At 61.8% G+C, this 57671-nt stretch carries 47 protein-coding genes and 1 tRNA gene (1 of these 48 running past the window's edge); 26 read left to right on the plus strand and 22 right to left on the minus strand.

All coding sequences use genetic code 11. The features are described from left to right. Nucleotides 1-112 precede the first annotated feature (112 nt). The gene (locus tag VHO05_RS00650; RefSeq protein ID WP_329644676.1) at nt 113-550 is read left to right on the plus strand and encodes a GNAT family N-acetyltransferase; all 438 of its coding nucleotides are present in this window, start codon (nt 113-115) and stop codon (nt 548-550) included. A gap of 109 nt (nt 551-659) precedes the next feature. Then, on the plus strand, nt 660-1718 hold the full coding sequence (locus VHO05_RS00655; protein ID WP_329644677.1) for an acyltransferase family protein: 1059 nt from the start codon (nt 660-662) through the stop codon (nt 1716-1718). Between the two features lie 29 nt (nt 1719-1747). On the opposite strand, the gene VHO05_RS00660 is transcribed toward VHO05_RS00655, so the two are convergent. Beyond that, entirely contained in the window at nt 1748-2230 is a 483-nt protein-coding gene (locus VHO05_RS00660) for a hypothetical protein (protein ID WP_329644678.1), read from the minus strand. 353 nt (nt 2231-2583) lie between these two features. Between VHO05_RS00660 and VHO05_RS00665 the strand changes: the two genes are divergently transcribed. The 3 genes from VHO05_RS00665 to VHO05_RS00675 all read left to right on the plus strand — a co-directional run bounded on the left by VHO05_RS00665 (nt 2584) and on the right by VHO05_RS00675 (nt 7387). Then, a complete protein-coding gene (locus VHO05_RS00665; protein ID WP_329644679.1) occupies nt 2584-5271 on the plus strand; it encodes a hypothetical protein in 2688 nt (895 codons plus the stop codon). A gap of 239 nt (nt 5272-5510) precedes the next feature. Next, nucleotides 5511-6437, plus strand: coding sequence for a sulfite exporter TauE/SafE family protein (locus VHO05_RS00670; protein WP_329644680.1), 927 nt, complete (start codon nt 5511-5513; stop codon nt 6435-6437). Then, entirely contained in the window at nt 6434-7387 is a 954-nt protein-coding gene (locus VHO05_RS00675; RefSeq protein ID WP_329644681.1) for a TIGR02186 family protein, read from the plus strand. The genes VHO05_RS00670 and VHO05_RS00675 overlap by 4 nt, the downstream gene beginning before the upstream one ends. 136 nt (nt 7388-7523) lie before the next feature. Here VHO05_RS00675 and VHO05_RS00680 read toward each other — a convergent pair whose 3' ends face one another. The 3 genes from VHO05_RS00680 to VHO05_RS00690 all read right to left on the minus strand — a co-directional run bounded on the left by VHO05_RS00680 (nt 7524) and on the right by VHO05_RS00690 (nt 12263). Beyond that, nucleotides 7524-8717, minus strand: coding sequence for a calcium:proton antiporter (locus tag VHO05_RS00680; RefSeq protein WP_329644682.1), 1194 nt, complete (start codon nt 8715-8717; stop codon nt 7524-7526). A gap of 218 nt (nt 8718-8935) precedes the next feature. Then, a complete protein-coding gene (gene pdeM / locus VHO05_RS00685) occupies nt 8936-9676 on the minus strand; it encodes a ligase-associated DNA damage response endonuclease PdeM (RefSeq protein WP_329644683.1) in 741 nt (246 codons plus the stop codon). Then, nucleotides 9621-12263, minus strand: coding sequence for a ligase-associated DNA damage response DEXH box helicase (locus tag VHO05_RS00690; protein ID WP_329644684.1), 2643 nt, complete (start codon nt 12261-12263; stop codon nt 9621-9623). Before VHO05_RS00690 ends, pdeM begins: the two co-directional genes overlap by 56 nt. Before the next feature lie 70 nt (nt 12264-12333). Between VHO05_RS00690 and VHO05_RS00695 the strand changes: the two genes are divergently transcribed. Further along, nucleotides 12334-12606 carry a DUF6460 domain-containing protein gene (locus tag VHO05_RS00695; RefSeq protein ID WP_329644685.1) on the plus strand — a complete coding sequence of 91 codons (273 nt, stop codon included), beginning with the start codon at nt 12334-12336 and terminating at the stop codon, nt 12604-12606. A 6-nt stretch (nt 12607-12612) separates the two neighbouring features. On the opposite strand, the gene VHO05_RS00700 is transcribed toward VHO05_RS00695, so the two are convergent. After that, entirely contained in the window at nt 12613-13701 is a 1089-nt protein-coding gene (locus tag VHO05_RS00700) for a quinone-dependent dihydroorotate dehydrogenase (RefSeq protein ID WP_329644686.1), read from the minus strand. Beyond that, nucleotides 13698-14039, minus strand: coding sequence for a DUF952 domain-containing protein (locus VHO05_RS00705; protein WP_329644687.1), 342 nt, complete (start codon nt 14037-14039; stop codon nt 13698-13700). The genes VHO05_RS00700 and VHO05_RS00705 overlap by 4 nt, the downstream gene beginning before the upstream one ends. A gap of 342 nt (nt 14040-14381) precedes the next feature. Between VHO05_RS00705 and VHO05_RS00710 the strand changes: the two genes are divergently transcribed. Next, nucleotides 14382-16022 (plus strand): DUF262 domain-containing HNH endonuclease family protein, encoded by a 1641-nt coding sequence (locus tag VHO05_RS00710; RefSeq protein WP_329644688.1) that lies wholly within the window; start codon nt 14382-14384, stop codon nt 16020-16022. On the opposite strand, the gene VHO05_RS00715 is transcribed toward VHO05_RS00710, so the two are convergent. Both VHO05_RS00715 and VHO05_RS00720 read right to left on the minus strand, forming a co-directional pair. Further along, complete coding sequence (locus tag VHO05_RS00715) at nt 16019-17695, minus strand: lysine--tRNA ligase (protein ID WP_329644689.1); 1677 nt, start codon at nt 17693-17695, stop codon at nt 16019-16021. The genes VHO05_RS00710 and VHO05_RS00715 overlap by 4 nt on opposite strands. Nucleotides 17696-17783: 88 nt before the next feature. Beyond that, the gene (locus VHO05_RS00720) at nt 17784-19577 is read right to left on the minus strand and encodes a hypothetical protein (protein WP_329644690.1); all 1794 of its coding nucleotides are present in this window, start codon (nt 19575-19577) and stop codon (nt 17784-17786) included. A gap of 832 nt (nt 19578-20409) precedes the next feature. Between VHO05_RS00720 and VHO05_RS00725 the strand changes: the two genes are divergently transcribed. Then, entirely contained in the window at nt 20410-21288 is an 879-nt protein-coding gene (locus VHO05_RS00725; RefSeq protein ID WP_329644691.1) for an alpha/beta hydrolase, read from the plus strand. Nucleotides 21289-21374: 86 nt separating this feature from the next. Here VHO05_RS00725 and VHO05_RS00730 read toward each other — a convergent pair whose 3' ends face one another. Then, the gene (locus tag VHO05_RS00730) at nt 21375-21890 is read right to left on the minus strand and encodes a DUF2147 domain-containing protein (protein WP_329644692.1); all 516 of its coding nucleotides are present in this window, start codon (nt 21888-21890) and stop codon (nt 21375-21377) included. Between the two features lie 375 nt (nt 21891-22265). On the opposite strand from VHO05_RS00730, the gene VHO05_RS00735 reads away from it, so the two are divergent. Genes VHO05_RS00735 through VHO05_RS00745 form a run of 3 tightly spaced genes read left to right on the plus strand, consistent with a single transcriptional unit; the run spans nt 22266 to nt 25229 of the window. Beyond that, the gene (locus VHO05_RS00735; RefSeq protein WP_329644693.1) at nt 22266-23396 is read left to right on the plus strand and encodes an ABC transporter permease; all 1131 of its coding nucleotides are present in this window, start codon (nt 22266-22268) and stop codon (nt 23394-23396) included. Further along, nucleotides 23393-24142, plus strand: coding sequence for an ABC transporter ATP-binding protein (locus VHO05_RS00740; protein ID WP_329644694.1), 750 nt, complete (start codon nt 23393-23395; stop codon nt 24140-24142). Before VHO05_RS00735 ends, VHO05_RS00740 begins: the two co-directional genes overlap by 4 nt. Beyond that, nucleotides 24135-25229, plus strand: coding sequence for an HlyD family secretion protein (locus VHO05_RS00745; RefSeq protein ID WP_329644695.1), 1095 nt, complete (start codon nt 24135-24137; stop codon nt 25227-25229). Before VHO05_RS00740 ends, VHO05_RS00745 begins: the two co-directional genes overlap by 8 nt. Nucleotides 25230-25296: 67 nt before the next feature. Here the strand turns inward: VHO05_RS00745 and VHO05_RS00750 are convergent, their stop codons facing one another. The 4 genes from VHO05_RS00750 to bcsS all read right to left on the minus strand — a co-directional run bounded on the left by VHO05_RS00750 (nt 25297) and on the right by bcsS (nt 31326). Then, nucleotides 25297-28401 carry an efflux RND transporter permease subunit gene (locus VHO05_RS00750; protein ID WP_329644696.1) on the minus strand — a complete coding sequence of 1035 codons (3105 nt, stop codon included), beginning with the start codon at nt 28399-28401 and terminating at the stop codon, nt 25297-25299. Continuing rightward, complete coding sequence (locus tag VHO05_RS00755; protein ID WP_329644697.1) at nt 28398-29651, minus strand: efflux RND transporter periplasmic adaptor subunit; 1254 nt, start codon at nt 29649-29651, stop codon at nt 28398-28400. Before VHO05_RS00755 ends, VHO05_RS00750 begins: the two co-directional genes overlap by 4 nt. Then, on the minus strand, nt 29648-30301 hold the full coding sequence (locus VHO05_RS00760) for a TetR/AcrR family transcriptional regulator (RefSeq protein WP_329644698.1): 654 nt from the start codon (nt 30299-30301) through the stop codon (nt 29648-29650). The genes VHO05_RS00755 and VHO05_RS00760 overlap by 4 nt, the downstream gene beginning before the upstream one ends. A 242-nt stretch (nt 30302-30543) precedes the next feature. Beyond that, on the minus strand, nt 30544-31326 hold the full coding sequence (bcsS, locus tag VHO05_RS00765; RefSeq protein WP_329644699.1) for a cellulose biosynthesis protein BcsS: 783 nt from the start codon (nt 31324-31326) through the stop codon (nt 30544-30546). A 590-nt stretch (nt 31327-31916) separates the two neighbouring features. Here bcsS and murA point away from each other — a divergent pair. After that, nucleotides 31917-33209 (plus strand): UDP-N-acetylglucosamine 1-carboxyvinyltransferase, encoded by a 1293-nt coding sequence (gene murA / locus VHO05_RS00770; RefSeq protein ID WP_329644700.1) that lies wholly within the window; start codon nt 31917-31919, stop codon nt 33207-33209. Nucleotides 33210-33221: 12 nt separating this feature from the next. On the opposite strand, the gene VHO05_RS00775 is transcribed toward murA, so the two are convergent. Continuing rightward, complete coding sequence (locus VHO05_RS00775; RefSeq protein WP_329644701.1) at nt 33222-33593, minus strand: cyclic nucleotide-binding domain-containing protein; 372 nt, start codon at nt 33591-33593, stop codon at nt 33222-33224. 256 nt (nt 33594-33849) lie between these two features. Between VHO05_RS00775 and VHO05_RS00780 the strand changes: the two genes are divergently transcribed. The 5 genes from VHO05_RS00780 (at nt 33850) to VHO05_RS00800 (ending at nt 37263) form a co-directional block, all read left to right on the plus strand. Beyond that, nucleotides 33850-34320, plus strand: a complete 471-nt coding sequence (locus VHO05_RS00780) for a DUF992 domain-containing protein (protein WP_329644702.1) — start codon at nt 33850-33852, stop codon at nt 34318-34320. 91 nt (nt 34321-34411) lie between these two features. Beyond that, a complete protein-coding gene (locus tag VHO05_RS00785) occupies nt 34412-34855 on the plus strand; it encodes a DUF2948 family protein (RefSeq protein WP_329644703.1) in 444 nt (147 codons plus the stop codon). A gap of 131 nt (nt 34856-34986) precedes the next feature. Beyond that, nucleotides 34987-36294 carry a histidinol dehydrogenase gene (gene hisD, locus VHO05_RS00790; RefSeq protein WP_329644704.1) on the plus strand — a complete coding sequence of 436 codons (1308 nt, stop codon included), beginning with the start codon at nt 34987-34989 and terminating at the stop codon, nt 36292-36294. Beyond that, nucleotides 36291-36797, plus strand: coding sequence for a UPF0262 family protein (locus VHO05_RS00795; RefSeq protein WP_329644705.1), 507 nt, complete (start codon nt 36291-36293; stop codon nt 36795-36797). Before hisD ends, VHO05_RS00795 begins: the two co-directional genes overlap by 4 nt. Nucleotides 36798-36801: 4 nt before the next feature. After that, nucleotides 36802-37263, plus strand: a complete 462-nt coding sequence (locus VHO05_RS00800; protein ID WP_329644706.1) for a low molecular weight phosphatase family protein — start codon at nt 36802-36804, stop codon at nt 37261-37263. 4 nt (nt 37264-37267) lie between these two features. On the opposite strand, the gene VHO05_RS00805 is transcribed toward VHO05_RS00800, so the two are convergent. Both VHO05_RS00805 and VHO05_RS00810 read right to left on the minus strand, forming a co-directional pair. Then, on the minus strand, nt 37268-38578 hold the full coding sequence (locus tag VHO05_RS00805; RefSeq protein ID WP_329644707.1) for an adenylate/guanylate cyclase domain-containing protein: 1311 nt from the start codon (nt 38576-38578) through the stop codon (nt 37268-37270). Between the two features lie 158 nt (nt 38579-38736). Further along, nucleotides 38737-39432, minus strand: coding sequence for a Crp/Fnr family transcriptional regulator (locus tag VHO05_RS00810; protein ID WP_329644708.1), 696 nt, complete (start codon nt 39430-39432; stop codon nt 38737-38739). Nucleotides 39433-39683: 251 nt separating this feature from the next. Here VHO05_RS00810 and VHO05_RS00815 point away from each other — a divergent pair, with 251 nt between their 5' ends. The 3 genes from VHO05_RS00815 to VHO05_RS00825 all read left to right on the plus strand — a co-directional run bounded on the left by VHO05_RS00815 (nt 39684) and on the right by VHO05_RS00825 (nt 40868). Continuing rightward, nucleotides 39684-40430 (plus strand): Maf-like protein, encoded by a 747-nt coding sequence (locus VHO05_RS00815; protein ID WP_329644709.1) that lies wholly within the window; start codon nt 39684-39686, stop codon nt 40428-40430. A 10-nt stretch (nt 40431-40440) separates the two neighbouring features. Continuing rightward, nucleotides 40441-40698, plus strand: coding sequence for a DNA gyrase inhibitor YacG (gene yacG / locus VHO05_RS00820; protein WP_329644710.1), 258 nt, complete (start codon nt 40441-40443; stop codon nt 40696-40698). Nucleotides 40699-40792: 94 nt separating this feature from the next. Next, a tRNA-Phe gene (locus VHO05_RS00825) sits at nt 40793-40868 on the plus strand. Between the two features lie 152 nt (nt 40869-41020). Here the strand turns inward: VHO05_RS00825 and VHO05_RS00830 are convergent. The 5 genes from VHO05_RS00830 to VHO05_RS00850 form a co-directional block, all read right to left on the minus strand. Further along, complete coding sequence (locus tag VHO05_RS00830) at nt 41021-41908, minus strand: hypothetical protein (RefSeq protein ID WP_329644711.1); 888 nt, start codon at nt 41906-41908, stop codon at nt 41021-41023. 129 nt (nt 41909-42037) lie between these two features. Beyond that, nucleotides 42038-43156, minus strand: coding sequence for a molybdenum ABC transporter ATP-binding protein (gene modC, locus VHO05_RS00835; protein ID WP_329644712.1), 1119 nt, complete (start codon nt 43154-43156; stop codon nt 42038-42040). After that, nucleotides 43153-43851 (minus strand): molybdate ABC transporter permease subunit, encoded by a 699-nt coding sequence (modB, locus tag VHO05_RS00840; RefSeq protein ID WP_329644713.1) that lies wholly within the window; start codon nt 43849-43851, stop codon nt 43153-43155. The genes modC and modB overlap by 4 nt, the downstream gene beginning before the upstream one ends. 65 nt (nt 43852-43916) lie before the next feature. Then, entirely contained in the window at nt 43917-45542 is a 1626-nt protein-coding gene (locus VHO05_RS00845) for a hypothetical protein (protein WP_329644714.1), read from the minus strand. A gap of 144 nt (nt 45543-45686) precedes the next feature. Further along, nucleotides 45687-47744: a DCC1-like thiol-disulfide oxidoreductase family protein gene (locus tag VHO05_RS00850; protein ID WP_329644715.1), complete on the minus strand. Its 2058-nt coding sequence runs from the start codon at nt 47742-47744 to the stop codon at nt 45687-45689. Nucleotides 47745-48369: 625 nt separating this feature from the next. Between VHO05_RS00850 and VHO05_RS00855 the strand changes: the two genes are divergently transcribed. The 5 genes from VHO05_RS00855 to VHO05_RS00875 all read left to right on the plus strand — a co-directional run bounded on the left by VHO05_RS00855 (nt 48370) and on the right by VHO05_RS00875 (nt 54785). After that, nucleotides 48370-49050 (plus strand): hypothetical protein, encoded by a 681-nt coding sequence (locus tag VHO05_RS00855; RefSeq protein ID WP_329644716.1) that lies wholly within the window; start codon nt 48370-48372, stop codon nt 49048-49050. A 146-nt stretch (nt 49051-49196) separates the two neighbouring features. Continuing rightward, a complete protein-coding gene (locus VHO05_RS00860) occupies nt 49197-50504 on the plus strand; it encodes a lipopolysaccharide biosynthesis protein (protein ID WP_329644717.1) in 1308 nt (435 codons plus the stop codon). A gap of 121 nt (nt 50505-50625) precedes the next feature. Next, nucleotides 50626-51738 carry a glycosyltransferase family 4 protein gene (locus VHO05_RS00865; protein ID WP_329644718.1) on the plus strand — a complete coding sequence of 371 codons (1113 nt, stop codon included), beginning with the start codon at nt 50626-50628 and terminating at the stop codon, nt 51736-51738. Nucleotides 51739-51801: 63 nt separating this feature from the next. Beyond that, nucleotides 51802-52872 (plus strand): non-hydrolyzing UDP-N-acetylglucosamine 2-epimerase, encoded by a 1071-nt coding sequence (gene wecB, locus VHO05_RS00870; RefSeq protein ID WP_329644719.1) that lies wholly within the window; start codon nt 51802-51804, stop codon nt 52870-52872. Nucleotides 52873-52916: 44 nt separating this feature from the next. Then, on the plus strand, nt 52917-54785 hold the full coding sequence (locus tag VHO05_RS00875; RefSeq protein WP_329644720.1) for a hypothetical protein: 1869 nt from the start codon (nt 52917-52919) through the stop codon (nt 54783-54785). 25 nt (nt 54786-54810) lie between these two features. On the opposite strand, the gene VHO05_RS00880 is transcribed toward VHO05_RS00875, so the two are convergent. Further along, on the minus strand, nt 54811-56802 hold the full coding sequence (locus VHO05_RS00880; protein ID WP_329644721.1) for a nucleoside-diphosphate sugar epimerase/dehydratase: 1992 nt from the start codon (nt 56800-56802) through the stop codon (nt 54811-54813). A gap of 395 nt (nt 56803-57197) precedes the next feature. Here VHO05_RS00880 and VHO05_RS00885 point away from each other — a divergent pair, with 395 nt between their 5' ends. Next, nucleotides 57198-57671, plus strand: the 5' end (the start) of a protein-coding gene (locus VHO05_RS00885; RefSeq protein WP_329644722.1) for a glycosyltransferase family 4 protein. 774 nt of this gene lie beyond the right edge of the window; only the first 474 of its 1248 coding nucleotides appear in the window; its start codon is at nt 57198-57200; the stop codon falls past the right edge of the window.

The following is a 57671-nucleotide window of genomic DNA, read 5'->3' on the forward strand; positions in this document are numbered from 1 at the left end:
CCGCGGCCGCCGCGCTTCTATTTTGAGCCGTTCCATCAGAGGCTTGGAGGATGTAGAGTGGGATCCCTCCATATTGATGTCGTCCCTCATAACTCCTGGATCCAGAATCTCCGTGCTCATCCGCGACGCCGTTCCGAGCGATGAACCGTCCTGGCGCAAGCTGTGGGCGGACTATGTTGCGTTCTATGAAGCCGAGGTGCCTGAAGAGGTCACGGCCAAGACCTGGGAGCGGCTGATCCGCAAGCAGGACGGGTTTTTCTGCCGGGTTGCCGAGACGTCGGGCGAGGTTTGCGGGTTCAGCCTATCGGTCCTGCATGCCGGCACCTGGACGACAGACCCGATCTGCTACCTGGAAGATCTGTTCGTCGATCCGGAGCACCGGGGTCGGGGGATCGGGGAGGCACTCATCCGGGATCTCGTGGCTCAGTGCAAAGCCAAGGGGTGGTCGCGTCTCTACTGGCACACGCGCGCCTCCAACACGACCGCACGTAGCGTTTACGATCGCTTTACCAGCGCCGACGATTTCGTTCGCTACCGGCTCGTTTTCTAAACGGGTTTGACCTTCTAGTGGGCTGACCGGAACGTCTCTTGCTACCTCCTCCCACATGCGTTGCCGGTGTGCCGCTCTGGCACGGCCGAAGGTGGGGACGAGATCCAAGATGACACGGACAGCTATGACGTCAGAGCCCAGGCTTGAGTGGGTCGATGTGGCCAAGGGGCTTTGCATCGTCCTCGTGGTGCTCATGCATTCCACGCTCGGCGTAGAGAAGGCGATCGGCGAGACCACCGCGCTGAACGCTTTCATCGAGTGGGCCCGCCCGTTTCGGATGCCGGACTTCTTTCTGATCTCGGGCTTGTTCCTGGCGGCTCGCATCGACCGGCCGTGGCGACAGTACCTCGATACCAAGGTCGTCCACTTCGCCTATTTCTACGTGCTCTGGCTGACGATCCAGTTCGCGCTCAAGGCGCCGGGCATGGTGGCCGAGAGCGGCGTCACGGCGACGTTCGCCGACTATCTGATGAGTTACCTCGTGCCGTTCGGGACGCTGTGGTTCATCTATCTCCTGATGATCTATTTCGTGGTCGCGAAGCTCCTGAAGCCCGCGCCCAAATGGCTTGTGCTCACGGGCGCGGCGGCACTGCATGTGTTCGCGCCGCATACCGACATCTTCATTCTCGACGAGTTCACGAACCGCTTCGTGTTCTTCTATTCGGGCTACGCCCTCGCGCCGCTTATCCTCGCGTTCGCCGAGCGGCTGCGCGCGGTTCCCGCCCTCCTGCTCTCGCTCGGACTGATCGTCTGGGCCGTCGTCAATGCGGCGGGCGTCAACACGGGACTGGCGCTGACGCACGGACCGGACCTCGTTTACTCGTATGTCGGTATCGGCGCCGTGATCGCGTTCAGCGTGCTCATGCGTCCGACGATCGTGGGCGATGTGCTGGCCTACTGCGGGCGCAATTCGATCGCCGTCTACCTCGCGTTCACAGTCTTCATGGGACCGGCACGCATCGTGCTCCTGAAACTCACGGGCGGCGAAGCCGCGGCAGCCGTTGCACTTGCCTCGGCATTCGCGGGCATTGCCGGCGCGTTGGCGTTGCAGTGGCTCGTCAAGGGTACGTGGGCCGGCTTCCTGTTCACGCGCCCCGCGACGTTCCGCTTGTCCACGCGGACTGCCAAGGCCGGACAGGTCGCTCAAGTTCAGCCGACGGCGGCCTAGGACCGCAACCCGGAGCCGGGCCGGAGCACTCAGAGAGGTGTTTCCGGCTCCTTCTTGGCCTCTTTCTCCAAGCGGTCGATGCGTTCCTTGAACTTCTTCATCATCCCTTCGACGTAGTCGAACATCTTGTCGACGTCCTGCTCGTTGGGAATGGGGAGGTCACCAGGAGGCGACGGAACGGCGTTGGCTGACGGCGGCTCGCCCGGCGCAGGCGCCTTTGCTGACGGAGCGCCGTCCCGAAGCTGCTTCTCTGCCTCTAGGGCGCGCTTCTCGCCCTCCAGCTCTTCGACACGCTTCTTCAACGCGCTTTCGGTCTCGGGCATGTCCTTGCAGGACCAGCTGCCTTCCTTCCCGCTGCAGAACGCCATTGCGCCCGTCTCGCGGTCAAGGCGGATCACACCTCCGTCAGTCGGGCTCATGGTGTAGCGGCCGGGGTCCTCAGCGGCCCACGCGGCACTACCCAAGACAGCGGCAAGCGAAGCCAGAACCCAAGGGCGGGGCGAGTTCAACACGGCACGTTCTCCATTGGTTGCAGAGCCTTGGGCTCCATTCTCAGAGTAGCAGGCAAATGTGACCGCGCGCGACTGGCCGGAGCGCCAAAAACGAATCACCCCGGCACAGAGGGCCATTCGGATGGCCCCGACACTGCCAAGCCCCACGGATTTCAGGCCGATTTCCCTGCCCGATGCAGGATTTAACTGAACATTTACTCGAGACTGCGAGCCTCGGTCTGTTCGGGTTTCTGCTTTGTGCCTCGTCTGACCCTCAATTGCGTTTCAGTCCGGCATGAACAGGCGGCATGACCGCCTCCATCCCAAGCGGGAGCGGCCGGTTGTGAGCGCCGCATAACACTGTGGGAACCGCGATGTTGCATACAGACCAGGATAGATGGTCGGCGCCTCAAAGCGCCGGTGGCTATGCCGGTACAGCCGGACTGCTCGGCGGCCGCCTGCACGAAATCGCGCGCGAAATTGAAGAAACGCAGCGCCGCCAAGGCGAAACGATGCAGCACATCGTCGAGCGCCTGCGGATCATTGACCAGGAGCGCCGAGACACACCGGCTGCCGCACAATACGCGACTTTGGACCAAGCCGGTGACGAGCCCTGGGACAGGGCCAGCGCGGAAGCGCTGATACGGAGCTACGAGACGAGCCAATCCGAAAACACTGGCGCGCCTGCCTTTGCCCCTGGAGCGCAGAGCGAGTGGCTCAGCGACGTTACGCATCGCATCAAGCGCACGCTGTCGGATCTCAAACGCGGCAACACCGTTGTGCTGCTCGAGGAACGACTCGATCAGTTCCAGCGTCACATCACATCCGCCCTCGAGGACGTCGTACGCCGCTCGGACGTGGAGGGGCTTCGCCTCATCGAAGCGCACGTCAACGATCTCGGCGACAAACTCGACGTTCTGGAGCGGCACGTTCAACGGCTCGACGCGGTCGAAGCCGACGTGCGCAACATCATGGATCAGGTGTCCGACGAGCGCATCGGGAAGCTGCTCGACTACGACAGCCGTTTTTCGGCCGATCTCGAAACGCTGGCCAAGCGCGTCGCCGAAGAAATGCACGCGCGTTTCGGCCATTCCGATGAGCGGAACAGCGAGGCGGAGCGCCGCCACGAGGAACTGCGCGCGCTGATCGAAGCGTCGATCCAGGACCGCCGCCAGGCCGAGGCCGAAGCGACGTCATTGGTCTCGGGCCTATCGGGCCGGATCAACGCGCAGTCGGATCGAAACGACGAAATGAAATCGTTGCTCGACCGGGCAATCGAGGAGCAGCGCCACCACGAGAAGACGGCGGTCGGCATGCTCGACACGCTGCAGCAGGCGCTCGTCGAAGTGCTCGACCGCCTCGACGCACTCGAGTCCCAGCAACGCATGATGGCTTGGCCTGTCGCCGACACGACCGCCGGGCTACACCATTTCATTCCCGCCAGCGAAGAAGCTACTCCGCCTCCGTTCACGGCGTCGACGGATGCGACGCCCAACGACTTCTCGAACATGCGTTTCGAGGACACCGTTCCCGCTCACGCCATCGATCTGCCGACTCCCGTCGAAATTCCGGCTGCGCTCGAAGAGCCTGTGCTTGTGGAAGACGGGAACGAGTCGCCCGTCGAGCGTCTGCGCCGCGATTTCATAGCCGACGCGCGGCGCGCGAAGATGAAGGCTGCCGCCAACCGCGCCGAAGCCGTTGCCGAAACCAAAGACACGCCGAAACGGTCCGGGATCGAAGCCGCGCGCGCCGCTTTAACCGAGGCTGCGCGCCTGCCGCTCACTCAGGGTTCGGGACGCCTTTTCGGTGCGTCACCCAAACTGCTTGCCGGCGCTCTGGCCCTCGTGGTCGCGATCAACGGCGGACTGTTGCTTCTCAATCGCAAGGGCGCGTCTCCTGCGCCGGAGATCACCATTCAGCATGAGCGCGCGCCCGGTGCGGCCGCCCAAGATCCCACGGCCGAAGCCGGCAAAGGCGAGAACCCGGATGCCCCGGCCATTGCTCCGAGCCAGTCCCGCTCGGATCTCCAGGACAACGGCACGGGCTTGGCAGAATTCGCCGCGCCCTCGGGTGAAGCGCAGCTGCCTCCCTACGGATACTCAGACGACGTCCTCAATCCTCCCGCGGCGGACTCCATCGATGGCGCAGCTCCGGCTTCCGCTCCGCGCGGAATGACGATTTCCAAGCCAGCCGGCTCTGTGACCGATGACGTCGTTGCAGATGTCTACCAGCAGCAGGTCCTGGCCAGCCTTTCTGGTAAGCTCGGAACGATCGCTGCCACGCAGTCGCCGGATGCCTTGATCCCGGAGCGTAGCGGCCGGATCGACACGGCTTATACGACGGCCAATGGCGAGGCAGAGGCGCTGAAGGGTGGCCAAGCGGGCGACAGTGCGCTCGATCTGCCGCCGGCTACGGTTGGACCGCTCTCGCTTCGGCTGGCCGCCGCCAGCGGCGACGCTTCCGCCGAGTTCGAGGTGGCGGCGCGTCTCGCTGAGGGCAAAGGCACCGATCAGAGCTTCGCTGAAGCGCTTCGCTGGTATCAGCGCTCGGCTGCCAAGGGCTTTGCGCAGGCCCAGTATCGGCTCGGTACGCTTTATGAGCGCGGGCTCGGCGTTTCCAAGGACGTCGGCCGGGCACGGGTCTGGTACAGCCGCGCGGCAGAGCAGGGCAACGTAAAATCGATGCACAATCTCGCCGTGCTCGCGGCAGGCGGCGACGCGGAGCCCGATTACCCGACAGCCATCCAATGGTTCGGAAAGGCTGCCGAGCACGGCCTTGCGGACAGCCAGTACAATCTCGGCGTTCTGCTCGAGAACGGGCTCGGAACCAAAGCCGACCGGGTGACCGCTTACAAATGGTACTCGCTCGCTGCCAAGACCGGCGATGCGGACGCCAAAGCTCGTCAGGACGCACTCAAGGCCGCGCTCAGCGCGAACGATCTCAAGAGCGCGGAAGGTCTGATCGGCGAATTCAAGCCGCTTGCGGCGATCCCGCTGGCGAACGATGCGCGCGCGGCCGGCGAAGATTGGAAAAAGCGCGTCAACAACGAAACGAACGGCTGACAGAGTCTCGCTCCGGCGGCGCGTGAGCGCCGTCACCCCCAATCGAGGTATTTCTGAAACACAGGTTGCGTTTGCCGCAACGCAATACTGGCACTCCGCGCGAAGGTCCAATACGATGGGCGCGCGGACCTCTCTCTTTCCCGCGCCGTTCGACGATACCGGCCAACGGGAGCGCCCCGGCAGCCGTCGACCGACGGCACCGAAGCCCCACCTGCATTACCCCGGCGTAATCCGACGCAATGCATATCTATCTGCCGATCGCCGAGATGAGCGCCAACGTGCTGCTGTTGCTCGGCATGGGCGGGGCCGTGGGCTTCCTCTCCGGGCTATTCGGCGTCGGCGGCGGGTTCCTGCTGACGCCGCTCCTGATCTTCTCGGGCATACCATCGGCCGTCGCGGTTGGGACGGGCGCGGCACAGATCGTGGCGTCATCAGTTTCCGGAGCCGTCGCGCAATACCGACGCAACAATGTCGACATCAAGATGGGCGTCGTGCTGCTCGCGGGCGGCGTCGTGGGCTCGGTGATCGGCGTGAAGATGGTCCGCATCCTGCGGCTCGCGGGGCAATTCGATCTCTTCGTCGCCCTCGCCTACGTCACCTTCCTCGGCGTCATCGGCGTCTTGATGCTGATCGAGAGCATCAATGCGATCCAGAGGGCGCGGAGCGGAAATCCTCGCGCTTTCCGGCAGTCCGGGCAGCACAGTTGGATTCACAAGCTGCCGTTCAAGATGCGGTTTCACCGCTCGAAACTCTACATCAGCGCCATCCCACCCATGATGATCGGCGCATTCGTCGGCTTTCTCGGTGCCATCATGGGGGCGGGCGGCGGATTCATCATGGTTCCTGCCATGATCTATCTCCTCCGCGTGCCGACCAACGTCGTGGTTGGCACATCCTTGTTTCAAATCGTGTTCGTCTCGGCGGTCACGACCGTCATGCAGTCGAGCGAAAACTTCAGCGTCGACATCGTTCTTGCGTTGCTGCTGATCGTCAGTGGCGTGATTGGCGCTCAGTTCGGCGCCGCCGCCGGCGCCCGCCTCAAGGGTGAGCAACTCCGCCTCCTGCTTGCTGCACTCGTGCTGCTCGTCTGCGGCCGCATCGCCTGGGATCTGGTGATCAAGCCTCCAGATCTGTTCAGCATTTCCAAGGCGTTGGGGGGGCCATGACGAGACTGTGCGCGCTCTTGCTGCGATCTCTGGCCCTCACGATCCTTGCCGGCGCGCTCCTGTGCTTCGCGACCTCGCTTCCTGCCAGCGCCCAGGATGCGGGCATCCCGGATTGGGGAAAGCCCTTGCGCAAAAACGTGCAGAACCCTCGCAACGCCACTCCCGCCGCACCTCCCGCGAAAAAAGGCGCCGAGCGGCCGCCAGCGAAGGGGGAACCGGCTGGCAAAGAAAACGTCGAAGCGGACGTGTCGTCGCGCACGATCGCCGTGACCTCCGGTTTCACAGGAACCGAGATCGTCGTCTTCGGCTCGGTGGTGAACAGCCGGCAACCCAGTGCCGAGGCTGGCTACTATGATGTGATTGTCGTGCTTGAAGGCATGCCGCTGCCCCTTACCGCCAGACGGAAGAGCAATGTTGCCGGGCTCTGGGTCAACACCGATATGGTGAGCTTCGAGAGCGCTCCCAGCTACTACGCGATCGTTTCGACGCGACCCATCGAGGAGATCGCGGATGAGGCCTTGCTGCAGAAGCACGCAATCGGCCTCGACTTCGTCCGCCTCGCACCCGCCGCGATATCGGTCATCGAAACGCAACCCACAGAACTCAAGGCCTACAAGGACGCCGTGATCCGGCTGAAGCAGAAGGAAGGGCTCTACCTCAAAGAGGATTATGCCGTGATCTTTATCGGCAAGAGCTTGTTCCGAAGCTCCATCGCGCTGCCGGCCAACGTCCCGCTCGGGCCGCTCACGGCGCGCGTCTACCTCTTCCGCGAGGGCGAACTGCTCAGCACCTTCCAGTCGCGTGTGCGGCTGGAGAGATCGGGTATCGAGCTCTGGCTGTACCAGTTCGCCATGGACCACCCGATCTCGTACGGTATTGCGGCGGTTCTGGCCGCCGTGCTTGCCGGTCTCCTAGCCTCGATGCCGTTCGGCCGCCGCGGCCCGGCGTAAGGCGCCTAGGGTCGTTCCGGTTTTAGTTGAGTCGAGGACCGACCCTAGTTCTTTGTTTTGTCGTGCTTCTTATCGGACATGGGTACTTGCATGTCTCCGCCATGACCCGGTTCCCACTTTTCCGGAAGCACTCAGCTCACGGGCTGAACAGCAGGATTGCGTAGACGGCGAACAGGGTCAGATGCATGAGGCCCTGAATCGGTGTCGTCCGGTGCCCAATTAGAGTCAGCATGTGAACGGCGAGCGTCAGAGCGAACAAGGCCGTGTCCATGGCCGAAAGGCCCATGACGACGGGTTTGCCTGTCAACGCACCGACAATCAAAACCGCGGGGACAGTCAAGCCGACGGTCGAGAGAAAGGCACCGAGGCACAGATTGATGACGCGTTGCATCTGGTCCGCCAGCGCGGCCCGAATGGCGGTCATCGACTCCGGCGTGAAGACGACGATGGCGATCAAAACACCACCGAGCGCAACAGGTGCGTGAGTAACCGCGATACCATGGTCGATAAGGATGGCAAGGTCGTGCGCCAACAGGACGATCGGGATCATGGCCGCGACGAGCAGAGCGGTGCGGATCGCAAGCGCCCGGCCGTCGCGCGAATGCCCAAGCTTCTCCGTTTTCTGAATGTCTTCCCTCTGCAAGGGAACCGACAGGCTGCCGACCGGGGGCTGCACGAAGAGGCGCCGGTAGGTCCGCGTCTGCATGACCAGGAACGCGCCGTACAGCAGCGCAACCACGACGGACACGGCGATGGCTTGCACCGTCGAGAACTTCCCACCACCCGTCGCGGTGTAGTTGGACAAGACCAGCGCGATACCCGTCAGCAGCGCGATCATCGACAGATAGGTTGCTGATCCCTGAGCGTTATACTCCTGCTCACCATAGCGCGCCCCGCCCAATAGCAGGCAGAGCCCCGTGACGAGGTTCAGGATGATCATCATAACCGAGAAGATCGCGTCGCGGCCGATGGTCGGATAGTCGCCCGGCCCGAGCATGATCGCGGCAATAAGGATCACTTCGATCAGCACGACGGACAACGTCAGGATCAAGGTGCCATAGGGTTCGCCCAATTGGTCAGCGAGATGATCCGCTTCGCGCACGACGCCGAACGCCGCCGTGATGATCGTGGCGAACAGCACGACGAAGCACACGATACCGACGAGCGGAGAGATCGGTTCCGCGAGCCAAGATCCACCGCCCAGCTGAAAAGCAATGACGGCGGCCCAGGCAACGGCAATCCGCAGTCCGGTGACCGGTTGGATGAGGTCGCGAAGTGAGGTGCTGGCGACTTGTTCGTTTGCGACGGATTGAGACGTCAGTGGCGTCATAGGCCCTCGTAGCGGGGCCGTCCCCTACGGATCGCCTGGCGCGGCGGGTCGTCCCACCGGGTCTGCGGCTTGAACTATCCGCAGAACTCATACGCTGAAAATAGCGTCAGCGCTGCCTATTTCAAACGCGTCCTCGGGTCGCCGTCACCGGGATGAGACAAAAAACTAAATAAACTCAATAGGTCGTTACGGACCAGGGAGGCGAACAGCCGCGGCGCTCAATCCTCTTTGAGAAGACGAGGCGCGATCGGGTAGAGGCCTTCTTGACCGAGGACGAGAACGGACAGCCCTTCATGCCCGAAGAGCGGGGCGAAGGCGTCATCGAGCACGTTCAATCCGCCCGCATAGGTGCCGAACGCCGGCATGACCAAGCGCTTGCCGTTACCGACGAAGCAAGGGCGGCGAATGACGTGCCCGTGGAACGAGACGCGCGCGGCGGGATGCAAGTGCCCCGCAACCTCGTGCGTCACCGGGCTCGTGGTCGGCTCGTGGCGGAAGGTGATCCCAGACACGGTGATCTCGTGCAGGATCTTGCCGCCGAAGCAGTCCGCAATGACCGGATCATGGTTGCCGTTGAGCCAGAGCCAGTCGCGGTCTTCCTGCAGAATTGACAGCGTTTCCCGGTCCACGGCGCTCATGCGTTCTGCGGCGCGGCTATCGTGGAAGCTGTCGCCGAGACACATGACGGTAGAGGCCGGATAGGCATCGAGCGTCGCGGCTAACCGTTGGAGGGTGGCCGCCGTGTCATAGGGCGGAAGCATGACGCCACGGACGGCGAAGGCCGAACCCTTTTCGAGATGCAAGTCGGCGACGATCAGAATGTCTTCGGAAGGCCAGTAGAGCGCGCCGGACACGTCGGCGACCAACGAGCGGCCGGACAGAGAAATCGGCTGTTGGCTGAACTCACCGACGTCGAGGCGCTCGGGCTTCAGTTCGAGCAACTGTGTCGTGCTTCTCACGTCCGTCCCCGTTGCCTTCGACAGTTCGCGTTGCCTCGGCGATCAGATCCTCTGCCGCTTCCCGCAGCAAATCCTCTCGCGCCAGCTGGCCAACCGGCTCCACGCCGATCTCAAGCAGGATCGGCACCGCGAGCGGCGAAACCCGATCTAATGCTTGATGCCTGATTCGGCCGCGTGCGCGCGCCAGGAATTGTCCGAGCCGAGCAATATCCAGAAGACCCGTGGCGGCATCTTCCCAGGCTGCTTCCAGCAGAATGTGGCCGGGATCATGGCGGCGCAGTACGTTGTAGACCAGATCGGTCGAAACGGTCACCTGGCGGCCACTCTTTTCGCGGCCAGGGTGACGGCGTTCAATCAGGCCCGCAATGACCGCCGCTGTCCGGAATGTGCGGCGCATCAGGCTGCTTTCGGCCAGCCAGGCCTCCAGGTCGTCGCCCAGCATGTCCTCGGCAAAAAGCTGGGCGAGGTCCAGGCTTCCGTTGGCGATGCGCTCAGAAAGATCTCCGAGGCCCCAGACCGCGAGGCCGTAGTCGTTGGCGACGAAGCCGAGCGGGCGAGTACCCTCGCGTTCGAGCCGGCGCGTCAGCAGCATTCCAAGTGTCTGATGCGCCAAGCGTCCCTCAAAGGGATAGGCGACGAGGAAGTGGCGGGAGCGGCGCGGAAACGTCTCGACCAGCACGTCGTCGGCGCCGGGGAGCTGGGAGTAGTCGAACTGCAGACCGAGCCATTCGGCTACGGGCGTCGGCAGGTCGCGCCAGCGGCTGCGGTCGGCCAGCATGGCACGCACGCGTTTCGCGAGATGTGTCGACAGCGGGAACTTGCCACCAGCATAGCTCGGGATCATGGCGTCCACGCCCGGCGCGCGTGTGACGTAGGCTTCCGTCTCCTCCATGCCCTCGAAACGCACGATCTCGCCCCCGAAGACGAAGGTCTGGCCGGGCGAAAGCTGCTCGATGAAGGACTCCTCGACCTCGCCCAGCACCTTGCCCCCCATCAAGGGACGCGGCGCGCCGGGCTTTCCGAGCTTTTTTCCGCGACGCTGGCCGACGAGGCGTACCTTGATCATCGGCGCCTCGACAATCGTGCCGGCGTTCATCCGGTACTGGCGGATGAACAACGGATGGGCCAAGCGCAACCGGCCATCGTCCGTGGGCCGCAGCTTGGCGAAGCGTTCATAGGATTTGAGGGCGTAGCCGCCGGTCGCCACGAACTCCACGACGCGATCGAAACGCGTGCGCGTCAGGCTGCTGTAGGGCGATGCGGATCGGACTTCCTCGAACAGCGCGTCGGGGCTGAATGGTCCATGGCAAGCCATTCCGAGCACGTGCTGGGCGAGCACATCGAGCGCTCCGGAGCGGAAAGTAACCGCATCCTGCTCGCCGGCCTTGGCCGCTTCGAGCGCGGCACGGCATTCCAGGACCTCGAAGCGGTTGGCCGGCACCAACAGCGCGGTCGAGGGTTCATCGAGACGATGATTGGCGCGGCCGATGCGCTGCATGAGGCGAGACGCACCTTTTGGCGCTCCGACGTTGACAACGAGGTCGACGTCGCCCCAGTCGATGCCGAGATCGAGGGTGGACGTCGCGACCACGGCGCGGAGCTTGCCCTCCGCCATGGCCGCCTCGACTTTCAGGCGCCGTGTCTTGTCGAGCGACCCGTGATGCAGGGCGATGGGCAGGGCCGCTTCGTTGATACGCCACAGCTCCTGGAATACCAGTTCGGCCTGCATGCGCGTGTTGACGAAAACCAGCGTGGTCTTGTGCGTTTCGATCGCGCGGTAGATGTCGTGGATGGCGTAACGGGCGGAATGTCCGCTCCAGGGCAACGGTGCCTCGATCTCAAGGATGTCGATCTCCGGATCCGCTCCGCCAGGCGCCACGACAAGGTCGCCCATGACCCGCATGAGATCGGGCGCGGACTGCGGAACGAGATAGCTCAACAGCTCGGACGGGCGCGCGACCGTGGCCGAGAGACCGAGCGACATGAGATCCGGCGCGAACGTTCGAAGGCGCGCGAGGCCGAGAGAGAGAAGATCGCCACGTTTCGATGGGGCGAGCGCGTGCAGCTCATCGAGGATGATCGTATCCAAGTCGCCGAAGACGTAGCCGGCGTCGGAACCGGACAGCATGAGGGCGACCTGCTCCGGCGTCGTGAGCAAAATTTGCGGCGGCTTCACGCGCTGACGAGACCGGCGTGCGACTGACGTGTCGCCCGTTCGCGTCTCGATGGAGATCTTGAGGCCCATTTCCGAGACGGGTGTGACGAGGTTGCGGGAGATGTCCTCGGCGAGTGCTTTCAGGGGGGAGATGTAGAGCGTCCGCAATCCCGAAGCCGATTTCGGACGCTTGTCCCCGGAAAGCGCAATCAGGGTCGGCAGGAACCCTGCGAGCGTTTTGCCTGCGCCGGTAGGCGCAACGAGCAGGGTCGAGCGGCGGGTGCGCGACTTTTCGACGAGGGCCAATTGGTGCGCCCGCGGCGCCCAGCCTCGCCGGGCAAACCAGTCCGCAAACGGCTTCGGAAGCTCGGCGGGCCCCTTATTCGCGGGCGCAGGGGCGCGCTTTTTTGTTTTTTCGGTTACGCCACGCACGCGTTGAGGCTTCCTTCGCACCCATCAATCACTATGCTAGATGGGGAACCCCGTTGCTCAGGGAAAGTCTATGGATCGTAACACGTTTTTTGGCGGCAACCCGCTCGGTGTCTTCATCCGTCTCGCGCTGATCTCGATAGTGGTCGGCATCGTGATGAAGGCGCTCGGCATTGATCTGGGGAATTTCTTCCAGCGCATCAACGAGCTGCTGCGGAACATCTACGATCTGGGCTTTGGTGCCGTCGAGTGGATCCTCGAATACATGCTGCTCGGCGCGCTGGTGGTTATCCCGGTCTGGCTCATTGCCCGGGTCGCCGGGGCCGCGCGTTCCCGCTCGGAGTGACCGAAGCTAGTCGAGTGGCTTTGCGGCCCATTCGGCGGCGCCTGTCCCGGTCAATTCGCCAATTGAGATGACGCTACGCTCTGCGCAGGTCTTGGCGAGATGGGTGTTGATGCGGCCGATCAGGCCGGGCCCCTCGTAGATCAGCCCGGTATAGAGCTGCAGCAGGGTCGCGCCGGCCTCGATCTTGGCGAGCGCCGCTTCGGGGCTATCGATGCCGCCGATACCGATCAGCGGGACCTTTCCGTCCGTCGCCTGATAGACGCGTGCGAGCATGGCCGTCGCCCGGTTGAACAAGGGGCGGCCGGACAGGCCGCCGGCCTCGCGCGCGTTTGCGTCGGAGAGTCCGGATCGCGCGAGCGTGGTGTTGGAGACCGCAATGCCGTCAACGCTATTGCGCGCGAGGGCCGCCACGATGGGTTCCACATCCTCCGGCGCGATATCCGGTGCAAGCTTCACGACGATGGGACGCTGCAGTGCGCCCATTGCCACCTTGGCGGCGCGCGCGGCCATGACGCGGCCTAAAAGTTCATCAAGCGCGTCGGGTGCCTGAAGATCACGCAGGCCGGGCGTGTTCGGCGAGGAAATATTGACGGTGAAATAGCTTGCGACGTCATAGAACGCGTCGATTCCGGCGACATAGTCCGCCGCGCGGTCCGAGGTGTCCTTGTTCGCACCGATGTTGACGCCGACGATGCCGCGCTTGGACCTCGCTTTGAGCCGCGCCAAGGCGGCCGCGTGTCCTGCATTGTTGAAGCCAAGCCGATTGATGACAGCGCGGTCCGGGACGAGGCGGAAGACGCGCGGCTGAGGATTTCCCGGTTGAGACCGTGGTGTCGTGGTGCCGATTTCCGCAAACCCGCAGCCGAGCCCGAGGATGGCATCGGGGACGCGCGCGTCCTTGTCGAACCCTGCGGCAATACCGATGGGATTAGGGAAACTCAGACCCAACGCCGTGACCTCGAGCGCGCGATCTCGTGCACTTGCGCAACGCGGATAGGCGCCGAGTTCGAGCGCGCGCAGGGTCACCTCATGCGCAACTTCGGGATCGAGCGCGAGCAGAAGCGGCCGCGCGAGGTCTGCCAGCGGCCCCATCATTTGAGAACGTCTCCCGGTACAACGGGCATACCGTCATCTGCGAGTGGGAGCGGCCTCTCCCAAAGCGCACGCGCTGTCGGCAATGGCGCATAAAGGTGCGGGAAGAGATCGCCACCACGCGACGGCTCCCACTTCAGCGCGTCACCCAATGCTGCTTCGTCGAACGCGACGATGACAAGATCTCGCTTGCCCTTGAAATACTTCGCTGCTGTTGCGACGACCTGGTGTGGCGCAGAAAAATGGATGAAGCCATCGCGCACATCGTCGGGCGAGCCGTAGTAATGGCCATCACGGCACGCGGACTGCCACGCTTCGCGTTCAAGAATTTTCAGTATCATGGCGCGGGCCTCGTGTGTCTCGTTTCACTCACCGCACTCGTTTGCGAGTCTCGCGGCATGGAACCTTACTTCTCGCGCGCCTTGACGCGCGCTAGATATATCTGCTCGTCTCCCGAGGTCTGTATCGTGTACACTTCTCACTACAGGGTCTGAGACGCTCACACATGAGCCGGCCAGAGACTTGATTGGGGCTAATAGCACGGGCTGCAGGGAACAAGTAAAACCTGAAATTTCACATTTCAAACGGCGATCCGACGGACGGTTTTCACGTCCTGCCTGTGGTTTGCGCCTCGGGATGGTGCGCCGTGTTTTCCGCGACACGTGAAGGCGAGGACGATCTAGGTGCACGAGGTTATTTCTGTTAGCGTCATACCCCTCAAGACTCTCTTTTCAGACGCCTTTCATTTCAGACTCCCTTACTTTCAACGCGCCTACGCGTGGCAAACCGCCGAGGTCGGACGGTTGCTGTCGGATATCACGGGCGCTATGGGCTCCGAGCAGGGGAAGCGCGGCTATTTCCTCGGCAAACTGATGGTGGCCAAAAAGAACGGAGGCGTGGACACCGCCCTCGTCGACGGCCATCAGCGCGTGATGTCGCTCACGCTGCTATTTGCCGTTCTGCGCGACCTCGAAAGCGATCCCGTTCTTCAAAGTACACTGAACGGCTTCATCCGCGGACGCGAGGTGAGGCTCAGCCCTCAGGACGCAATGGCTGAAACGTGCGAGCGTTTCGTTCAGGCTCCAGGCGCCACGCGCCTCGACCCGGAAGTCGACTACGACGCGCTGTCCGAGACCGAGCGCAACGTCATCGAAAATCGCAACTATCTGCGCACCGAGCTTTCGGGGGTGGAGTATACGCCCGACGTTCGCCGGGCTCTCATAACCTATCTTGCGGAGCACTGCTGCGTCATCGTCTCTGCCGTTGAGGACGAGGACGAGGCCTGGAGCTTCCTCAGGACGGAGGAAGAGACGCGAGTCGACTTCAGCAAATCGGACCGGGCAAAGTTCAGCCTTCTCTCAATCGCTCCGTCAAGCGAGCGGGCCGAATGCCAGAAAATCTGGGAGTATTGCGAGTCCATACTCGGCGCGACCGACATGCATGCGCTGCTTGGACATCTCAGAACGCTCAAAAAGCGGAAGTCGAGCGGCAAGCCGATCGAGATCGATATCGCTGAAGGCTACAGGTTCAATGCAGCGGGCGCAGGACTTGCTTTCCTCAGGGATAAACTGCGCCCTGCTGCGGAGCGCCTCGCGCAACTTCGCCAGACGGGAGATGGAGCGGGGACAGGCCCCCTCGGAGAGCGGACCGATCGATTGCGCTGGATCGATCCGCAACTCTGGATTCCGGCAGCTCTTCTTTGGCTCGAACGACATCACCCGGACTCGGACGAAACGCTGCTCTTTTTCAAGAAGCTGGAGCGGCTCGTCTGGATGATGAAAATCGCCGGCTTCGATCCGACGAAGCAGCACAACCGCATCATTCAGCTGCTCGGCGAGATTGATCGCGCGGGCGCGGTGTCGGCCATGCGAGAACTCGAAATGACGGCCGAATTGCGCACGAAGGCTATCGCGAACCTCCGAAGTCCGTCCTTCGACGCCAAGCATTTCGGAGGCCGCGTGCTGCGGCGGATCAGCGTTGCAATCGGGCAGGATCCGGGACCGATAGAGCGTGACACGCTGACGATCGAGCACATTCTGCCGCGTGCCTTCAGTCCGACCAGCGGCTGGCGCGTGCACTTTCCGTCTCCGCAATCCGTCAAGCAGTACTCACACCGCCTCGGAAACCTCACCCTTCTCTCTCCCGCCGAGAACCAGAAGGCGGACACACTCGACTGGCGCGAGAAGAAACCGATCCTTGGACGCTCGACTTTCGTCCTCTCGCGACGCGCGGCCGAGGCCACAGACTGGCCCCCCGCTCAGATCCTCGGGCGAACCGAGGAACTGATCGGCGTCCTGTTCAAGGACTGGGAGATCAAATTCTAAGCTTGCGGCGCCGCGGCCTTGGGGTCGGCAGCGACAAGATCACCCCTGAGCGCAGCGGCGATCAGAGCGCGCGTTTCGTCGATACCATAAAGCGCGATGAACGAACCGAACCGCGGGCCTTTGCTCTCGCCGAGCAGGATCTCATAGATGCTGTTGAACCAAGCATTCGAGACGCCGGGCCTCTCCGGCGTGGCGCCTTTGGCAGCGAAGTCCTGATAGCGCGGGACGGTACGCCCCACGTCGTAAAGGACGGTCTGCAGCTCCTCTGCCGTGGCACCGCGCGGAGCTTTGGCAAGAGCCTCCGACAGTGCTTCGAGCGCCGCCCGCTCGACATCGTCGGGTGCGCGATGGCGCTTCTTGGTCTTGATGAAATCGGCGTAGTAGCGGACGGCATAGCCCGCAAGCTGATCGAGCAGCGGAAACGCTTCCGGGCTCGCATTCGGAATATGCCGCTTAATGAAGCCCCAAAGCACGGACTTGTCTTCCGCATTGGAGGCGGCGACCAGATTGAGCAGCAGAGCGAATGTGATCGGAACCTCGCCCACGGGCGGCATTCCGGCGTGGATATGCCAGACCGCGTTGTCGAGGCGGACCTTGCCCTCCTGGCGCGGATAGGCGGCAAGGAGCTGAAGGTATTCGTCCACGGCCCGTGGGATGACGTCGAAGTACAGTTTCTTCGCCGCCCGCGGCTTCTGAAACATGAACAGCGCGAGACTTTCGGGCGACGCATAGGTCAGCCACTCATCGATGGTCAGGCCATTGCCCTTTGACTTCGAGATCTTCTCGCCGTTCTCATCGAGGAACAGCTCGTAGACGTAGTGCTCAGGCGCGACGCCGCCCAAGATCTCGCAGATCTTGTCGTAGATCGGTGCGTTCGTCTGGTGATCCTTGCCGAACATCTCGAAGTCGACGCCGAGCGCGGCCCAGCGCATGCCGAAATCGGGCTTCCACTGCAGCTTTACGCGGCCGCCGGTGACGGGAAGGGTGACGTCCGTTCCGTCCTCGTCGGCAAAGGTGATCGTTCCGGCCTTGGCATCGACCTTCTTCATCGGCACGTAGAGAACGCGGCCGCTCGTCGGTGAAATCGGGAGGAACGGGCTGTAGGTCTCCTGCCGTTCGGCCCCGAGGGTCGGCAGCATCACAGCCATGATGTCGTCGTAGCGCTCGACGGCCCGGAGCAGCACCTCATCGAAACGGCCGGATTTGTAGTAGTCGGTGGCGCTCGCGAACTCGTAGTCGAAGCCGAAGGTATCGAGGAAGCGACGCAACATGGCGTTGTTGTGGTCGCCGAAGCTCTTGTAGTTGCCGCCGAAGGGATTGGGTACCGACGTCAGCGGCATCTGCATGTAGGGTTCGAGAGCGGCGCGATCCGGCACGTTTTCCGGAATCTTACGCATGCCATCCATATCATCGGAGAAGCAGAGCAGACGCGTCTTGATCTTGCCACCCGTCAGCACCTCGAAGGCGTGACGCACCATGGTCGTGCGCGCCACCTCGCCGAAGGTGCCGATGTGCGGCAAGCCGGAGGGGCCGTAGCCCGTCTCGAACAACACGGTCTCGTTGCCGCCCTTCCTCTTCTCGATGCGCTTGATGAGACGGCGCGCTTCCTCGAATGGCCAAGCCCTTGCTTCGCCAAGGGCGGCTAGCATGGAGTCGACGGCAGCTTCTGACATGGCTTTTGGCTTTCGCGGCGTGGCAAATCACATGAGTGGGCGCAACCTATGAGGCGCGGGGAAGCCCGTCAATTCTGGAGACGAACCCTCAGGCCGGCGTCTGGGCACGACGCGGACGGAACAAGCGGCGGAGCATAAGGAGGAGCATGACTGCGAAAAGTCCGAGCGCGACCACGACGAGCGGATGCTTCTCCCACATCAGGATGGGCGAAACCTCGCCCTCCCAGGCGGCCTTCGCATCGGCAACGATCAGCTCGGGGCCGCCGCTGCCGTCGCGGAGCATCATGTCCACGGCCCGCGCCTGATCGCCGCTGGCCAGGATCGCTTCGCGAACGCGGGGCGTTGCGATGCTCTGCATCTTGCTGGGCGTCGCCGCGACCGCGGCCAACACTCGGGCGCGCGGTTCCGGCTGCAAGCCTTCCAGGTAACGCGACAAAGTCGCAAGCTCGGCTTCCGAGAAGCTGCGCGCAAGGCGTTTCAGATCTTCGGAACCAAGACCCAAAAGGCGATCCCGCGCCTCCGGGGGCAGACCGGCCAAGCGCGTGATCGCGACGTGGTCGTCCAGGGCCAGCAACTTGGTAAGCGTCGCGCGCGTAAAGCCCTGCGGCGACGAACGGCGATAGATCTCGTGCTCGAGGACTTTCGGAAGCTGATCGCCAGCGAGCGCGAACCAGCCAAGCGCGGCATCGATCGATCGCGTGTCGCGCGCAATCGTCATGGCGGGTTCGGGCAAGAAGCGAACGGCCTCGTTCAGCGTACCGTCATTGAGCCGCTTGAGAACGCCCTGCTCGCCGTCGGATGCCATGGCCAGCGCGACCACCTCGTCGAGGCGCGGGAGTTGTTCGGGCTTCACCGTGTCGAGGAAGCTGCGGAATGCCTCGTTCTTCTCCGCGAGTTCGAGGGCTTTCTGGTGGGCATTCCGGAAGGTGCGCCAAATCTCAATCACGCGATCGGCTGCCTTCGCGGCAATCTCATTCAGATGCGCCGCGATCTGCTCGCTTATTGTCTTCGCGAGCTCGTCCTTCACCATGGTCTTGGTCGTGTCGGATTTCATCTCCTCGGCGATGATCGGGAGCACACCGTTCCTGAGCTCCCAGATATCCTTGGCGACAAGGACCAGGCCGACGCCACCTGCAGCAACCGACACCAGGCGGGCGAGGACGCTGCCAGCGAGGCGCTGGCCAATGCGGGCCGCGATGTTCGCAAGCTGACGGCGCATCAGGAGGATCGCCGCGCCCGCAATCCCTTCGCTCGAATGCTGGATCACCGAGCCGGAAGAGACGGAGGCCTTCCCCGCGACGCCCTCCAAGCCAAAGTCGCGCTCCACGTCGGCGGTGACCACGCCAGCGACCGTCGTGCCGTAGCGGCCACCGAGAAATGCGCGGAGGCATTCAAGCGACGGACCGACTGCATCCTTGCTCGCAATCTCGAGCGTGCGCCCAATTTCGTTGCCGACGCCGGTCGCTAAGCTCTCGATCGCCGTCTTCATGGCGTCGGATTTGTAGACGCGCTCCGCGACCGCCGTTGAGATTTCCTGTGCTTTCTCGGAATTGATCAGCGACTGCGCAAGGCCGGCCCAACTCGTCTCGCTGCGCACTTCCTCTATGGCGAGATCCACCCGCTTGGAGAGCAGATCGTCCATGCCGAGGCGGCGCCATTGGGTATCGACAGCAGCCCGGTAGTCGAAGGTCTTCACGCCGGATTCGAGCGCCTTGAGCGACAGACTTTCGATGGAGCGCCGAAAGGCTTGCTCGTCACCGGACTGACAAGCCTCATAGTCGGCCCGCGTCATTGGGGGAGCGGCGAAGGCAGGTAGCGCCGTCTGCGCGGTAAGCGTGAGGGCGAGAAGCGCCGAGACGGCGGGGCGCAGAAAACCAGACAACGACAAACTCCGAGCCTGCGCCGCGGGCGTTGCCTCCGACTGCTGGTCGGGCGGCGCGCCGATCCTCGTTCACTATACGCGTGCCCCTCACAGCCGCCAGTGACATTTCGGACACTTTGTTGCCCTGTGGCCAGACCGTCCGGGATCTGACTGCAACGCTAGCGCGCGAAAAAATCACATCCGGGAGATTCCAAACCCCAGTGCGGCAATCTGACCATCCGGTTATCTACCCGTCTATTATCCCCCTCTATTCGGACAAGAAAATAATTGCTGCGGGCCGTTAATATAATCGAATAACGATACAACGTCGGCAAATCATCAGCATGCATTTTTCATACGGTCACAATTCTGCCTCACCCAACCCGGACTAGCGCCGGGCGAGGCTGGTACCCATTTGCATACCTCAGAGCTCGCGTGAGATATCACGCGAGTGATCTGATACAAGTTTCGGCTGCAATAGACTTATTTACCTTGCGACCGATAGCCCTATAGGCAACTGCGGCTCGAGAGTTGCAGGTAGGGGCCACGAGCGGCGGTTTGATCGGCACGACGCAAGGGGTATCGCGGATGGAAGCATCGACCTCAGCTCGGAAGGGGCATCCCATTAGCGAAAAATTTCCGGTTTGGCCGGTCATAGAAGTTGAAGGGCGTGACCTGGCAAAAGACGTCTGCGTCTAAAGGGTCATCACAACGCCAATAAATGCGGCACGACGAGGATGCCAACGAACTGCTAGCAAGCTCAGATTAATTGGAATGCCCATTCGTGACTTGGCATTTCCGAATTAATGGGCTTTATTCACTTTGACTGGTAACAGCGAGTTAACCTAACCGCATGAACAAAAAAGAAAAAATCAATGCCTTCCGCGGCAGCCTCGTTATCCCGGGTGGCAGGGTCGGCGTCCTTCTCGCGCATAGCCTCGGGGGAAATCCGGTCGAATTGAGGTTTGTTGCGCAGGGACTTGCTCGCCAGGGTTACACTGTTTACTGCCCGCTCATCCCCGGCCTGGGAGGCAATACCGATACGTTAGGTCTCTCGTCGTGGCAGGATTGGTATGCCGCTTTCGAAACCGCGCACGACGAACTCAAGGCTCATTGCGATGTCGTGGTCGTCGGCGGACTTTCGGCAGGATCCATGCTCGCACTCAGGCTCGCTCGTGAGCGCGCCAACGATGTTCATGGCTTGCTGCTGTTTGCGCCGACCATCTGGCCGAACGGCTGGGCCATTCCGCTGCACTTCAACCTGTTCGCACTCGTCTATCACAAGTGGGTCGCCTCGCTGATGCGGCTGCGCCAACGCGCGCCCTATGGCATCAAGGACGAGCGGATTCGCAACTTCGTGATCGAGTCCTTCAAGAGCGAGGGCCGGCCGCTTGAAGATCTCTTCGGCCGTGGCGGCGGACTTGTTTGGGAGTTCAAGTCTCTTGCACGTGACGTTCGCCGCCGCCTTGGCGAGATCACGCAACATGCGGCGATCTTCCATCCGCGCGAGGACGACCAAAGCGACATCTCCAACGCTTTCAAGCTGCAGCGCAAGCTCGCCGGCGTGGTGGAGATGACGGTGCTCGACGACAGCTATCATATGGTGACGCTCGACCGGCAGCGCTCGGTTGTCGTAGAGCGCACGGTCGAATTCGTGCAGCGCCTCACACAGAAAATCGAAGAGAAGGCCGCAGTTTCGCGCCTCATCAAAAACAAAGGCATCGCCGAATAGCTTGTTCGTTTTTGGCGATCGTTGAAAATGAAAAGGCCGGGCATATCGCCCGGCCTTTTCGCGTTATTCGGTCCGATTTCTTTGGCTCAGGCTGGCGGCGGAGCGCCTTCGCAACGCTGAAGATCGGGCGGAGCTTTCGTCCAGGTGAAAGACTTGCCGAGCATCTTCATGCCGAGATAGCCGGTCACGACGAGCTTGTCTGCCTGCGCCAACTTGATCGCCGAGCTGTAAGTCTTGCCGGTTTTCGGATCGTAGATCTGGCCGCCGTCAAAGGTTCCGTCTGACATCAGGCCGAGCCCCCACAGGACAGGGAGACCGCAGATCGGGCGCGCTTGCTGCTCCGGTTTCGGGTTGTAGCGATCGTGCTTCGGCACGCCTTCGGCGTTCAGGGGCTCCTTCAGCCAGACGATCCGGCCGCACAGGCGGTTTGGATTGTCCGCACAAATATAGATTTCGACGGCGCCTTGGGCGCTGTCGTCGTACCATACTCCGATTTCGGGGCGCGCAGCGGACCCCTCCGAAGCAAGGGCAACGAGACCGACGACAAGTGCCGGTACAAACCGGGCGGCAGAGCCCACAAGGGCGAAGACTCTCTCGATCATAAGGAACCTGATGGCTGTCTGGATGCTTCAAGAAAGGCGTCTGCGGGCAAGCGGTGTCCCTTCGCCGCAGCACGCCCTAATCTGCAATCAAAAACGGCAAAAACACGAATTGGGCGGTTATCTGCCAAGAGTCTAGGTATATCAAGGGGGCAGGAAATGGCTTACCATCTTTCTGCCAGAGCGCCGTGATTTGAAACCATTAGCCCTTCAAGGGTAGTGTGTGACGGCGCCAAAGCCTATATACGAACTCATTAGTTCAGAACGTGCGTGACGGACGGCCAAATCTGAAGCTCAGCGCTTCCAGCACGCCCGGTGATAAATTCGATCCTGTAGCCTTGGCTCGGCTCAATCCGTCAACCTAGCGGTTCTGAGAATATGATCCTTACGCTCGCGTTCCGAAATCTGTTCCATGACCGAATCCGGTTGGCGGTGACCCTCGTCGGCATCCTTTTCTCGATCGTCCTCGTGGCGATTCAGCTCGGCATGTATCTCGGATCGAGCCGCATGATCACTGCGATGATCGAGCGCTCGAACAGCGATCTCTGGATTACATCATTCGGCGCGAAGAGCTTCGAGGAAGGCGGCATCCTGCTTTCGACGCGCGAGCGGCATCAGGCCCTCGCCACACCGGGCGTGAAGGCGGTGATCCCGCTGGTCGTATCCTTCGCAGAATGGCGCAAGCCGGAGGGAGGCTCGACGCGTGTCGTGCTCGTCGGCACCGACGCCGAGGATGGTGCGCTCGAACCCTGGTCGCTTGTCTCGGGCACCTGGCAGGACATCAAATCTCCGGATGCCATTTCGGCCGACGATACCTATTTCCGCGAGCTCGGCATCAACGGCATCGGCGACACGGCGCAGATCGCCATGGGCCGAGTCAAGGTCAAGGCACTGACGCACCGCATCCGCTCGTTCACCCAGTCGCCCTATGTCTTCACGACGCTCTCGCGGGCGCGCAGCCTGCTCGGCGCGGAGAGCGACAAGGCGACGTTCTATCTTGTTCAGCTCGAACCCGGCGCGAACGTCGAGACCGTACGGCACGAGCTCTTGAACCGCCTCGATGGCGCGGAGGTCTTGACCAAGGCCGAGTTCGAGGACCGGAGCCTCAGGCAATGGCTATTCCGGACCGGCGCCGGTCTCGCCCTTATCGGCGGCGCGCTGCTCGGAATCCTCGTCGGCACCGTGATCGTTGCGCAGACGCTTTATTCGAGCACGAAAGATCATCTCAACGAGTTTGCGACGTTACGCGCGCTCGGATCGTCGTCCGGCTACATTTACAAAGTGATCCTCGCACAAGCGGGATTGAGCGCAGTGATCGGCTATGTGCTCGGCATCCTGATCTCGCTCGGTATCCTCTATATTAGCCGCAATACGCCGCTACCCTTGGTTATGACGCCGGGGCTTGCTGGCGCTCTGTTTGGGCTTACGCTCTTCATGTCGGCGGTTTCCGCGATATCGGCGATCATCAAAGTGACGCGGATCGATCCAGCTACGGTGTTTAACAGATGACAACACCTGTCCTTGAAGCAATCGACGTCGTCAAAGAGCTCGGCAAAGGCGCCGGAAAGGTGCGCGCGCTCAAAGGCGTGAACCTCTCTCTCGTCAAGGGCGAGCTCACGCTGCTGATGGGGCCGTCGGGCAGTGGCAAAACCACGTTGCTGTCGATCCTCGGCTGCATCCTGACGCCGACATCCGGCATCGTTCGGGTCGAGGGTGAGGACGCAAACGACAAGAGCCCGGAGGAGCTCGCGGCGCTGCGCCGCAAGCACATCGGTTTCATCTTCCAGTCCTACAATCTGTTCCCGACGCTGTCGGCGCTGGAGAACGTGCGCATTGCGCTCGACGTCATTGGACGCAAGGGTTACCAGGCCGCACAGCGCGCCGAGGAAGTTCTGCGCGACGTCGGCCTTGGCAACCGTCTCAAGAACTATCCGTCGAACCTCTCGGGCGGTGAGCAGCAGCGTGTCGCGGTGGCACGCGCCATCGCAGCCTCTCCGTCAGTCGTGTTGGCCGACGAGCCGACAGCCGCTCTCGACAGCGAGAACGGCCATGCCGTCATGGCTCTGCTCGCACGGATTGCCAAGGAACAGAACCGCAGCGTTCTGGCCGTGACCCATGATCCTCGAACGCTCGGATATGCCGACCGCGTCGTGCGGATCGAGGACGGACTTATCGTCGGCGAGGAGCGCAGGCCACAAGGCCTCGACGCGCCAGAGATTGCCGATTTGACCAAGAGGCGAAAAGCGAATGCGTAAGATCGATCCCACTTTATCGGCCGTGGCGGCCGCAGCCGTCGCGGCGATCGCGACGAGCGTGCTCCTGAACCATTTCACCCCGTCCATCGGAGAGAGCGCTCGGTCCATCAGTGGCGACGCCTACGCTGCAGATCCGGCTGTGCCGCGTCCCGTATGGGCCGCGTCGGCAACGGGGCGCGTGGAACCGAAGGAGGGCGAGATCCGCATCTCGACCGAGGTGCCGGGCCGCGTCAGCGACGTGATCGCGACTACCAACGACCATGTACAGGCCGGCGATCCGCTCGTGCTTCTCGACAGCGACGATCTCAAGCCCAAGCTTGAAGCCGCGCTGTCCGAAGCTGATGTGCGTATTCGTGAGCGCGACGAGGAACCTGCCACGGGCGTCGCGAAGGAGCGCCAGCAGGCTGAGGATGCGCTGTTCGAGTCCGAGCAGGCGCTTTTCAAAGCCCAGAACACTTTCGACGAGGCCGTACGGGCCAGCAAGTCCAGCGGCGGCGATGCTAACGCCGTGACGGCCGCACGCGACAAGCTCACTCAAGCGCAAAAGAAGGTGGCCGACGATCGCGCCAAGCTCGATACCGTGCTTGCGAAGCCAGGTCTGCCATTGCCGACGCGGCTTGAGTCGGCTCTGACGGTCGCGCGGACGGACGTTGCCCAAGTGCAGAATGCCATCGACAAGACGCGCGTGCGTGCGCCGAGCAATGGCACCGTTTTGAACGTCTGGGCAAAGGTCGGCGAGATGGCCGCTCCCTCAGCTGACGCGCCCATCGTTCTGTTCGGCGACACGTCGAGCATGCGGGTGCGTGCGGAAGTCGAAGAGCGCGACGTCACAAAGATCCGGCTTGGGCAGCGGGTCGTCGTTCGCGCCGACGGCTATCCCGAAAAGGACTTCGAAGGTGTCGTGACGCAAATCGCGCCGGCCCTCGGTTCGCCCCGGATCACATCGCGTGGCCCTCGCCGCCCGAATGACGTCGAGGTGCTCGAGGTTCTGATTTCTCTGGACGGTACACCGCCGCTGCTCACCGGCATGCGCGTCGACGCCTTCTTCCGCCACGAAACGTCCGCGTCGGCAGAACAGACTCGCTGAGTTCGCCCATCAAAAAGGAAAAGCCGGGCTTCCCGAACGGGAGACCCGGCTTTTTTGTTGCCGGTTTCTACTCGGCGGGGGAGTGCGCGCCGGGCGGAGGAAGCAACGGGGGCTTCGCGTCCGGCTCGTCCGCCGCGCCGACATAACGACTGAAGAAGCGCCAGATCCAGCTCGCCACGTCGTCCATTACCGCGAACACGGCGGGGACGAACAAAAGGCTCAGCACCGTCGAAGAGATGAGGCCGCCGATAACGGCGATGGCCATGGGCGCGCGGAATTCACCCCCCGAGTCGAGCGCCAATGCCGACGGCAACATGCCGCCAACCATCGCAATCGTCGTCATGACGATGGGCCGGGCGCGCTTGCGGCCGGCATCGACGATCGCCTCGTCGCGCGGCACGCCGCGACGGATCTCCTCGACTGCGAAGTCGACGAGCATGATCGCGTTCTTAGTGACAATGCCCATCAGCATGAGAACACCGATGACGACAGGCAAGCTGATGGCATTTCCGGTGAGCGCAAGCGCGGTGATGGCGCCTCCGATCGAGAGAGGTAGCGAAAACAGAATGGTGATCGGCTGCAGGAAGCTCGCAAAGAGCAGCACGAGCACCGCATAAACCATCATCAGTCCAGCGCCCATGGCCTTTTCGAAGCTCTCGAACACTTCGCCCATGATCTCGGCGGCACCAAACTGCTTGATCTCGACGCCTGCCGGAAGCTTCTGCGCGGCGGGCAAAGCCATGACGGCATTTACGGCATCGCCGAGCGGCGTTCCGGTCGTCAGGTCTGCTCCTAGAACGATCCGTCTCGTGCGATCATAACGATCGATTGCCGTTGGGCCCTGGCCGTAGTCGAACGTGGCGACCGTCGACAGCGGAACGGCGGCCCCGGACGCAGTCGCAATCTTGAGTTCTTCCAGAAGCTGCCGGCTCTCGCGTGCATTTTCCTTGAGCTGGACGCGGATCGGCACCTGACGCTCGCCGACATCGAATTTGGCCAAGTTGGCGCCGATATCGCCGATCGTGGCGATGCGCACGGCCTCCGAGATCGCCTCGGTCGTGATGCCCAACTCGGCTGCAATTTCGGAACGCGGATAGACGCGGAGTTCCGGGCGGTCCAACTCTGCGGTGGAGACGACGTTCTGCAGTATCGGGAGGCGCTTGGCCTGGCTCGTCAGCTCGGCCGCGACCTTGTTGACGGCTTGTCCGTCGCGTCCCGTGACGACGAGCTGGAACTCTCGCTGGCCATCATCCTGCAGGAAGAAGTAGCGGATGTCGGGGATGTCCGACAGGTTGTGGCCGATTTCCTCCTTGATGTGGCTTTGCGCCAATGCGCGCTTGTCTCTCGGCACCAGCGTCACGATCAGGGTCGCTTTGCGGACTTCCTCGCCGCCGCCGAGCAACGTGCCGCCAAGCACGAAGACGCTTTCAATGTCCGGACGGGACTTGATACGGCGTGTCACCTCCTCGGTCGCGGCTTCGGTGTCGGCGAGCTTCGTTCCCGGCGGCAGCTCGACGCCGAGCAGCATGCGGCCCGAGTCCTCCTGCGGGATGAAGCCGGACGGCAACAGATAGAAGCTGCCGATGGAGCCTATGAAGACCAGAAAGCCGAGCCCAACCGTCGCAAAGTGATGGCGCACGGACCAGCCAACAAGGCGGGTGTACTCGCGCATTAGACGCCCTTCCTTGGGCTCGGGCTCATGCGCACGCATGAAATATGCGGCTAGCAAGGGCGTGATCAGCCGCGCCACAAGCAGGGAGAAAAAGACCGCCGCGGCGACGACGAGACCGAATTGCTTGAAGTATTGCCCCGCGATGCCGCCCATGAACGAGACGGGCGTAAAAACCGCGATGATGGTCGTCGTGATGGCGATGACCGCGAGGCCGATTTCGTCCGCCGCTTCGAGCGCCGCGCGATACGGCGATTTGCCCATCTGGATGTGGCGCACGATGTTCTCGATCTCGACGATGGCGTCGTCGACGAGAATACCGGTCACGATCGTGATGGCGAGCAGGCTCACGAGGTTGAGCGAGAACCCCATGGCCGACATGGCCCAGAACGCTGGGATGACCGATAGGGGGAGGGCAATCGCGGCGATGACGGTCGCCCGCATATCGCGCAAGAAGATGAAGACGACGACGATCGCCAGTACGGCACCTTCCAGCAGCGTCTTCATCGTCGACTGGTAGACACCGAACGTGTAGTCGACCGTATTGTCGATGCGTTGCAGCTCAACGTCAGGATAGAGCTTCTGGATCTCCTCGATCTTTTTGGCGGCCGCCGCGGCGACTTCGGTGTCGCTCTCGCCTTTGGCGCGTGAAATCGAGAACGCGACAACCGTCTGGCCATCGAGCTTGGCAAACGTACGCGGCTCCTCGACGACGTCGGTTACCGTACCGAGCTGATCCAGTCTGACCTTCCGGCCTCCCGGCAGCGCAATCATGGTTTGCGCCAGCTCATCCACCGTGAGCTTGCTGGCCAGGGTGCGGATGGCCTGCTCGCGGCCCGCGATCTCGCCACGTCCGCCCGCGAGGTTCACGTTCGAGGCCCGAACCTGGCGGTTTACGTCGCCCGCTGTCGCGCCATAGGCGAGGAGACGGTCGGGATCAAGATTGATCCGGATCTCGCGCAGGACGCCGCCCATACGTTTGACCTCGGAAACGCCTTTCACACCTTGCAGCAGGCGCACCAACGTATCGTCAACGAACCAGGACAGCTCTTCCGGTGTCATGGCCGGCGCGCGGGCCGAATAGGTTACGACCGGGAGGCCCTCGATCTCGACACGCGTGACAATCGGCTCCTCGATCGTGCGCGGCAAATCAGTGCGAATGCGCTGAACGACGTCCTTCACATCGTTGAGGGCGCGATCTGGATCGATCTCCAGCCGGAATTCGACGGTGGTGACCGAGGAGCCTTCCGTGATCGAGGACGTGATGTGCTTTACGCCATTGACGCCCGCAATTGCGTCCTCGACGCGCTTGGTGACCTGGGTCTCAAGCTCGGACGGCGCCGCGCCGGATTGATAAATGCGCGCCTGGATCACGGGAACGTCGATGTTCGGGAAGCGCGTAACAGGCAACGAGCTGAAGCTCGTCATGCCCAGCACCAGCAGGACCATGAACAGGACGAGCGACGGCACCGGATGGCGAATAGCCCATGCCGAGATATTCATTGGCCGGCCTCGCTCAGCTTTTCGCTGATCATGGCATCAGGCTTGACCGCGCGAACGGCATCTCCGTCACGCAAGAACGTGCCGGCCTTGGCGACGACGAGATCGCCTTCTGACAGGCCACTTTCGATAGCCACACGGCCCGCGGTCTCAAGTCCGGTCTTGACCCTCTGTGTCACGACTTTGCCGTCGACGACGATCTGGACGCTTGCGCCTTCGTCCGAGTGGAGCACGGCGGACAGCGGAACAGCGATGGAGCGCCCAGTGCCGGTCTCGATGGTGCCACGGCCGAATGCCCCGACTTTGAGGTCCGGGCGCACTCCAAGGAAAATTCGAACGTGACCGAGGCGTGTCGTCTTGTCGACCTCGGGCGAAACGAGCCGAACCATGCCGGTCGCCTCGATGCCGCCGGATGCCGTGACGCGCGCCTGTTGTCCGGTTTTGACCTTCCAAAGGTTCGTCTCTGCGACCTCCGCATCGAGCTCAATCTCACCGTTGGCGATGATGCGGAACATCGTGTCACCGCCAGCGAGCGCATTTGCGAGGGCCAGTCCGCCGATGCGGACGCTGCGCCGGCTCACGATGCCGTCAGCCGGAGCGCGGACCTCGGCCCGGCCTTTGCGCCACAACAGTTCCTGCCGCTGCGCTTCGATCTGGTTCTTCTCGGCTTCCGCCTGGGCGAGGCCGCCCTTTGCGGATGCAAGTAGCGCTTCAGCAGCTCTCGCAGTGGCTTGGCGCTGGTCGAAAACGCTTTCAGAAAGGTATTTCGACGCCACAAGCGGCCGGGCGCGTTCGAGCTGTGCCTTGGCCTCCACGAGGCGTGCGTCCATTTCCGTAACGAGGCTTTTCGCGCGCTCGATAGACGCGGCGGCGCTACCGAGCGCGGCTTGGTTTGCCGCGAGCTGTGTGTCGATCTGCTCGGTGACGAGGACGGCAAGAAGGTCGCCCTTCTTCACACGGTCACCCTCCTCCACCTTCAGCTCGAGCACGCGCAGGCCGTCGACCTCTGGAGCGACCAGGATTTCTTCGCGTGGCACGAACGAGCCGGTGACGAGCGCCGTCTCGACGAAATCCAATTTCTGCGCCGGGACGACCGAGACGGCCGGGACCGGCGGTTCGGGTTTCGCAGGCTGCGTCGCTTCGGCGTGATTGTGCGAAAACGAGGCAACCAGCGGCTGGACGAGACCTGCCTGATAGGCCGCGAGTCCAAGGCCGCCAATGCCCAGCAGAATGATGAGCTTGCGCAGTGTCATGAGGTGGCCTCGGTTTTCTTGGCGGCAGGCGCTGTCGCTGCGCCGATGTCTTCTGGAGTCACGGGATTGAGGAGCGCGCTCACCATCCGAACGAGCACGGGCAATACCTTGATGGCGTCGAATTCGGGATCGACGGCGCGGCGCCAAAAGAGACCATCGCCGATCAATGAGACCACTTCCGACAGAGTGCGCGGATCGTCCTGCGGTTTGATCTTTCCGTCCTGCTGCGCGCGTTCGAAAACCTGCTCGAAACTCTGACGGCAATACTCGTCGACTGATTTGAAAGTCGCTCCGACTGCCGCGTTGCGCGTCGCTTCGCTTCCAATCTCGATCCCGAGGACACGCTTATGCTGCGGCTCCTCGACGGCGTAATGCTCGCCGAGCTTAGCGAGCGCGGACAGCAGGTCAGGCGCGTGAGACAGTTCTGCGAGTTCCGCGGCCAGCTTCGCGCGATCACGCTCAACGATGCCCGCGATCAGGTCTTCCTTGGAGGCGAAGTAGACGTAGAGGGCGCCCGGGCTGATGCCGGCCTCTTTGCAGATGTCCTGCATTGTGGACCGGTGAAAGCCGGCGCGAGCAAAACAAAGCTCGGCGGCATCGAGGATGCGCTCGCGGCGGGCTTGCTGGGTCTCGGGTTTAAGCTTCGGCATGGCGGACTTCCGTATGGGCGCAAACATGGCCGAGGACGTGGCCGCAGGCTGTTTCCCGAGAAACAAAACGAATGATCGTTTTGTTTGTTTCCGAAAATTATGTCTGCGTCAAGGCGCAGGCAGGCCCCGCCGCAGGATTTCGCAACGCCATTTAGTGCGCACAACGCACTGATTTTGCATTATTTTTCTGGTCGCCGACGCAATCTGCCGATGCTGGGGCAACAAGATTCCCGACTGCGCCCTCAGAATTGGGTGAGCCAGTTGACCGTCACGTAAGGAGCGATCTCTACAGGGCCCTCGCCCGCGAAGGTGTCGCCCAACACACCAGTCGATAGCGAGACTTCGCTTCTCCCCCATTCGTAGCGCGCAAATGCGCCGACGCGCGCGTAGTCGAGGAGCTCAGCCTGGTCCGCGGTTTCGTCGTAGGTGGTCTTGCAACCCGATGCGCTCGACAAGCTCATCCGGCATTCGCCCTGCGAGTCGACATTGATGCCGGCCTCCAGCCCGACTGAGAGCTTCGGCCACATGCGATAACCGAGGCGCGCGCGGGCCGTGCGCGTGCTGTGCGCCGAGGACCAAGCCAGATCGAGGGAACCCCACCCGCGCTCGCCAATGTTGAGCCAAAGCTCGATCACCCCTTTGACGCCGACTTCATCGCCGATGGCGATGGTTTCCGAGTCGAGGGGAGAAATCTCGTGGCTGATGATCGAAGCGCCGACAAATCCTTTCGCGGTGAGGTCACCCCATCGCTTGGCATACCCGATGAGCAAGTCCGCGTAGTATGTCTGCGCGTGGAATTGAATGCCCCGCGAGAACGCGGGATCCGCTCCCGGCACCTTGTCGGTGTATGAGTATTCCCCGTAGCCGCCCGCTGCGCGAAATCTCAGGCCGTCATCGTAGATGCCGCCGAACGGAGCCAGGGTTACACCCGAGTAGACCAGCCATACATGGGTCGATACGTCGGCTCCCGCCCAGACTTCGCGTCCAGGGGATGGTTCATCGGCGACCGCCGACGGGGAAGACAACGCCAGGATGGCAAGGATCGAAGCGAAGCAAAGGCGGGCGCCGCGGGGCCGCCGAAAAATACATCGAAGTAACCGACGCTCCCACACCATGGCTGCACGCAATTCGGGCAAATGCGACGGCCACAACACAAACCGTTAACGTTAATAGTGTCAACAGTGACTATCAGACTACGTTGCAAAACGTGTCTGGAATGGCTAATTTTCCTGTGAATTCAACCTATGATTGTCCCGCTTGGCATGGGAAGGTGGGCGGGGTAGCTACTTAGGCGAAGCACACCCATAGGCCCGCATGAGTCAACAGGATCGACCGTCCCCAAAAGCCACCTCCCGAGACGAACGGCTGGCAAAGGCGTTGCGTGACAACCTCGGCCGCCGGAAAGCTCTCGCGCGGGCAAAACGTCAGCGTGAGGGCGACGATCCCATGCCATCCGAGTCTCAGAAGCCCGAAAGCAAGGACAGTGCTGCTCGCGGCTGAAAACGAACATCAATTGCTCGTAGTGGGGTCGAGCGATTAATCATCACGGGCACGTTCACAACGGGGCGAAAAGACAAGCTTCGCGACCCATCCGACAAGAGGGCACTGATCATCCATGGACCGCATCAAGATCAATGGCGGCGAACGCCTGCACGGATCGATCCCGATTTCGGGCGCGAAGAATGCGGCTCTTCCGCTCATGATCGCGTCGCTGCTGACCGACGACCGGCTGACGCTCAAGAACGTGCCAAACCTCGCGGACGTCAACTTGCTGGCGCGCATCTTACGCAACCATGGCGTCGATCTCGCCGTTGATGGCAAACGTGCCGGCGGCGCGCCGCACCTGGGCGAGACATTCCATCTCACAGCCCGGGAGATCTCGGATACGACGGCACCTTACGAGCTGGTGTCGCGTATGCGTGCCAGCTTCTGGGTGCTGGGGCCGCTGGTCGGACGCATGCATAAGGCGAAGGTTTCGCTGCCGGGCGGATGCGCCATCGGCACGCGCCCCGTGGACCTGCACCTCATGGGCCTTAAGGCGCTCGGCGCCGAGATCGACATTGACGGCGGTTACGTTATCGCGAAAGCGCCCAAGGGGCTCGTCGGCGGGCACGTTCTTTTTCCAATGGTATCGGTCGGCGCGACTCACAACGTTCTGCTCGCCGCCGCGCTCGCCAAAGGCGAGACGCTGATCGAGAACGCCGCACGTGAGCCCGAAGTCGGCGATGTCGCGTCGTGCCTCGTCAAGATGGGGGTGCAGATCGAGGGTATTGGCACATCGACATTGCGCGTTCAGGGCAAGCCACGCCTGGAAGGCGCCGTGCACACCGTGCTGCCGGATCGCATCGAGACCGGCACATTCGCCTTCGCCGTGGCCGCAACCGGCGGCGATGTGGTGCTTGAAGGTACCCGCCGCGATCTCCTCAAGAATGCGCTCGACACCCTCGCTTCGACCGGCGTTTCCGTTAGCGATACCGAGACCGGGCTGCGCATCGTGCGCAACGGCAATGGCCTGCAGCCCGTAGACGTGGAAACCCAGCCGTTTCCAGGGTTCCCGACTGACCTTCAGGCCCAGTTCATGGCCCTCATGTCGCGCGCCCAGGGAACCAGCGTCGTCCGCGAGACCATCTTCGAAAACCGCTTTATGCACGTGCAGGAACTCGCGCGCCTCGGCGCGGACATCAAGCTGCACGGCGACACGGCGACGATCAAGGGCGTGAAGAATCTGCGCGGCGCGCCCGTTATGGCGACCGATCTGCGCGCATCGGTCTCGCTGGTGATCGCGGGCCTCATGGCCGAGGGCGAGACGATCATCAACCGCGTGTACCACCTCGACCGCGGCTTCGAGCGTCTCGAGGAGAAGCTCTCGCGTTGCGGCGCCAAGATCGAACGGCTCACGGCGAGCTGAGCGCCAGTCCCCTCACAGGCTCTTGTTCATGCGCCTGATGCGCCCGGCGAGCTGGCGCATGACATAGAGCGAGAAGGCAGGGTTGTGGCGCACGAGATCGAGGAAAGTGTCGCGGTTAATGAGCGCCACTTCCGTCGGCTCGGCGGCTAGGGCGGCCGCTGACCGCGGAGAATTGTCGATGAGCGCCAGCTCTCCGAAAATGCCGTGTATCCCGACATTCTCGAGCACAGTTCCGAACGTCACGATGCTCACCTTGCCCTCAATGACGAGGAACATGTAGTCGCCGGGGTCTTCTTCGAGAAAGATCTTTTCGCCTGCCGAATAGCGCTTCAGAGGGATCTTGAAGCGCTCGAAAAACTCGAAATCAAAAGGGGCGCCCAACATGGCCAAGCCTCAGTCTCGACACCGATGAGAAACTATAGCCTGGGCGCCGGGATCTGTCGCCCAATTGCCGCGTGTCAGGGCCTAGCGCCTTCGGCGTTTGCCTAATAACCCTAAAGTGCGCCGGCATTTCACAATTCGGACTATCGAAGGATTGTCCGCCAGTGGCGCAGGGGTCATACTTTTGCAACGATATGGGGTGTCAATACTCCGCGGACGCCGGACCGAGCCGGCGCGCGGATTGAATCGGAGTGAAACCGTGAAGTCGACCGGAATTGCTTTTGCTGTCCTCGCGGCGGTTTCCGTTCTGGCGCATTCGCCAGCAGCGGCACAGGCCAAGATCAAGGTCGGGACACTGACATGCACCGGGGGCGCGGGGGTTGGCCTCGTTCTCGGGTCCAAAAAGAGCTACTCCTGCACTTACAGCTCCGTCTCGGGCAAAAGCCTTGAGGACTATGCAGCGTCGATCACCAAGATCGGGCTCGACATCGGCGTCACCGAGAAGAGCGTCATCGTTTGGACCGTTCTCGCATCGGCGGACGCGCTCGATCCCCGTGCGCTGGCGGGCAACTATGCCGGGGCAACGGCGGACGTCGCGATCGGGATCGGCGGCGGCGCAAAGGTTCTCGTCGGTGGCTCGAACAATTCGATCGTGCTGCAGCCTGTCAGCGTGCAGGGGCAGACGGGTCTAAACCTCGCGGTTGGTGTGGCCGAGCTTTCAATACGCTAAGCGCCGGTCGCCAAGCGTGCGGGCTCTCTCCTTGGCCGCCTCGTGATGCAGACGGGGCTTGCGATTTTCTGAAACGGACGACGCATTCGACATGACCGAACTCAAGCTCATGGCTCTCGATGCCGAGGATCTCGCCGTCATTGCGGCGCATCTGCAGGATGCCGTGTTGCGCATCGAAGATATGGCCTACCTCAAAGGCGAGCGCCGCTTTGCGATCGTCCTCAATCGCTTTGACTGGACCCACGCTGCGAAGGACAACAAGCGGGGAAATCGCTTCGTGCGCCGCAGAGCCGGCGTCCGGATCGAGCAGGTGCGCACCGCAAAGGTGCAGGGGCTCGATCTATCGCAGAAGGATCGCGTCCTATCGCTCTTAACCCTGACCTTCGACGAGGGCACGGCGCCCCAAGGCGCGATCACGCTTACTTTTGCGGGCGGCGGGGCCGTGAGGCTCGAGGTCGAGTGCATCGAGGCTGCGGTCACGGATCTCGGGGCAGCCTGGCGCACACCGCGCAAGCCCGAACATGCGGGTGAGTAGGCTTAATCGTCCGTCTCCCCACACTCCCGGAACATTGTGTGACGCCAGCGCGCTTTCGCCTTTGGCGCCCCTCGCCTATAACGGCCGGACTCAATGAGCCTCGAAGAAAGGCTCGCATACTGGAGCACTAAATGCCTCAGCGGCTTACATCGTCCGATCCCGGCTTCGCGTCCAGCTTCGAAGCGTTTCTCGCGACCAAGCGGGAGGCCTCGGCGGATGTCGACCTAGCCGTGCGGGACATCATCTCCGATGTCCGAGCCAGAGGCGACAAGGCCCTGATCGAGCTTTCGAAGAAGTTCGACCATGTGGATCTCGGTGCAATCGGCATTCGCGTGACAGCCGACGAGGTCGACGCGGCGTCGGGGGCGTGCAGCCCTGAGACCCTGGATGCGCTTGCCGTGGCGCGCGACCGGATTATGGACCACCACCAGCGGCACTTGCCATCGAGCGAGACCTACACAGACTCGATCGGCGCCACGCTCGGGCATCGGTGGACGGCCGTCGAATCCGCTGGTCTCTATGTGCCGGGCGGGCTGGCATCGTATCCGAGCTCCGTACTCATGAACGCCGTGCCAGCGAAGGTCGCAGGCGTCGAGCGCCTCGTAATCGCAGTCCCGTCCCCGCGCGGTGAGCTCAATCCGCTGGTGCTGGCCGCGGCCAAGCTTGCAGGCGTCTCCGAGATCTATCGCGTCGGCGGCGCGCAGGGCATCGCCGCGCTTGCCTACGGCACAGAAACCATTCGGCCGGTCGCCAAGATCGTTGGGCCTGGCAATGCCTATGTCGCGGCCGCCAAGCGGCAGGTCTTCGGCACGGTGGGTATCGACAGCATCGCTGGACCGTCGGAGGTGCTCGTCATTGCGGACAAGCACAACGACCCTGACTGGATCGCGGCGGACCTCCTGGCGCAGGCCGAGCACGATACGGCCGCCCAGTCGATTCTCATGACCGACGACGTGGCTTTTGCCGACGCTGTCGAGGCCGCTGTCGAACGGCAGCTCGCTCTTTTGCCGAAGCGCGATATCGCGGGGCCGAGCTGGCGCGATTTCGGAGCAATCATCCTCATCAAATCGCTTGATGAAGCACCGGCGCTCGCCGATCGCATCGCCGCCGAGCATCTCGAGATCGCAACCCGCGACCCCGACTCTTTGGGCGATCGGATCCGCAATGCGGGCGCCCTGTTCCTCGGCGCCTATACGCCCGAGGTCATCGGAGACTACGTTGCCGGTCCGAACCATGTGCTGCCGACAGCGCGCAGCGCTCGGTTCTCATCTGGCCTCGGCGTGCTCGATTTCATGAAGCGGACGTCGATTCTCAAACTCGACGAGGCCGCACTCGGCCAGCTTGCCCCCACGGCCATGACGCTGGCATCGGCAGAAGGGCTCGAAGCGCACCGCCGTTCGGTGGAGATCCGGGTATCCGGGAAAGGGCAAGGCGCATGACCGAGGCATCGACCGAGACCGTCCAGACGAACAATCGGCTTAGCGAGATTGTCCTCGATCCAGCCTCGATCGGCCGCGGCAACGCCAATATCGAGCACGAGCGCGAAGTCGCGATTTACGACCTGCTCGACGGCAACTCGTTCGAGCTCGAAGGGCGTGACGAGGGGCCCTACAAACTCAACATCGGTCTGGTGGACGACCGGCTGGCGCTGACGGTGCTCAACGCCTCGCAAACATCCGACGAGCCGATCGTCGCGCACTATCTCTCGCTGACGCCCTTCAAGCGCATCATAAAGGACTACTTTCTGGTGCTCGATAGCTACTACCAAGCCATCCGTACGGCGCAACCCTCGCGCATCCAGGCCATCGACATGGGCCGGCGCGGGCTTCACGACGAAGGCAGCCGCGTCCTCACCGAACGGCTCGAAGGCAAGATCAAAATGGATTTCGACACCGCACGGCGCCTCTTCACGTTGATCTCGGCCCTGCACTGGAAGGGGTAACTTCGTGTCACACGAGGGCGACGGGCCACAAGCGGTTCTGTTCGCGTGTGCCATGAACGCCGTGCGAAGCCCTATGGCTGCCGCCATTCTTCAGCACCTCATGGGACAGCGCATGCACGTAGCCTCGGCTGGCGTGCGCGCCGGCATGACCGACCCCTACGCGGTGGCGGTCATGGACGAAATGGGCATCGATATCTCGGATCACGAGCCGACCACCCTGCGCGATATCGACAGCGGGACGTTCGATCTCATCATCACGCTTTCGCCGGAAGCGCACCATCACGGCGTGGAACTCACCCGCATCGTTCCGGCAGACGTCGAGTACTGGCCGACGCCGGATGCCTCCGTGCATATCGACACCGCGAGCCGGGAAGAGGTTCTCGCTGCCTATCGGGACGTGCGCGATTCACTCTTCCAGAGAATCAAGCAGCGTTTCCTGCCGGCAGGTGGCGGACCCAGCGTCTGATATCTCACGCGGAGGGTGAGGACACACGGACGGCAGTGAGGAACCACGTCTCGCGTTGTCCGACGCCTTTGATTTCGATGGGACCGCGCGGTTCGACCTCGAAAACGTCCCGAAGCTTCTCGCATGACGTCGGGCAAATATGTACGCGACCCGGAACCGAGGTGCTCTCCAACCTCGCCGCGAGATTCACGGCATCACCCCAGATGTCGTAGCTGAATTTCTGGCGTCCGATGACTCCGGCCATGACGGGCCCCGTGGCGAACCCCATGCGCATGTTCAGCTCGTGTCCCGTCTCGGCGCGGAGTTCGCGGACGGTTTCTTGCATGTCGAGCGCCATCGATGCCAAGCGGGCCGCAAAGTCGGGCGTAGGTTCCGGAATGCCAGAAGCGACCATGTAAGCGTCGCCAATGGTCTTGATCTTCTCAACCCCATGACGCTCCGCGAGATCGTCGAAACGGGACACCAGCGTATTCAAAAGCGCCACTGTCTCGCCCGCGCCAAGCCGCCGGGCGAGCGGCACGAATCCCGAAATATCCGCGAAGAGGATGGACGCCTCGACGAACGTATCTGCGACCGGCTCGGCCGGTTTCGCCTTCAGCCGTTCGACAACCGTGTCGGGCAGAATGTTGCGGAGGAGCGCATCTGTTTCCGCTTTGGCGTTTTCGGCCAGACGGAACGCGTAGAAGACTGCCGCGGCGATGAGGCCGAATGTCGTGATGGCAGCCTGCGTGTAAAGGGAGTCGAGCACATCCTGGGGCGTTGGAATAGCGGCCTGGGATTGCGGAAACCAGAACCAGCACAATAGGTGCAGCACCAGTGCAACGGCGATGGATGGGATGATGAGCCACATCCGTCCGAGGCCATAGACGACGAAGGTGGCGGCAGCGAAGGCGATGTACTGGATGTGCAGGCCGGAATCGCGGCCGAGGAAATAAGTGAATGCGAACAACGCTGCGCATTCCGTCACGAGAATGAGCAACGCGGCCGCCACGGGGCCAAAGCGGTGAACCAACGGAACGGCCGCAACGATCACGACGATCGCGAAATTGATATAGATGATCGGCCAATAGCGGTCGTAGTCGAGAAAGGTCTGCTGCAGGGCATAGATAAGCGTCGAGACCACGATCAGGTAGGCGATCATGTTCAGAATCATCAGCCGCCGCTTGGTTTCGGGCGGATAGCCTTGGGTTCCCGCCTCGACCAGACGGGCAAGCAACGGCCCAGCTCCCGCCAGCCAACGCGCGCGCGTCAGCTTTTCGAACCCTTTGCCCAAGGGAGGCATGGGATCGTTTTCGGGTGCTTTCGACGACGGCACGGCCCGTGACCTCCCAAACTTAGGTCGTCCGACCTTCCAGCGTAGATCATTTGTCCTCGGACGTGGACATCGGGCTAGTGGCGAACCCAGCGCTCGTTAAACCGGCAGCCGGTGCCAAGCTGTCTTCTATGAAACAATCGGAAAGATCGGCCGGTGCCTCAGGCGCCGGCGATGTTCTCGAGCTCGTCGATGTCGCACGTGAAACGAGTCTCGCTGCGCTCGATGGCCCCGCCCCCCTCCAGAAGGGCGAGAGCGGCGTTCACCTTGGGGCGACTGGCGCCGATAAGCAGGGCCAGTTCGCTCTGGGAGATCGGAAGATCGATGACGATCCGGGCTCCGGGCTTCAGCTCGCCCTTCTGACGGGAAGCCGCCAGAAAGAACCGCGCGAGCCTGACCTCGATCGGATAGAGGGCAATACCTTCGAGCTGGTGATCGGCTTCGCGCACGCGGTTGCAAAGAAACCTGATGACGGCTTCGCGCACGACGGTCCGCTGCTCGATCATGCGAGTCAGCGCTCCTTTGGACAACGTGAGAGCCGTAACCTTCGTCACCGCCGTCGCGTCGGCGCTGCGCACCCCGCCGTCGAGCACCGCGATCTCACCAAAGATATGGCCGGGCTCTGCGTGAGCGAACGACAGCTCGCGTCCTTCGGCTGTCAGAACCGAGAGGCGCACACGTCCTGCCGTGACCAGATAGATGTCGCGGCCAGGATCGCCGCGCGCGAAAATGGATTGTCCGCCATCGAAAGACGCTTCGCGCATCTCTTGCGCAACAGCCTTCCGGTCGGCATCCTCGAGTGCGCCGAAGAGCGGTGTCCGCCCCAGCATTTCGAGCAGTGCTTCCTTGGCAACCATTCAACCCTCCGGCCAGACGGACCGGCCCAATTTTCGCGGGAACAGCGGACATTGGCAACGTGGTTCTTGCTTTTCGGGAGGGCTATCTGCATTCTCCGCACGAGTTTTTTCGAGGGTTTCCGTCCGTGCTGGCGGCTGCGGCGACACGGCGAAACGCCGGAACGGACGTTGCACCGGCAGAGTTGACAGGATCGATCGACCGCCTGTGCCATAGTCCCCTGAGATCCGTTTCTTCTTTATCGGCAAGAGACATGAGCTCCGTTAAGGCTGCCTTCCTGAGTTCCTTCAAACGCACCGACAGCCCCCGCCGCGAAACGCTCCGCCGCGAGCTTGCCCGGGAGCGCGCGAGAGAGGACGGGCCGCCGCAAGCGCCCAAGCTTGTACTCGCAAGTGCAAGCCCCCGGCGCCTGACCTTGCTTGCCCAAGCCGGTATCGAGCCGGATGGGCTACGCCCCGCCAGCATCGACGAGACGCCGCGGATGGCCGAGATGCCGCGCTCGCTCGCCTCGCGCCTTGCGCGCGCCAAAGCCGAGACTGCGCGCGACCAGATCGCCAACGACACGGATATCGCCGGCGCTTACGTTCTGGCGGCCGATACAGTGGTGTCGGTGGGACGGCGCATTTTTGGCAAGCCGGAACACATCGAGGAGGCGGTCGCTACGCTGGAGCGCCTTTCAGGCCGCTCGCATCGTGTCTTGACCGGCATTTGCCTCATAACGCCAGACGACCGCGTGCGCACGAAAATCGTCGACACGCGGGTGCGCTTCAAACACCTTTCTAAACCCGAGATCGAGGCTTACATCGCTTCACGTGAGTGGCGCGGAAAGGCCGGTGGCTACGCCATCCAGGGTCTGGCGGGATGTTTCGTGCGGACGATCACCGGCTCGTACACCAACGTCGTGGGACTGCCGCTCACGGAAGTCGTCAGCCTTTTGATCGGCGAAGGCTTCCCGGTCCACTTCAATTGGCTCAGAGCGGCCGAGATCGACGCCGAGTGAGGTTTTCATCATGACGGGTTCGGAGCGCAAGGATACCCCTGCGGCATCACCGGGGGGCCGCTGCCCCATTTGCGGGAAGCCGACGGTGCACGCCATCAGGCCGTTTTGCTCGTCCCGGTGTGCGGATATCGATCTCGGCCGTTGGGTTTCCGGGGCCTATGTGATTTCCGGCGGACAAACCGATGCCGATGAGGATGGCGACGAGGGCTTCGCAAAGGAGGCGGGAAGCCTCGATCGCGGGCGGGGCTCTGGGGATGAGACGCAATAACTCTCGGTGTCGCCTTTGTGACGCTGGACAGCACCGATCCGACCCCCTATAAAGCCCGAGCTTCGACGCAGGCCTTCGGCCTCAGAAGCAAAAAGCCCAGGTAGCTCAGTTGGTAGAGCATGCGACTGAAAATCGCAGTGTCGGGTGTTCAATTCACCCCCTGGGCACCACTCCCCTTCAAGTCACGGCCAGAACCGCCGAAGCCCTAGCCGCCGGTGCAGCGTATGCACCCGACGAGGACCATCAATGGCTGCGCGCGTCTCCCTGGGCCTAGAGCCGACGGAAGAAGCCACGTTGTGCGCTTTGAAAGTCGGTAGCCAGATCAGACCGGCGCGGACGCAAGCCCCAGGTCCCTGGTCGCGGACTGCGCGCTTTTCAACGTCGCGGTGACTCCGACGGCAGCGAGACTGCGCGCGAAGTCAAGATTACGCTTTCTGAATTGCGCCCTGGTCAGATCTGGCGTCGCAAGCCTTAGAGGCTCGCGCTCTGCGCACTCGGTGATGGCTCGGTCAAGTCCGCTTGGATCTCCGCGGCTCACGCCGATGACTGCGCTTTCCGGAAAACCGAACAGAGCAGCAAGGTTCGTGAACTTGGACGAGTAACCGATGATGTGCACGTCTCGGCCGGACAGCAGCCCCCAATAGGCGGCGTGATAGGAATTCGTGATGATCGTTCGTGTGCGCGTCAGGGCGCTAATGAATTCTGCGGCTGGCAACGCATTCGTGGCGACGAAGGCGCGTGAATTTGCGGCAAGCGCATACTCCCGGCGCTCATCAAGTCCGCCCGAAACTTTCTCGGCAGAATTCAGAAAAATACCGGTCTCGTCACCCAGCGGGAGTTCGGTCACGGGGTGGAACACACTCACGCATGGAACGAGCGGCAACCGGTTCGAGGCAAGAGCGGGATCGCGTGTCGAAGCCTTGTCGTAGGTCAGCCAGCGCAGTGTGGCCTTGACCAAGCCGTCCAGGGATGACGGCTTCGCGCCAAGCACCCAGCTTTGGCCGATGCCCCATGCGATACGAACGCTTGCATCCCGTTTCCTGGCACGGCCACAAAAGAAATTGTTCGAAGCCCCTCCCCCGACAATGAGAGCCGTACGGTCACTCTCAAAATCGAAGTAGTGGCGCGGAGAACAGAGAAAATCCCCGAGGTTGCCTGTATCGCCGTAGTGCAGAAATCCAATAGACGCCGCGCGTTTGCTATTTGTCATTTTTCATCCGTGGCCGGATCGTCGCTCGGCAAATTACCTCTCCCCATAGCTTGGGGCCGTCCTTGGCGTCAATGTGGCTGAACGGAGCGGCGATCGAGGCACATTGCTCTGCGCTAGAGTTTGCGAACCCTAGCGGCCGGGCTGAGCTGGACGCGAGCCGAGCAAGGCGACGGCGCGCGGATCAATCGAGACCGATTTGACCAGAGCGTAGACCTCGCGACCTTCGGAAAGGCCGAGGTCGGCTATCGCGAGACGCGTGAGGTAAGCGGAGATACGGTCGCCACCCAGAAGCTCGACGGTCGCGAGAGCGGACGGGCCATCTCCGGCGGCAATCGTGCGAACGTGTCCCTTCAAAACAGTCCGCACGCTAAGGCCGTGTGGTTTCTCGATGGCGAGGGTGACGTCGGACGCCTGGACCGCGATGCGCACGGCTGCATTCCCGCTGCCGTAGCGACCCGGCAGCGTGATCTCGCCCGCTGGATGCGACAGGATCGTCATTCCGAATTCAGCAATGCCACGGAGGTATTTTCCCGTCAGGAACGAAACGGCCTCGAGCTGATCCGATCCGCCTCCCGGCAATGCGGAGGCAAAAACCTCCGCAGGTGGTCCCTCAGCAATAACTCGTCCATCAGACAGCCGCACAACCACGGTGGCCAGGCGCGCGACCTCCTCCACCGCATGGGAAACGTAGACAATCGGGAGTGCCAGCTCGTCTCGCAGCCGTTCGATGAAGGGCAGGATCTCGAGTTTGCGCTCGGCATCGAGGGAGGCTAACGGTTCGTCCATCACAAGGACGCGCGGCGCAGCGAAGAGGGCGCGGCCGATCGCAACGCGCTGTCTTTCTCCGCCCGAGAGTGTGGCGGGACGCGCATCGAGCAAATGACCGACGCCTAGCAAGTCGATCACCGCTTCCGGCGGAACGCTCGGCTCGTCCTTGGGCGCGAAGTAGCGACCATAGGCGAGATTTTGGCGTACGGAGAGATGCGGCAGGAGCTGGCCATCCTGGAACACGAGTCCAACTCGGCGCTTGTGAACCGGCACGTCGATGGCTGCCGCTGTATCGACCAGGACGCGCCCATCAATGGCAATGTGTCCACGATCCGGTCGTTCCAAACCGGCGATCAGCTTCGCAATCGTCGTCTTGCCGGAACCCGAGGCGCCGAACAGCGCGACACACCCTCCGGGGATTGAGAAATTCGCGTCGAGAACAAATCGCTCACGCGCAAGGCGGCAGGAGAAGCTGATCATTCGAACCCTGCTCTGCGCTGTCCCGCTCGCCTGCTCAGAACTTCCGACGCGATCAGCGCCCCAAATGCGAGGGCGACGGCGATGATCGACAGGCGAAGAGCGCCGGCATCTCCACCGGGTGTCTGCGTGTATGTGTAGATGGCCGCCGGAATGGTCTGCGTCTCGCCGGGGATGTTGGATACGAATGTGATCGTCGCACCGAACTCACCGAGCGCCTTGGCAAAACACAGCATGGCGCCGGCGATGATGCCCGGCAGCGACAAAGGCAGCGTCACCGTCAGGAAAACCCAGATCGGCGATGCACCGAGCGTGGCCGCGGCTTCCTCGCTGCGGCGGTCTATGGCGTCCATTGCAAGACGGATGGCGCGCACCATCAGGGGAAATCCCATGACGGCTGCCGCGAGCGCCGCGCCGGTCCAACGGAAGGAAAACACGATACCGAACGTCTGCTCGAAGAATGCGCCGAGTGGTCCTCGCCGGCCGAACAGCAGGAGCAGCGCGTATCCCGTCACGACAGGGGGCAGGACGAGCGGCATGTAGACGAGGCCATCAAGAATGAATTTGCCACGGAACCGGCCGCGCGACAGCAGGTAGGCCACGAACACGCCCACTGGCAGGCTCGCCAGCATCGCGACCGTTGCCACACGGAGCGAGAGCTTGATCGCGACAAGTTCTTCGGGAGTGATCGCCCACATAGCTTGTTTTCTTTCTACTCCTCACTCCGCCAGGCGGTCGGCCGAATGCCCTGACCCGGGCTATCTCATCCTGGTGGGCTCAGCCCACCTTCTAGCCGCCACACCTTAAACGGCGACTTCTCAGCGACAAGCTTGTATGTCGCCCCGGCGTTGTAGCGCGCGCGGCAGAAGTGCTGGAAGAGATCGATATTGTCCTTTCGGGCCAGGATCGAGATCGTTCTATCCGTGCAAAGGGATCTACTGAAATCGGTGACGCCCCACGTTTTCAGGATTTCATCGACGTAGGGGGCGCGCGTCGCCGCGCCGATGCCAACGAATTTGCGGTCGCTGAGAAATGGGGCATTGCCCCACAGCGACATCAGATAGTTGGCATCCACAGCCGAGCCCCAGACAATTGTCCGATCCGTGAGGTCCCGCTGCACATGTGCAAAGGCACGGGTGTATTCGTGAGCGATCGAACGATCGTACGACGCGTGCATGGCGTTCAAGGCCAAGAGATATGCGGATGTTGCCCCTAGGCCAACCTTTGCCCAGCGCCGCACCGGCAAGGGTGGACGCGAATTCAGCATCAACACATAGGCGAGACCGGCGAGGAAGACGATCAGCGACAGGGATATTCTTTCGAGCGGCGGTCTGCCGCCCAGGAAAACCAGCAAAAATGCGCCGCCCGCGCCCAACAGTCCGCCCACGACATAAATGCGCGCGGAAGCTCTGGCGGCAGCAATGGAGGCAAGAAGCGAAAGCGATACCGTCAGGAGGGCGATGGAACTCGTGGACAGGATCATCCAGGAGCGCACGAGATAGAGTCCCAAGCCTGAGCGCGAATTGTGGAACGCGTGCGCGGACGCAATCATCTTGATGTTGTCGAAGCTGAAAAGCGGATCGCGCGCGTACCATGCCTTGAACAGCAGGTAGTCGTTTCTCGACCATCCCGCCTTCGCATAGGCGTCGGATCCCTCAACCCACGGCACACTTTGAAAATCGTTGAAAAGCGCGCGAACCCGCAAGTAAGAGCGCACTTCCTTCCAGGTGGGATCGATTGCGTAGGATATGGCGTCAACGGCAAGGACGACAACCGTGAGTGCAACACCGGCAGACAGGATCTTTATCGTCCGGTTGCGATAGGTGCCTTCCGACGAGAGTAGGCCAATCATCAGCGCCGGTAGAGCTGCAAATGCGAGCATCGCGGCGCTTTCCCATCTCAGGATCACGCTCACCAACAGCAGCGACAACGCGACCGCAAGCCACCTTCGAGAGGCCGTGGCGACATATTCGTTGGCTGCGACGGCGGCCGAGACGCACAGCGCCGCAGCCGTGGTAGTATATTGAGGATTCATGATCGCCGTAAGGCAAATCCCGACGGCAGCGAGCAGACCAACCGGGACGAGATCGGCGGACCTCTGGACCGCGGTAGCCATGATCGTGGCGGCGGCTCCGGCCAGCATGAGGGTCGTCAGCCACGCATGGGCCGTCGACGACAGCACCCAGGAGGCCGCGCCGACCAAATGCCCGTAAAGCAAGTTCGAAAAAATAAGTTGAGGCTCGGGCCGTGACGCTATGCCAAATCCGCTGCCCAACATGGCCAAAGCGGCGTCATCGTTGGTTTGAAAGACGGGATCGAACAGCGCCGCCAACGCACAGAAGACCACGAATATGAGCGTGGGCCAAATCCACCGGGACAGCGGACGCATGTCTCCAACCCCGACCAATGCGCACGAGAGACCTGATCCCTAGCATTGGTTGTTACTGCGCCGCGAGTTCTTTTAGGAACACGTGCTTCGAACCGGATCCCTCGCGGCTTTTGGGGGCGCCGCCCGCGAATGTGTTCTAACTCCCTATTGTTGCCTGCCGAACGAGACCGCGCAGACCTTTGAGATCGGGTTCGTGACGAACTCCCCTTGCAATATTCTCTCTGTGCTGGGCAGAACTTGCTGATACTGCACGTACTCAAAATGGTCGAGCGGGCCGCGGTGCACCTGGGAGAGATACTGGAGCTGGGCGCGATAGTTGTCGAACAGGCACCCGCTCTTGCCGATCGAGCCCCGGCGGAATGCCAGCGTGTTTCCGAAGTAGAGGCGGTCCGACTTGTGAATGGCCAGGCGCTTTCCCTCCTCAGACAGAACCGGAAGGAGTGTTCGCTCTCCGGACGGGCTCACGGCATAGAGGACGTACCATTTCTCGGCCAAGCGAAGATCGTCTTTGTTGAACACATTGATGGGCGCAATGCCGTAGAAATGCGCTGCGTTCGCCGCCGTCGTCGTCAGCTTCTGAATGGGATCCGGAAACGGCTTTCCTGACCAGCCCAGGAAGGGCGCCGGGATTGAGATCAAATAGATAAGGGCCAGGAAGGTGACGTGCATCGCTGTCGGCGCAATCGGATTTCTCGCTCCAATCTCGCGAGTTGCCTGGGCGCCAGGCGCGAGAAGAGCATAGTCTGCTTTTAGAGACGGGCGCTCGCAGACACCGAAGAGCCGCGTCCGACGATCTGCGATGAACCGATAGATGGCCGGCCCGCCGATGTAGCGGCCTACGACGAGCAGTGGGTAGAACGGCAGCAGAAGCAGAACGTGCTTCGTGAGCAGGACGTAGAATTCGTAGCCTTTCTCGATCTGCCTCTTGCCGGCCGCCTCAACACCAAAGAGATCGGCCTGGGCGGCACTGGGATCGATCCCGTGCTCGAGCAACCAGTCCTGGTTCTTGGACAGCGGCTTCAACTTTACGCGGCCAAACACGTCGACAGTCTTCACGAAAGCGACTGTGCGGTCGCAGAGATTGCAGCGATCGTCGTAAGCGACGTTCAAGACGTTCGCACCCGACATGAACTTGCTCTGCCAGAACCAGCCGGCGAGCATCAGGAACTCGAAGTGGGAAAGCCAGCCCAGCTGAAGCACAAACATGCTGAGGGAGTAGAACAGGATTGCCCACGAGATGACGTAGGTCTTGAACCATCCTCCCAGCAGCACGAACGGCAAAAACAGAGCGTACCAGGGAAGCATGGCCCATAGCGCAATGCGGCCAAGCATGACCGCCCAGGATCCAAGCGCAAAGAACGCAGAGAACTGATCGGAATATGCCGACGCGAAGTTGTTGGTGAGCAAGAGAGGCCCGGCCGTGCCACTCATCCAGGCGGGTTCATTCAGGTGCATGCACAGCGAGTAGGTGCACACGCACCAGTACCCCAGCAGTGAGAGAAACTTGGCGATCTGGAGGGTGTTGTCCGAAGGAAGGCCGTTGGAATAGTAGAGTGCGCCGATCCCCCTGCCGAGCAAGCCGCCGCGCTTCATCAAGATGCGATCAAGCGAGACATGCGCACCCGCGTTCGCAAAAATTAGCAAAAGCGCGAAAATGGCCGCGATATCGTTTCCAAGCGTGCTCGTCCCAAGCACGGAATCGCCAACCTGCCATTGGACCATCATCAGGTAGGCAAGTGCGATTTGCGTCGAGAAACCAAGCGCGACACACGTGGCAGCGACCACGTTCAGGACCGCGAGGCACCAGATGATCGGCTGGTTCCAGTCGGATGGCTGCAGATAGTAAAGAATGTAGGTCGCACGCTCCAGCATGAACATGCCGAATGCAAAGCGGAGCAGCGCAAACTTCGGCATTTCGGCTACGGCGTCCGAGCTAAACGCCCCACGCCGCGCGAGGAACGCCGCGAAGCGGTTCAAGCATGAAAGGATCTGCGCTCGCACCGACTGCAGCTCCGCAATCGCGAAGCAAAGCGCGAGGCTCAGAATGAAGAAGGCCGTAACGTCGGCACGAGCAAATATTCGTCCCTGTATCCAAGGAAGCGCCATGGCTGAAACGGCCGCAGCAGACAACGCGAAGATCACGGTTCGCGCGCGCTCCCACGAGAATACCGACGCGTTCGATGCAGAATCGACGGTTACCATGGAATGAGCCCCCTCCTGCGCGAGACCACGCGTCGGCAATGCGCAACTTTCCTCTAGCCACCGATTCGGCCGGAGCTGTCAGTCCGTATTGTTGCGTATTGCGCTACCCGTCACTCGATGAGAGCCGCTCGATCTTGAGCGGCCTCTAAATCAGGGCATCACGTTTGTGAGCCCGAACGAGCCCCCCAGACCGGCACGTTGATCAACTGTCCGGCATTGACGCGGGGAAGTTACGAGCACGCGACTAGTCGTCAAGCTCGCATCGTCACGCTGGCACTTTCCAACTCGGCCCTCAAGTGCACGACGTGACATGTCCACCAGCACTCCCCAACAGACTAGGGGTAGGACCGTTTCAGCGTGCGCTTTCGCTATCCGTAGTTGCCCGGTCGCAACTTTCCTTCGGTGCGAACAGCGGAGGAATGCACTTGGAGCGTAAACTTCAATCGAAGGCCGATGCGTCGGTGTCCTTCTGTCCACAACAACCTTTGGCGGTGGTCTCGGTGTCGTTGCACTGACCTGGGGAGTGCCTTATGAGAAAATTGCTCGCTGGAATTGTCTGTGCGCGTCAGATCTCGAGCTTCCCCAGTATCTCGCAACATAAACTCCAGTCGAGGATGCGCACCCGATGGCAGGATCTTGGGTAGTAACCAACGAGGACCTGAGTGACCGTGACCGGGATCTCTCCCTTGCCGATTTTCTTTCGCACCTTGGTCAGTGGCGCTGGACACTCCTCGGCTTCCTCATTCTTGGTATCGCGCTGTCGGTCCCGGTTGCGTACTTTTATGCGGTCCACTACAGCAAGGTCATTACACTGAAAATATATGCGACCGGCACACCAACGGATACGCAGGATCAGGTCACCGATCAGCTTGGTACGGCTCTATTAGCTGGCGGGTTCGTTCCCGTACTTGGCCGCGACCCGGGGGTATTTACTCTTCGCATGCCCTATCGCGAGAGCGACGAGGATCTCGTTGGAACCAAAGTCGAGAAACTGAAAGAGGTCGTTGCGGCTTTCGAGCACCGCATCGATGCGAAAGTTGATGGCGTGTTCTCTGCCGTTCGCGATGGAGTGAAAGGGACCGAACGCCCGGAGAATATGGACATCCTGGTCCAATTCAATTCCTACCTAATCGGACGGCGGGAAGGGATGATCAATCTGGTCCAGGTTTCCGTCAATGATCAGCGTCCTGCAAAGTGGGCGCCTGTGCTGATCACGGCACTATTGTCGCTGGCCGTAGCCGGTGTCGGGGTTCTTTTCACCCTATTGTTCGGCTCGCCGGCTCGTTTGACTAATCGGTTGGCCTGAAGTTTGTCCGCCGGCGAGGTTCCTATGCTTCGCCTCGCGATGACATCCATAGACAGTTTCCCCTTGCTGATGTCTATTGCGGCGGCGTGCACCGACGCCCCCGGGCTGCGGAGCACTTAGGGGTAAAGCTGAAGAAAATCCGCGCAATGAGCAAGACGTGGCGAGAGCTCGGCGCATGGACAGAGCGCCTCACGAAAAGCCAGTTCTTGCGCTCCGTCATCGCCCTCACTTCGGCGAGCGCCGTCGGCCAGCTCATTCTGTTGGCTGCAATGCCGCTGGTCACGCGGCTCTACAGTCCCTCTGACTTCGGCATCTTCGCGGTCTTCAGCGCCATACTCGCCGTCGTCCTCGTCGCGTCCAGCTTGCGCTACGAGCTCGCCATCCCCTTGCCGAAGGGCACGGAGGGCGCGCGCGTGCTTCTGTTCCTGGCTCTCCTGATTAACGTTGTGACCGCGATAGTCGTTGCCATTGTGGTTGCCATTTGGGGGCGGGATTTCGCTCAACTCTACAATCTCCCCGATCTGGCGCCCGCGCTTTGGATGCTGCCGTTGGTCTTGCTTGGAGCGGGCAGCTATCGAACCTTCCGCATGTGGGCCGTGCGTCGTGGCGATTTCAACGCCATCGCGACCACCAAGATTACGCAGGCCGCCTCCAACGTGATCTTCCAGATCGCGTGCGGGCTCGCATCGTTTGGTGTCGCCGGACTGGTCATCGGGCAATTCTTCGGTTTTTCGGCCGGCACGTTCAAACTCGGCCGGGGCGTCACGTTTTCGATGGGGGACGTCAGCTCGCGAATGTGGCAGCGCCTATCGGTCCTTGCGCGGCGCTACATCCGATTTCCAAAATTCGATGTCGCAGCGGCGATCATCAACGCTATCAGCATGCAGCTCCCGAATTTCCTGCTGGCGATCCTCTTCACTCCTACCGTTGCCGGCCTGTATCTGCTCGCGGACCGGGCCTTAGGCGCACCCTTGAGCCTTCTCAGTCAGTCGATCGGGCAGGTTCTGTACTCTCGGAGCCGCAAAGCCGTCGAACAGGGCCGGATTGGCGACCTAGCAACGAACATCCTGGGTGGCCTGGCTGCGATTGCCTTTGTTCCGACCCTTGTCATGTTCCTGTGGGGCGAGAAGATTTTCACCCTGGTCTTCGGTCACGAATGGGCCGCGGCCGGCAGCTACGCGAGCTGGTTGATCATCGGCATAACGGCGAACTTCCTCTACTCTTCGGTCTCGCTCATTCTCATGGCGACGAATGCGCAGAACCTCAATCTCTATATCCACTCGTCTATGCTGGGCGCCAAAACTGCAGCCCTTGTCTTTGGCTACCTGTACGGCGACCCCTATGTCGCAATTGTCGCCTTTGCATTGACCAACGCGCTTTCTAACATCGCCGGGACCTACGCAATTGTTCTTCACGCCCGCCGCTACGCCCTCTCAGGGGGCAGAAAAGCGTGACGGGGCGAATTGTGGATTGCACGATCCAAGGTTCACCGACTACACCACCTCGAGCACCTAATCTGCCTTCGCCCAACGTTGTTTGTTGCAGCGATGCTGGCCCGATGGAGTGAATAAGAGATTGGCCCATATAGCGCATCTCACTTCCGCGCATCCGAGGCGCGATACGCGGATCTTTCTCAAGCAGTGCCGCTCACTGGCCGCTGCTGGGTACAATGTGTCCCTGGTCGTCGCCGATGGACTGGGCAACGAAGCGCTGGACGGTGTCAATGTTATCGACACGGGAAAATCCCGTGGCCGGCGCGATCGCATGTTGCACGCAACGCGCCGCGTTCTCCAGAGTGCGTTGGACCTGGATGCTGATCTCTATCACCTCCATGATCCCGAGCTGCTTCCGATTGCACTCACGCTCAAGCGTCGTGGCAAACGCGTGATTTTCGATTCACATGAGGATCTGCCCGCCCAGATCTTGACCAAACCGTATCTTCGGGCCGGCTTGCGTGCGCCGATCTCTGGCGCGGTCTCGCTGTTCGAGCGCTTCGCGTGCGCACGCATGAACGCAATCGCAACGGCGACGCCGGCCATCCAGAGAAAGTTTGCAGGCCACGGCATCTACTCTCTCGACATCAACAATTTTCCTTTGCTGGGAGAGCTCGAGGCCGACGTGCCTTGGACCGACAAGCAAAAGGAAGTTTGCTATGTCGGTGGCATCGCCGAAATCCGCGGTATTCGCGAGGTTGTTGCGGCGATGGCTCTCTCGAAATCCGGAGCGCGGCTCAATCTCGGCGGCGAATTTCCGAAAGGAACGCTTCGGGCCGAGGTCGCGCAAGATCCAGGGTGGAGCAAAGTCAAAGAACTCGGGTTTCTTTCGCGCGAAGACGTCAGAGCCGTACTCGGTCGCTCGGCCGCCGGCATCGTGACGTTCCTTCCGGCGCCAAACCACATCGACGCGCAGCCCAACAAAATGTTCGAGTACATGTCGGCTGGAATTCCCGTCATTGCTTCCAATTTTCCCCTTTGGCGCGAAATCATCGAAGGAAATGATTGCGGTCTTTGTGTCGATCCTCTGGATTCGTCCGCAATTGCAGAAGCGATCGATTGGCTGGTGGAAAATCCTGAGTCGGCGCGTCGCAAAGGCGAAAACGGGCGCCGCGCCGTTCATGAGCGCTACAATTGGTGCGCCGAGGAAAAAAAGCTTCTCGGTCTCTACGAGCGGGTCCTCAGCCAAACTTGAATTCCGGTCGGCATCTTGTATGCCTCTTGCACAAACTGGAACCGGAGGGGGCGCGCTACCAAGATGAAGACAATCGCCACGGTTGTGGGAGCCCGCCCGCAGTTCATCAAAGTCGCGCCTGTCAGCAAGGCGTTGGCCGATACCGGAGCCATCAAAGAAGTTCTGATTCACACGGGTCAGCATTTCGATGCCGGAATGTCCGACGTGTTCTTCGAGGAGCTGGGACTTCCCAAGCCCGATCACCATCTCGAAATCCATGGCGGCGGGCACGGTGCCATGACGGGCGCCATGCTGCAGAAGCTCGAGCCTGTGCTCGAGGAGCTTCGCCCCGACCGGGTGTTGGTCTACGGCGACACGAACTCGACGCTCGCAGGGGCCCTGGTGGCCGCGAAGCTGCACATTCCAGTCGCGCACGTCGAAGCGGGACTGCGTTCGTTCAACCGCCTCATGCCAGAGGAATTGAACCGTATCGTTGCAGACCAGCTCTCGGATTTGTTGTTCACGTCCACAGACGTTGCGACGAAGAACCTGGAGCGCGAAGGCATCGCCAAGTCGCAGATCTTCCAGGTCGGTGACGTGATGTACGACGCGGCGCTCCAATTTAGCGATGCCGCCGCGAGCCGGAGGGGATTACTCGACTCGTACTCCGTCGAGCCAGGGCGCTATGTTCTGGCGACGGTTCATCGCGCTGAAAATACCGACGACAGCGGCAGGCTGCGGAACATTGTCACCTCGCTTGAAGCGGTCGCGAAGGAAATTCCTGTTCTGCTGCCGATCCACCCGCGGACGACCGGCAGGATGAAGGCCGCTGGTTTGAGTTTCGAGCGGGTGCGAACAATGCCTCCGGTGGGCTATCTCGATATGGCTGCGCTTGAATCGCAAGCCGCCGTGATCGCAACAGACTCCGGCGGCGTGCAGAAGGAAGCCTTCTTCTACAAGGTGCCGTGCGTCACCCTTCGCGACGAGACCGAATGGGTTGAGCTTGTCGACCTTGGCTGGAATCGTCTTGCATCTCCGTCGAGCCCTGATCTCGCGCGCACAATTCTTCAGGCCTTGGGACGGCAAGGCACGCACGCTCAACCCTACGGAGACGGCAAATCCGCTCGGGCTATCGCGCAAATTCTCGCGCGTTGAACAGAAACTGCGCGGCTGGAAGTCTGATCCAAGGCAGGATAGGGATGGCATACTCCGATCACGTCCCGAGGCGACTTGGAACAAACCGCAGGCGCACATTTTCCGAGTTGCCGCCGTGGTTGTCGGTCGTCGCGCTCAATTCACTGCGGATCGCGAGCTACATACTTTCTGCAGTCACGCTGGTTTTCCTTGTGCTGGTGCTCGAGCGCTGCCGGCACGGATTGGATTTCACGGACGAGAGCTTCTTCCTGAATTGGATTTCCAATCCTTGGATCTACCCGTTCTCGATCTCACAGTTCGGATTTTTCTATCACCCGTTCTACCTGCTGGTGCAAGGCGATATCGTGCTGTTGCGCCAGCTCAACATTCTGGCGACCTTTGGCCTTGCACTTGTTTTGATCTTCGCCCTTGTGCGCGATGAAAGGCCATGGCGTGGTCCGGGGTGGACGACGGATCTTGCGGTGTCGTTCACGCTCGCGCTTCCGAGCCTTTTCTTCCTGCTGCAGTGGATTGCGACACCTGGATACAATTCTCAGACCCTGCAGGGCCTGCTTCTCGCTGCGATCGGCGTCGTCATGAATCGGCGCTCTTCCGGTCCCGACGACGCGCATTTCTCGCCGGCACCTGCCATTGCGCTCGGTATTGGCGGCTGGATGGTCGCGCTCGCGAAACCGTCGTCCGCCGGCCTCCTCGCTCCGGCGGCGTTGTTTATGGTTCTAGCTACGGGCCGGCGCCCTCTGCGCACGCTCGTTGTCGCTACTGGGACCGCGCTGGCGCTTGTCGTCGCTACCGTCTTCATCGTGGACGGCTCGCCGGTGGCCTTCGCCAACCGCATCCATCTCGGCATGGTTTCGGCGTTTGAGCAATCGCCGCGCTACGGAATCAAAACGATGCTCACTTGGCATGGCCTTTGGCCGACCAAGTTGGAAATCGTGGTCTTCTGCGCTCTTGCCGCCGCTTCTGCGGCCCTGATGCTTCTGACGAAGTTCAGACGGGATATCGGGGCCATGGCTCTCGGTATGCTCGCCGTCGTGGCGGCCGGACTGGCCTGCGCGCTCATGCTTCGGCCGGAGCTCGCTCTTGCGTGGCCGCGCATCAGGATCGACACGGCTGTGCTGCTTGCGGCTGCGCCGTGTGGCGTTATAGCCGCCGCTGTTCTCTTGGCCGGATGGCAAAAGCTGCTGTCGCGGCGCGTTCTACAGGCAGCAGCGCTCACCATCTTCCTTGTGCTTTGCACCTATTTCTTCGCAGTCGGCACCAATACGGCCGTTGCCAGGAGATCCTTGTGGGCGCTCGTGTTCGTCGGTGCGGCCGGTGTCGTTGCGTCAAGGGCGCTGTTGTCTCCGCGCCTCGCCCGGACGGCGGCACTTACGATCGCCGCGGTGGGATTGCCGATCTCCGTGCTCATGCTCGTTTACTCGATGGAGACTCCCTACCGTTCTCCGACGCCTTTGCGGAAGCAGACGACAGAGCTTTCTGTCGGTCCGAGTCCTTCGACCAAGATCCTGATCGATGAGGAGGCGGCTCGGTATATCACCGAGCTAAGGACTGCGTTTCACGAGAATGGCGGGGCGGAAGGTACGCCCGTTCTCGATTTGACCGGCGCAAGCCCCGGTGCGCTGTTCGCCATCGGCGCAAAGGCCGTTGCGCTTCCCTGGATGATCGGGGGCTATCCAGGGAGCGAGTCCCTTGCAAATCGCGCGCTGTCTTTCGTGCCGTGTGCGGAGCTGGCGAGAACGTGGCTTCTGCTGTCACCTTCAGGGACGCGGCCGCTTCCGAATACGCTCCTGAATAGAGCCGGACTGAATGTTCCCCGGGTGAGCGTTGCGCGCGTGCGCGAGCCAAACGGCGAAGCAACGCAGATATTCGAGAGGCCCGAGGCGCCTCACTCAGGCGCTGCCTGTTCCCCTTAGGCCGAGGCCATCGGATCCACTGCGATCAATGGATGGTTTGAGAGATGGCGTCGCTCCAAGCGGGCTCGGCCACGGCGTCTGTGCGATCCACTGACATGGTGACTTGGAATGGCCGATAGCCCTCCACCGTCCGCAAGAGGATGGATTGGATCGTTGTCAGGTCTCGCGCGCCCATGGCCGCTTTCAGCTGGTCCAGCTCGTTTCTCAAATCCGGCGCGAGCAGGAACGGCTCGTCAGACTTGAAGATGCGTGGATGCTCCGTCTCGTCCGTATGGGCGCCGATCAGCAGCTCCTCGTAGAGCTTCTCGCCCGGTCGGAGACCCGTGTAGTCGATTGCAATATCACCGTCCGGATTGTTCTCATCGCGCACTTCGAGGTTCGACAATCGCACCATGAGCCGTGCCAGATCGTCGATCCTGACGGGATCTCCCATCTGCAGCACAAATACCTCGCCGCCCTTTGCCATCGCGCCAGCCTGGACGACGAGCTCGGCAGCCTCCGGGATCGACATAAAATACCGCGTGACCTCGGGATGGGTCACGGTGATGGGGCCACCGGCCCGGATCTGCTGGCGGAAGCGCGGCACAACGGAGCCGGAGCTATCGAGGACATTGCCGAAACGCACAACGGTGAAGACCGTAGAGCCTTGTTCGGCTGCCAGAGACTGCAGGACCAGCTCGGCCAGGCGCTTGCTCGCCCCCATGGTGTTCGTCGGACGTACGGCTTTGTCCGTCGACACGAGGACGAAGCGTTCGACGCCGGCCTTCAATGCACATTCGGCGACGATACTTGTGCCGAAGGCGTTGTTGCTGAGCCCCGCGATCGGATTGTGCTCGACGAGAGGGACATGCTTGTACGCCGCCGCATGGAAAATCGTCTCGATGGCGTTGTCGGCAATGACGTCGTTCACGAGCTTTGCATCGAGCACCGAGCCCAGAACCGCTTTGACGACCGGCTTCGGTGCATGGTCCGGCAGCTTGGCCAGGGCTTCCAGGATTTCGATTTCGATTTTGTAGAGAGCCGGCTCGGAAATATCGAAGAGCACCAGAAGGCGCGGCGACTGTTGGACGACCTGCCGTACAAGCTCCGACCCGATCGAGCCACCGGCTCCGGTTACGAGGATGGATTTTCCCTGCGTATTTCGCGTCATCAACTCGACATTGGGTTTGACCGGATCGCGGCCGAGCAAATCGCCGACCTCGACGTCGCGCAGATTGCTGACGTCGACTTGACCGGAGGCGAGGTCTTCGTAGGCGGGCAGGACCTTCACCGCGACCCGCAACTGCTCAAGTTCCTTCAAGACGTCCCTACGCTCGCGGCGCTGATTGCCGGGAAGCGCGACGAGCACTTCGGCGATGCCTTGGCGTTCGATGAGGCGTGGAAGGCGCTGCGGCGCGTGCACCTTCACGCCCATCACGTATTGCCGCCAGAGTGTCGGGGACCGGTCGATGAACCCGACGACCTCGCGATCGCGCGCGCGCCGCACATTCGCCAGGAGCTCAATGCCCATGCGGCCTGCACCGTAGATGAGCGTCGGCTTGAGCGGGGCATCGACGCGAAGGGGCGGAACGCGAATGTTAGCGCTTTCAAGCAGGAGCTTGATCGCATAGCGAACGAGCGCAAGCAAAACCGCCGCAGCAACGCCGAATAAAATAATTGCCGTACGCGGCACACCATTCTGGCCGGTCATGAACACGATGAGGGACCAAACAAGGGTGCCCAGCGCGACGGCCATGACGACTTGGCTCGTTCCCCGGTAGCCCACGTAGCGCGTCACCAGGCGGTAAATGCCAAACCACCACAGGGTCGCGACGCAGATCAGGGGGGCCGCAATCATCAGAGCCACTGTTGCGCCCGAGGTCGGTACATAGAGCGTGCCGAGGCGGAACGAAAATGAGGCCCAGAGCGCAAAGCTCAACAGAGACAGGTCGATAATCACAAGCGCGGCACGCTTGTGATAGCGTGGCGTGTTCAGAATCCACGCCTGCAGGCCGCCCTTTTCTCGCTTAGATTCCAATTGGCTCCCCGAAGCGGCGCAATAGCCGCTGACTGCCCCAGAACTGATAGAAAATTTTTGGGCAGCCTAGCCATGATGACTGCCCCGAGCAAGCGGTGTATGCGGGTTCATCGACGGGTTTGCGCGTGGGCCTGTCCGGTCCCAAAAAGGGCCGTTTCCGCAGCTTCGGCTTGCCAAATCGGCGGCCGTTCGCCCGTGCGCGCCTACACGGCCCGCTGTTTGACAGGTTGCCGGGAAGCGTGCAATCGAACGCCTCTCGCCGTATCGCGTGCAAACGTCCGACGAGCGGGACATGCCTAGGCCTTCAGTCCGCAAACAGGCGAGTAGCGCACAATTTTTGGGCTTGCGTGTTCCGTAGGCCAGACGCCGCTGAAGCGTGACGGGGAGGGGCAGCGTTGCATATTTGGTACGTTCATCACTATGGCGGCGGTCCGGGTGTCGGGCTCTACGATCGTCCGTATGAACTTGCCCGCGCTTGGCAGAGACAGGGGCACACCGTCACCGTCTTCGTGGCCCAGTTCCATCATTTGCTCGAAAAGCGTACCCAGCTTGCTGATGATTTCCTCGTCGACGGTGTTCAGTACGTTAGCGTTCCCGCTCGAGGGTATGACGGAAATACCGTCTCACGGCTTTTCAACATCTGGGACCTAACCAAGAATCTCTACCTGTCGGCGGACCGCTATGGACGCGATTGGCAGCGTCCCGACGCGGTCATTGCCTCATCCCCCCATCCGTTCACCATCTATCCCGCCGCCCGCATTGCGCGCAGTATGGGGGCCAAGCTGGTCTTCGAGATCCGGGATATCTGGCCGTTGAGCATCACCGAGATCCTCAAGACCTCGCGGCTGCATCCGTTCGTCCAGCTGTGC

Origin of the sequence: Hyphomicrobium sp., from assembly GCF_036262015.1 — a bacterium.
Taxonomy (GTDB): domain Bacteria; phylum Pseudomonadota; class Alphaproteobacteria; order Rhizobiales; family Hyphomicrobiaceae; genus Hyphomicrobium_C.

Coding starts and splice junctions, on each gene's coding strand:
- VHO05_RS00655 (WP_329644677.1), top strand. CDS start 660: ATGACACGGACAGCTATGACGTCAGAGCCCAGGCTTGAGTGGGTCGAT.
- VHO05_RS00760 (WP_329644698.1), bottom strand. CDS start 30,301: ATGCCGAAGCTTAAACCCGAGACCCAGCAAGCCCGCCGCGAGCGCATC.
- VHO05_RS00740 (WP_329644694.1), top strand. CDS start 23,393: ATGACAACACCTGTCCTTGAAGCAATCGACGTCGTCAAAGAGCTCGGC.
- VHO05_RS00815 (WP_329644709.1), top strand. CDS start 39,684: ATGAGCTCCGTTAAGGCTGCCTTCCTGAGTTCCTTCAAACGCACCGAC.
- VHO05_RS00680 (WP_329644682.1), bottom strand. CDS start 8,717: ATGACGCCACTGACGTCTCAATCCGTCGCAAACGAACAAGTCGCCAGC.
- modB (WP_329644713.1), bottom strand. CDS start 43,851: ATGTGGGCGATCACTCCCGAAGAACTTGTCGCGATCAAGCTCTCGCTC.
- VHO05_RS00665 (WP_329644679.1), top strand. CDS start 2,584: ATGTTGCATACAGACCAGGATAGATGGTCGGCGCCTCAAAGCGCCGGT.
- VHO05_RS00845 (WP_329644714.1), bottom strand. CDS start 45,542: ATGCGTCCGCTGTCCCGGTGGATTTGGCCCACGCTCATATTCGTGGTC.
- VHO05_RS00670 (WP_329644680.1), top strand. CDS start 5,511: ATGCATATCTATCTGCCGATCGCCGAGATGAGCGCCAACGTGCTGCTG.
- VHO05_RS00830 (WP_329644711.1), bottom strand. CDS start 41,908: ATGACAAATAGCAAACGCGCGGCGTCTATTGGATTTCTGCACTACGGC.
- yacG (WP_329644710.1), top strand. CDS start 40,441: ATGACGGGTTCGGAGCGCAAGGATACCCCTGCGGCATCACCGGGGGGC.
- VHO05_RS00855 (WP_329644716.1), top strand. CDS start 48,370: ATGGCAGGATCTTGGGTAGTAACCAACGAGGACCTGAGTGACCGTGAC.
- VHO05_RS00750 (WP_329644696.1), bottom strand. CDS start 28,401: ATGAATATCTCGGCATGGGCTATTCGCCATCCGGTGCCGTCGCTCGTC.
- murA (WP_329644700.1), top strand. CDS start 31,917: ATGGACCGCATCAAGATCAATGGCGGCGAACGCCTGCACGGATCGATC.
- VHO05_RS00775 (WP_329644701.1), bottom strand. CDS start 33,593: ATGTTGGGCGCCCCTTTTGATTTCGAGTTTTTCGAGCGCTTCAAGATC.
- VHO05_RS00700 (WP_329644686.1), bottom strand. CDS start 13,701: ATGATGGGGCCGCTGGCAGACCTCGCGCGGCCGCTTCTGCTCGCGCTC.
- VHO05_RS00675 (WP_329644681.1), top strand. CDS start 6,434: ATGACGAGACTGTGCGCGCTCTTGCTGCGATCTCTGGCCCTCACGATC.
- VHO05_RS00875 (WP_329644720.1), top strand. CDS start 52,917: ATGGCATACTCCGATCACGTCCCGAGGCGACTTGGAACAAACCGCAGG.
- hisD (WP_329644704.1), top strand. CDS start 34,987: ATGCCTCAGCGGCTTACATCGTCCGATCCCGGCTTCGCGTCCAGCTTC.
- VHO05_RS00730 (WP_329644692.1), bottom strand. CDS start 21,890: ATGATCGAGAGAGTCTTCGCCCTTGTGGGCTCTGCCGCCCGGTTTGTA.
- wecB (WP_329644719.1), top strand. CDS start 51,802: ATGAAGACAATCGCCACGGTTGTGGGAGCCCGCCCGCAGTTCATCAAA.
- VHO05_RS00695 (WP_329644685.1), top strand. CDS start 12,334: ATGGATCGTAACACGTTTTTTGGCGGCAACCCGCTCGGTGTCTTCATC.
- VHO05_RS00755 (WP_329644697.1), bottom strand. CDS start 29,651: ATGACACTGCGCAAGCTCATCATTCTGCTGGGCATTGGCGGCCTTGGA.
- VHO05_RS00735 (WP_329644693.1), top strand. CDS start 22,266: ATGATCCTTACGCTCGCGTTCCGAAATCTGTTCCATGACCGAATCCGG.
- VHO05_RS00810 (WP_329644708.1), bottom strand. CDS start 39,432: ATGGTTGCCAAGGAAGCACTGCTCGAAATGCTGGGGCGGACACCGCTC.
- modC (WP_329644712.1), bottom strand. CDS start 43,156: ATGATCAGCTTCTCCTGCCGCCTTGCGCGTGAGCGATTTGTTCTCGAC.
- VHO05_RS00860 (WP_329644717.1), top strand. CDS start 49,197: ATGAGCAAGACGTGGCGAGAGCTCGGCGCATGGACAGAGCGCCTCACG.
- VHO05_RS00715 (WP_329644689.1), bottom strand. CDS start 17,695: ATGTCAGAAGCTGCCGTCGACTCCATGCTAGCCGCCCTTGGCGAAGCA.
- VHO05_RS00745 (WP_329644695.1), top strand. CDS start 24,135: ATGCGTAAGATCGATCCCACTTTATCGGCCGTGGCGGCCGCAGCCGTC.
- VHO05_RS00795 (WP_329644705.1), top strand. CDS start 36,291: ATGACCGAGGCATCGACCGAGACCGTCCAGACGAACAATCGGCTTAGC.
- VHO05_RS00725 (WP_329644691.1), top strand. CDS start 20,410: ATGAACAAAAAAGAAAAAATCAATGCCTTCCGCGGCAGCCTCGTTATC.
- VHO05_RS00850 (WP_329644715.1), bottom strand. CDS start 47,744: ATGGTAACCGTCGATTCTGCATCGAACGCGTCGGTATTCTCGTGGGAG.
- VHO05_RS00705 (WP_329644687.1), bottom strand. CDS start 14,039: ATGATACTGAAAATTCTTGAACGCGAAGCGTGGCAGTCCGCGTGCCGT.
- VHO05_RS00785 (WP_329644703.1), top strand. CDS start 34,412: ATGACCGAACTCAAGCTCATGGCTCTCGATGCCGAGGATCTCGCCGTC.